This is a genomic window from Mesorhizobium sp. M1182, from assembly GCF_040318335.1.
Classification (GTDB): Bacteria; Pseudomonadota; Alphaproteobacteria; order Rhizobiales; family Rhizobiaceae; genus Mesorhizobium.
In genome coordinates, this window is record NZ_JAMYMD010000005.1 from 56,061 (window position 1) to 113,190 (window position 57,130).

50 protein-coding genes (2 of these 50 only partly in view) are annotated in these 57,130 nt (G+C 62.8%); 23 read left to right on the forward strand and 27 right to left on the reverse strand.

Going from position 1 to position 57,130, the window contains the following annotated elements:
• The 4 genes from NKH33_RS08755 to NKH33_RS08770 all read left to right on the forward strand — a co-directional run.
• A protein-coding gene (locus NKH33_RS08755; protein ID WP_352817022.1) for a hypothetical protein crosses the window boundary here: on the forward strand, window positions 1–125 show its end. The gene continues 505 nt to the left of window position 1, outside the view; only the last 125 of its 630 coding nucleotides appear in the window; its start codon lies beyond the left edge, outside the window; the stop codon is at window positions 123–125.
• 104 nt (window positions 126–229) lie between these two features.
• A complete protein-coding gene (locus NKH33_RS08760; protein WP_352817020.1) occupies window positions 230–985 on the forward strand; it encodes a dienelactone hydrolase family protein in 756 nt (251 codons plus the stop codon).
• A gap of 68 nt (window positions 986–1,053) precedes the next feature.
• Window positions 1,054–1,614 carry an RNA polymerase sigma factor gene (locus NKH33_RS08765; protein ID WP_352452095.1) on the forward strand — a complete coding sequence of 187 codons (561 nt, stop codon included), beginning with the start codon at window positions 1,054–1,056 and terminating at the stop codon, window positions 1,612–1,614.
• A 2-nt stretch (window positions 1,615–1,616) separates the two neighbouring features.
• On the forward strand, window positions 1,617–3,734 hold the full coding sequence (locus NKH33_RS08770; RefSeq protein ID WP_352918940.1) for a vWA domain-containing protein: 2,118 nt from the start codon (window positions 1,617–1,619) through the stop codon (window positions 3,732–3,734).
• 149 nt (window positions 3,735–3,883) lie between these two features.
• On the opposite strand, the gene bmt is transcribed toward NKH33_RS08770, so the two are convergent.
• Both bmt and NKH33_RS08780 read right to left on the reverse strand, forming a co-directional pair.
• Window positions 3,884–4,900, reverse strand: coding sequence for a betaine--homocysteine S-methyltransferase (bmt, locus tag NKH33_RS08775; RefSeq protein ID WP_352454606.1), 1,017 nt, complete (start codon window positions 4,898–4,900; stop codon window positions 3,884–3,886).
• Window positions 4,901–4,988: 88 nt separating this feature from the next.
• Entirely contained in the window at window positions 4,989–5,831 is an 843-nt protein-coding gene (locus tag NKH33_RS08780) for a helix-turn-helix domain-containing protein (protein WP_352539665.1), read from the reverse strand.
• Between the two features lie 228 nt (window positions 5,832–6,059).
• On the opposite strand from NKH33_RS08780, the gene NKH33_RS08785 reads away from it, so the two are divergent.
• Window positions 6,060–7,070, forward strand: a complete 1,011-nt coding sequence (locus NKH33_RS08785; protein WP_352918942.1) for a fatty acid desaturase — start codon at window positions 6,060–6,062, stop codon at window positions 7,068–7,070.
• Window positions 7,071–7,153: 83 nt separating this feature from the next.
• Entirely contained in the window at window positions 7,154–7,954 is an 801-nt protein-coding gene (locus NKH33_RS08790; protein ID WP_352539667.1) for a phosphate/phosphite/phosphonate ABC transporter substrate-binding protein, read from the forward strand.
• Window positions 7,955–8,063: 109 nt separating this feature from the next.
• Here NKH33_RS08790 and NKH33_RS08795 read toward each other — a convergent pair whose 3' ends face one another.
• The 4 genes from NKH33_RS08795 to NKH33_RS08810 form a co-directional block, all read right to left on the reverse strand.
• On the reverse strand, window positions 8,064–9,377 hold the full coding sequence (locus tag NKH33_RS08795; RefSeq protein ID WP_352614063.1) for a M24 family metallopeptidase: 1,314 nt from the start codon (window positions 9,375–9,377) through the stop codon (window positions 8,064–8,066).
• Window positions 9,378–9,402: 25 nt separating this feature from the next.
• Complete coding sequence (locus NKH33_RS08800) at window positions 9,403–10,980, reverse strand: ArnT family glycosyltransferase (protein ID WP_352918944.1); 1,578 nt, start codon at window positions 10,978–10,980, stop codon at window positions 9,403–9,405.
• An 88-nt stretch (window positions 10,981–11,068) separates the two neighbouring features.
• Window positions 11,069–13,654 (reverse strand): GcvT family protein, encoded by a 2,586-nt coding sequence (locus tag NKH33_RS08805; RefSeq protein ID WP_352918946.1) that lies wholly within the window; start codon window positions 13,652–13,654, stop codon window positions 11,069–11,071.
• Between the two features lie 132 nt (window positions 13,655–13,786).
• Complete coding sequence (locus NKH33_RS08810; RefSeq protein WP_352470303.1) at window positions 13,787–15,364, reverse strand: trimethylamine methyltransferase family protein; 1,578 nt, start codon at window positions 15,362–15,364, stop codon at window positions 13,787–13,789.
• A 208-nt stretch (window positions 15,365–15,572) separates the two neighbouring features.
• Here NKH33_RS08810 and NKH33_RS08815 point away from each other — a divergent pair, with 208 nt between their 5' ends.
• The 6 genes from NKH33_RS08815 (at window position 15,573) to NKH33_RS08840 (ending at window position 22,571) form a co-directional block, all read left to right on the forward strand.
• A complete protein-coding gene (locus NKH33_RS08815) occupies window positions 15,573–16,733 on the forward strand; it encodes an MFS transporter (RefSeq protein ID WP_352918948.1) in 1,161 nt (386 codons plus the stop codon).
• Window positions 16,734–16,828: 95 nt separating this feature from the next.
• The gene (locus NKH33_RS08820; RefSeq protein WP_352918950.1) at window positions 16,829–18,898 is read left to right on the forward strand and encodes a prolyl oligopeptidase family serine peptidase; all 2,070 of its coding nucleotides are present in this window, start codon (window positions 16,829–16,831) and stop codon (window positions 18,896–18,898) included.
• 268 nt (window positions 18,899–19,166) lie between these two features.
• Window positions 19,167–20,552, forward strand: coding sequence for an aspartate aminotransferase family protein (locus NKH33_RS08825; RefSeq protein ID WP_352766895.1), 1,386 nt, complete (start codon window positions 19,167–19,169; stop codon window positions 20,550–20,552).
• Between the two features lie 454 nt (window positions 20,553–21,006).
• The gene (locus NKH33_RS08830; protein ID WP_352613981.1) at window positions 21,007–21,315 is read left to right on the forward strand and encodes a DUF6422 family protein; all 309 of its coding nucleotides are present in this window, start codon (window positions 21,007–21,009) and stop codon (window positions 21,313–21,315) included.
• A gap of 19 nt (window positions 21,316–21,334) precedes the next feature.
• Window positions 21,335–21,634, forward strand: coding sequence for a hypothetical protein (locus NKH33_RS08835; protein ID WP_352918953.1), 300 nt, complete (start codon window positions 21,335–21,337; stop codon window positions 21,632–21,634).
• 112 nt (window positions 21,635–21,746) lie between these two features.
• Entirely contained in the window at window positions 21,747–22,571 is an 825-nt protein-coding gene (locus NKH33_RS08840) for a class I SAM-dependent methyltransferase (RefSeq protein WP_352539671.1), read from the forward strand.
• Window positions 22,572–22,978: 407 nt separating this feature from the next.
• On the opposite strand, the gene mmsB is transcribed toward NKH33_RS08840, so the two are convergent.
• From mmsB to NKH33_RS08855, 3 genes are all read right to left on the reverse strand, one after another.
• Window positions 22,979–23,863: a 3-hydroxyisobutyrate dehydrogenase gene (gene mmsB, locus NKH33_RS08845; RefSeq protein ID WP_352918955.1), complete on the reverse strand. Its 885-nt coding sequence runs from the start codon at window positions 23,861–23,863 to the stop codon at window positions 22,979–22,981.
• 102 nt (window positions 23,864–23,965) lie between these two features.
• The gene (locus NKH33_RS08850) at window positions 23,966–24,094 is read right to left on the reverse strand and encodes a hypothetical protein (RefSeq protein ID WP_352918957.1); all 129 of its coding nucleotides are present in this window, start codon (window positions 24,092–24,094) and stop codon (window positions 23,966–23,968) included.
• A gap of 37 nt (window positions 24,095–24,131) precedes the next feature.
• On the reverse strand, window positions 24,132–25,298 hold the full coding sequence (locus NKH33_RS08855) for an isobutyryl-CoA dehydrogenase (protein WP_352918959.1): 1,167 nt from the start codon (window positions 25,296–25,298) through the stop codon (window positions 24,132–24,134).
• 151 nt (window positions 25,299–25,449) lie between these two features.
• On the opposite strand from NKH33_RS08855, the gene NKH33_RS08860 reads away from it, so the two are divergent.
• Entirely contained in the window at window positions 25,450–26,064 is a 615-nt protein-coding gene (locus tag NKH33_RS08860; RefSeq protein WP_352918961.1) for a dimethylsulfonioproprionate lyase family protein, read from the forward strand.
• A 1-nt stretch (window position 26,065) separates the two neighbouring features.
• Window positions 26,066–27,535 (forward strand): cobyric acid synthase, encoded by a 1,470-nt coding sequence (locus NKH33_RS08865; protein ID WP_352918963.1) that lies wholly within the window; start codon window positions 26,066–26,068, stop codon window positions 27,533–27,535.
• A 52-nt stretch (window positions 27,536–27,587) separates the two neighbouring features.
• Here the strand turns inward: NKH33_RS08865 and NKH33_RS08870 are convergent, their stop codons facing one another.
• From NKH33_RS08870 to NKH33_RS08880, 3 genes are all read right to left on the reverse strand, one after another.
• The gene (locus tag NKH33_RS08870) at window positions 27,588–28,007 is read right to left on the reverse strand and encodes a VOC family protein (RefSeq protein ID WP_352918965.1); all 420 of its coding nucleotides are present in this window, start codon (window positions 28,005–28,007) and stop codon (window positions 27,588–27,590) included.
• A 73-nt stretch (window positions 28,008–28,080) separates the two neighbouring features.
• Window positions 28,081–28,908: a helix-turn-helix domain-containing protein gene (locus tag NKH33_RS08875; protein ID WP_352918967.1), complete on the reverse strand. Its 828-nt coding sequence runs from the start codon at window positions 28,906–28,908 to the stop codon at window positions 28,081–28,083.
• A gap of 111 nt (window positions 28,909–29,019) precedes the next feature.
• Complete coding sequence (locus NKH33_RS08880; protein WP_352451984.1) at window positions 29,020–29,190, reverse strand: hypothetical protein; 171 nt, start codon at window positions 29,188–29,190, stop codon at window positions 29,020–29,022.
• A 497-nt stretch (window positions 29,191–29,687) separates the two neighbouring features.
• Here NKH33_RS08880 and NKH33_RS08885 point away from each other — a divergent pair, with 497 nt between their 5' ends.
• Entirely contained in the window at window positions 29,688–30,119 is a 432-nt protein-coding gene (locus NKH33_RS08885) for a TerB family tellurite resistance protein (protein WP_352685127.1), read from the forward strand.
• A 6-nt stretch (window positions 30,120–30,125) separates the two neighbouring features.
• On the opposite strand, the gene NKH33_RS08890 is transcribed toward NKH33_RS08885, so the two are convergent.
• The 5 genes from NKH33_RS08890 to NKH33_RS08910 form a co-directional block, all read right to left on the reverse strand.
• Complete coding sequence (locus NKH33_RS08890; protein WP_352918969.1) at window positions 30,126–31,748, reverse strand: ABC transporter ATP-binding protein; 1,623 nt, start codon at window positions 31,746–31,748, stop codon at window positions 30,126–30,128.
• A complete protein-coding gene (locus tag NKH33_RS08895; RefSeq protein ID WP_352918971.1) occupies window positions 31,745–32,614 on the reverse strand; it encodes an ABC transporter permease in 870 nt (289 codons plus the stop codon). Before NKH33_RS08895 ends, NKH33_RS08890 begins: the two co-directional genes overlap by 4 nt.
• Window positions 32,611–33,558 carry an ABC transporter permease gene (locus tag NKH33_RS08900; protein WP_352918973.1) on the reverse strand — a complete coding sequence of 316 codons (948 nt, stop codon included), beginning with the start codon at window positions 33,556–33,558 and terminating at the stop codon, window positions 32,611–32,613. Before NKH33_RS08900 ends, NKH33_RS08895 begins: the two co-directional genes overlap by 4 nt.
• 254 nt (window positions 33,559–33,812) lie before the next feature.
• Window positions 33,813–35,291 (reverse strand): ABC transporter substrate-binding protein, encoded by a 1,479-nt coding sequence (locus tag NKH33_RS08905; RefSeq protein ID WP_352918975.1) that lies wholly within the window; start codon window positions 35,289–35,291, stop codon window positions 33,813–33,815.
• Between the two features lie 130 nt (window positions 35,292–35,421).
• Complete coding sequence (locus tag NKH33_RS08910; protein WP_352918977.1) at window positions 35,422–36,711, reverse strand: acetylornithine deacetylase/succinyl-diaminopimelate desuccinylase family protein; 1,290 nt, start codon at window positions 36,709–36,711, stop codon at window positions 35,422–35,424.
• A gap of 232 nt (window positions 36,712–36,943) precedes the next feature.
• Between NKH33_RS08910 and NKH33_RS08915 the strand changes: the two genes are divergently transcribed.
• Window positions 36,944–37,372, forward strand: coding sequence for a L,D-transpeptidase (locus NKH33_RS08915; RefSeq protein ID WP_352470461.1), 429 nt, complete (start codon window positions 36,944–36,946; stop codon window positions 37,370–37,372).
• Between the two features lie 143 nt (window positions 37,373–37,515).
• Here the strand turns inward: NKH33_RS08915 and NKH33_RS08920 are convergent, their stop codons facing one another.
• The 5 genes from NKH33_RS08920 to NKH33_RS08940 form a co-directional block, all read right to left on the reverse strand.
• Window positions 37,516–38,508 (reverse strand): lipid A biosynthesis lauroyl acyltransferase, encoded by a 993-nt coding sequence (locus tag NKH33_RS08920; RefSeq protein WP_352918979.1) that lies wholly within the window; start codon window positions 38,506–38,508, stop codon window positions 37,516–37,518.
• A 1-nt stretch (window position 38,509) separates the two neighbouring features.
• A complete protein-coding gene (locus NKH33_RS08925; protein WP_352918981.1) occupies window positions 38,510–39,538 on the reverse strand; it encodes a zinc-binding dehydrogenase in 1,029 nt (342 codons plus the stop codon).
• Between the two features lie 83 nt (window positions 39,539–39,621).
• Window positions 39,622–40,911 (reverse strand): beta-ketoacyl-ACP synthase, encoded by a 1,290-nt coding sequence (locus tag NKH33_RS08930; protein WP_352918983.1) that lies wholly within the window; start codon window positions 40,909–40,911, stop codon window positions 39,622–39,624.
• Window positions 40,912–40,985: 74 nt separating this feature from the next.
• Window positions 40,986–42,173, reverse strand: a complete 1,188-nt coding sequence (locus NKH33_RS08935) for a beta-ketoacyl-ACP synthase (RefSeq protein ID WP_352918985.1) — start codon at window positions 42,171–42,173, stop codon at window positions 40,986–40,988.
• Window positions 42,174–42,211: 38 nt separating this feature from the next.
• Complete coding sequence (locus tag NKH33_RS08940) at window positions 42,212–42,496, reverse strand: acyl carrier protein (RefSeq protein WP_023719977.1); 285 nt, start codon at window positions 42,494–42,496, stop codon at window positions 42,212–42,214.
• A gap of 213 nt (window positions 42,497–42,709) precedes the next feature.
• Here NKH33_RS08940 and NKH33_RS08945 point away from each other — a divergent pair, with 213 nt between their 5' ends.
• The 3 genes from NKH33_RS08945 to NKH33_RS08955 all read left to right on the forward strand — a co-directional run bounded on the left by NKH33_RS08945 (window position 42,710) and on the right by NKH33_RS08955 (window position 44,625).
• A complete protein-coding gene (locus NKH33_RS08945) occupies window positions 42,710–42,964 on the forward strand; it encodes a hypothetical protein (protein ID WP_352918986.1) in 255 nt (84 codons plus the stop codon).
• Between the two features lie 87 nt (window positions 42,965–43,051).
• On the forward strand, window positions 43,052–43,300 hold the full coding sequence (locus NKH33_RS08950) for a hypothetical protein (protein ID WP_352613994.1): 249 nt from the start codon (window positions 43,052–43,054) through the stop codon (window positions 43,298–43,300).
• A gap of 158 nt (window positions 43,301–43,458) precedes the next feature.
• Entirely contained in the window at window positions 43,459–44,625 is a 1,167-nt protein-coding gene (locus NKH33_RS08955; RefSeq protein ID WP_352613995.1) for an epoxide hydrolase family protein, read from the forward strand.
• Between the two features lie 202 nt (window positions 44,626–44,827).
• Here the strand turns inward: NKH33_RS08955 and NKH33_RS08960 are convergent, their stop codons facing one another.
• Window positions 44,828–45,376, reverse strand: a complete 549-nt coding sequence (locus tag NKH33_RS08960; RefSeq protein ID WP_352470325.1) for a histidine phosphatase family protein — start codon at window positions 45,374–45,376, stop codon at window positions 44,828–44,830.
• A gap of 106 nt (window positions 45,377–45,482) precedes the next feature.
• Window positions 45,483–48,491 carry a caspase family protein gene (locus NKH33_RS08965; protein WP_352918988.1) on the reverse strand — a complete coding sequence of 1,003 codons (3,009 nt, stop codon included), beginning with the start codon at window positions 48,489–48,491 and terminating at the stop codon, window positions 45,483–45,485.
• A 149-nt stretch (window positions 48,492–48,640) separates the two neighbouring features.
• Between NKH33_RS08965 and NKH33_RS08970 the strand changes: the two genes are divergently transcribed.
• The 4 genes from NKH33_RS08970 to NKH33_RS08985 all read left to right on the forward strand — a co-directional run bounded on the left by NKH33_RS08970 (window position 48,641) and on the right by NKH33_RS08985 (window position 54,465).
• Entirely contained in the window at window positions 48,641–49,591 is a 951-nt protein-coding gene (locus tag NKH33_RS08970; protein WP_352470327.1) for an AEC family transporter, read from the forward strand.
• A 211-nt stretch (window positions 49,592–49,802) separates the two neighbouring features.
• Window positions 49,803–51,260 (forward strand): NAD-dependent succinate-semialdehyde dehydrogenase, encoded by a 1,458-nt coding sequence (locus tag NKH33_RS08975; RefSeq protein ID WP_352470328.1) that lies wholly within the window; start codon window positions 49,803–49,805, stop codon window positions 51,258–51,260.
• An 80-nt stretch (window positions 51,261–51,340) separates the two neighbouring features.
• A complete protein-coding gene (locus NKH33_RS08980; protein ID WP_352918990.1) occupies window positions 51,341–52,366 on the forward strand; it encodes an aldose epimerase family protein in 1,026 nt (341 codons plus the stop codon).
• Window positions 52,367–52,707: 341 nt separating this feature from the next.
• Window positions 52,708–54,465: an adenylate/guanylate cyclase domain-containing protein gene (locus tag NKH33_RS08985; protein ID WP_352918992.1), complete on the forward strand. Its 1,758-nt coding sequence runs from the start codon at window positions 52,708–52,710 to the stop codon at window positions 54,463–54,465.
• Between the two features lie 354 nt (window positions 54,466–54,819).
• Here the strand turns inward: NKH33_RS08985 and NKH33_RS08990 are convergent, their stop codons facing one another.
• From NKH33_RS08990 to NKH33_RS09000, 3 genes are all read right to left on the reverse strand, one after another.
• Window positions 54,820–55,674: a phosphorylase family protein gene (locus tag NKH33_RS08990; protein ID WP_352918993.1), complete on the reverse strand. Its 855-nt coding sequence runs from the start codon at window positions 55,672–55,674 to the stop codon at window positions 54,820–54,822.
• An 80-nt stretch (window positions 55,675–55,754) separates the two neighbouring features.
• Window positions 55,755–56,546, reverse strand: a complete 792-nt coding sequence (locus NKH33_RS08995; protein WP_352624600.1) for an ABC transporter permease — start codon at window positions 56,544–56,546, stop codon at window positions 55,755–55,757.
• Window positions 56,539–57,130, reverse strand: the 3' portion of a protein-coding gene (locus NKH33_RS09000) for an ABC transporter permease (protein WP_352918995.1). The gene runs 296 nt beyond the window's last position; only the last 592 of its 888 coding nucleotides appear in the window; its start codon lies beyond the right edge, outside the window; its stop codon occupies window positions 56,539–56,541. Before NKH33_RS09000 ends, NKH33_RS08995 begins: the two co-directional genes overlap by 8 nt.

Consider the following 57,130-nt stretch of genomic DNA (forward strand, 5'->3'; position numbering starts at 1 on the left):
GGCAAAACGGCGCGTCCTGCCGGACCGGCGGCTGCCTTGATCGCAACGCCTGTCCTTACGGCACCGATTATCGCTATCCGGCCGAGGTTCAGGCCTTTCACATGGCAGCATTCGCGCGTCTGTAGCGTCGCCGAATGCCGCACGAAATCTTGAAGCAGATCGCCTCATTACAGCTTGCGGCGACGGTCAGCGCGGATATCTATCGCACGACACGTCAACGGAGCGGGCGATGGCCAAGCAAGCGATCCAGATTAAGACGAGTGACGGCATGGCCAAAGCCGGGCTGTTCCGCTCGGCAGCCCCAGCCAAGGCAGCGATCATCCTCTACATGGACGCTTTTGGCCCGCGACCGGCGCTCGACCAGATGGCGGAAAGGCTTACCGACGAAGGCTATGCGGTGCTGGTGCCGGACCTTTTTTACCGCAACGCGCCCTACGGCCCTTTCGAAGCCAAGACTGCGTTCAGTGACGAGAGGAGCAAGGCCGCAATCACAGGTCTCGTCGGCGGCACGACCCAGGAGATGACGATCCGCGACAGCGGCGCGTTCCTCGATGCGCTCGCTGCGCAAGGCCTGACCGGGCCGGTCGGCATTGTCGGCTACTGCATGGGCGGAGCGCGGGCGCTGAACGCGGCGGCCACCTATTCCGACCGCATCGCCGCTGCTGCCAGTTTCCACGGTGGCAATCTGGCCGGTGACGCCGCCGACAGTCCGCACCGGAAGGCCGCCTCACTCCAGGCAAGGGTCTATATCGGCACTGCCGGTGTCGACCGCAGCTTTCCGCCGGAGCAATCGGCGCGGCTCGCCGAAACACTGCGCGCCGCCGAGGTTGATCATGTCATAGAGAACTATGCCGGCATGGCGCATGGCTGGTGCATGCCGGACCATAGTGCCTTCGATGCAGCCGGCGCCGAACGCCACTGGAAGCGGCTGACGACGCTGTTTGCGGAGACGCTCGGCCAAGTCACGCCAACCATTACGACGTGACCGCCCACCAAAAAATTCTTTCCATCGCCCCAAGGAACCGCCATTAGCCTTCGTCCAACAGGCAAATGATGGCGATGATGCTGGACGAAAGCGAAGCCTCCGACGCCGAACTGATCGGACGGGCGAAGGGCGGAGACCGGGGTGCTTTCGGCAAGTTGCTCGAAAGGCACTATGGTTTCGTCTATCGCGCCGCCTATCGTTGGTGCGGGAAAAAGGCCGACGCCGAGGACATCGCCCAGGAAGTCTGCGTCCGGCTCGGCCGGGCGATCCGCGACTATCACGGCAGCGGTGCCTTCACGACGTGGCTCTACACCATGACGCTGAATGCGGCGCGCGACATGATGCGCAAGACCGCCCGCGAGACGGTCAAGACCGAGGCCTATGGCGCCTATGCGCTGATTTCGGGGGAAATCTCGGCTGAGCCGGAAGACCCGGCCGAGGCGCTCTGGGCAGCGGTGCGCAAGCTGCCGGACAAGCAGCGCGATGCGGTGCTGCTGGTTTATGGCGAAGGGCTGAGCCACGCCGCCGCCGCCGAGGCGATGGCGATCTCGGAGACGACGGTTTCCTGGCACATCCATGAAGCGAAGAAACGGCTGAAGACGCTGATGCGTTCAGCCGGGGAAGTGTGACCATGGTCGACGACAACGAACTCAACAGACTACGCGACATCGCAGCACCGGCGCCGGACTCGGACGCAAAGGCGCGTGCCCTCCAGGCTGCGCTGCGCGCCTATGACATGGAAGAAAAAACTTTGCCGGCCGCCCAAGGATCGGTGAGCGGGCTTCGTCTCACAGAGCGAGCACAAAGGCTCTGGAGCGAAATCATGCAAAAGAAACTCTTCGCCACGCCGGCCATTGCCGGGCTCGTTGCCCTGCCGATCGCCGGATACGCTACCATCTACATGCTTGGGGAATCCAAATTCGGCGGGCCCGAATTCGGCGGGGATAAGATCACCGAAACGCTGGCTGACAAGCCGGCGACCGTCAAACCGCCGGTCGTTGCCGAAGCGGACAAGCAGAAGAAGGCGGACGCCGACAGTGAAAGCCGTAACGCCGGCGAGGCGCTTGTGGCGCCGACATCGCCGCCGAAGGCGGAATCGACCGCAGTCGGCGGGCTGACGCAGCAGGATGTGCTCAGCCGCAATGCACCCGAACCGCAGCCGAGCAGCGAGCTTGCGTTGAACGGCGACGCAAGCTCCGCGGCCCCTTCAGCCGATGGCGGCGCGCGGGTCGGCCGCATGCCTGGCACGGTTGCCGAGCCCAAGCTGATGGCACAGCAGCCCGCCGCTGCGCCGGCCGACCAGATGCTGCCGCAAGAGGAAAACCGCGACCGCGTCGAGAATTTCAAGACCAACCCGGTGCATGCCGCACTTGAAGACCCGGTCTCGACCTTCTCGATCGATGTCGACACCGCTTCCTATTCCTTCGTCCGGCGCTCGCTGAAGGAAGGCTTTATCCCGCAGGCCGACACGGTTCGCGTCGAGGAGATGGTTAACTACTTCCCCTATGACTGGAAAGGCCCGGACTCCGCCTCGACGCCGTTCAACTCGACCGTCAGCGTCATGCCGTCGCCGTGGAACGAGCACACCAGGCTGATGCATGTCGCCATCAAGGGTTTCGACGTGAAGCCGGCCGAGCAGCCCAGGGCCAATCTGGTCTTCCTGATCGATGTGTCGGGGTCGATGAACGAGCAGGACAAGCTTCCGCTCCTGCAGTCGGCCTTCCGACTGCTGGTCAACAAGCTGAGACCTGACGACACCGTCTCGATCGTCACCTATGCGGGCGATGCCGGTACCGTGCTGGAGCCCACCAAGGCTTCGGAAAAGGACAAGATCCTCGCTGCCATCGACAATCTGACATCCGGCGGCTCGACGGCAGGCGAGGCCGGCATCAAGGAAGCCTACAGGCTGGCGCAGAAATCCTTCGTCAAGGACGGCATCAATCGGGTGATGCTCGCCACCGATGGCGACTTCAATGTCGGCCAGACCGACGACGACGACCTGAAGCGGCTGATCGAAAAGGAGCGCAAGACAGGCGTATTCCTGTCGGTGTTCGGCTTCGGCCGCGACAATCTGAACGACCAGATGATGCAGACCATCGCCCAGAACGGCAATGGCACTGCTGCCTACATCGATACGTTGGCGGAGGCCGAGAAGGTGCTGGTCGAGGATGCCTCCTCGACGCTGTTCACCATCGCCAAGGACGTGAAGATCCAGGTCGAGTTCAACCCGAACAAGGTCTCGGAGTACCGGCTGATTGGCTACGAAACCCGCGCCTTGAATCGAGAGGATTTCAACAATGACCGGGTCGATGCCGGCGAGATCGGCTCAGGTCATTCAGTCACCGCAATCTACGAGATCACGCCTAAGGGCAGCGGCGGCGAACAGATCGACCAGCTGCGCTACGGCCAGGCCTCGGTGAACAATGGCGGTGTCGCCAATGCCGACGAATATGCTTTCGTCAAGATCCGCTACAAACTGCCGAACGAGGACACCTCGAAGCTGATCACCACGCCGGTAACGTCAGCCAACGAGGTGGCGTCGTTCGACCAGGCCAGCACCGACCAGCGTTTCTCCGTTGCCGTTGCTGCGTTCGGCCAGAAGCTGCGCGACGAGGATGCGACCGCGAAGTTCGGCTACGACAAGATCATGGAGATTGCCACCGCTGCCAGGGGAGCCGACCCATTTGGGTACAGGTCCGAGTTCCTCTCGCTCGTGCGCCTTGCCTCGGCGCTCGGCGGTAACCGGTAGTGGCAATGACGGCCGGTTTCTTTCAGATGGGATCGTTCTGATAGGGGGAGCCGGCCTACGGGCGGGTGAGGCAGGCCGGCGAGGGAAACCTTGCCGGCCTTTTTTCGCGGCCGCACTGCTTCGCGCGGACCATGTCGCAGACGAAAGCGTCAGGCGCGTCCGCGGCGCCGCTCGCGGCGGGCTTCGCTGGTCTCGGCGACATTGACCGTAGCCTGCTTGTTGCGCATCGGGCCGATGCGTTCGACGATCTGCTCGACGGTCGGGCGATCCGACTTGGTGTGCGCATCGAGCGCCTTGCGCATTGCGGCGAGGTGCTGGAACGAGGTGCCGCAGCAGCCGCCGACGATTTTGGCGCCGGCATCGACGGCGAGGCGCACATAGTCGGCCATCAGCTCGGGTGTGCCGGAATAGTAGATCTCGGCACCGCGAAATTCGGGAATGCCGCAATTGCCCTTGACGATCACCGTTGCTTCCGGCTTCGCCTCGGTCATGTCGAGCAGCGACGCGAGAATGTCGGAGGCGCCGACACCGCAATTGGCGCCGACACCGAGCGGTGTCTGCGACAGGCCATCGACGACGCCGTGGATGTCCTTCGGCAGCAGTCCCATCATGGTGCGGCCGGCGGTGTCGAAGGAGCCGGTATAGGTATAGGGCAGGCCGACGCGGATGGCGGCTTCGGCGGCGGCGCGGATTTCGTCAGGCGCCGACATGGTTTCGATCCAGGCGACTTCGGCGCCGCCGGCCTTCAGCCCCTCAATCTGCTCGGCAAAGGCTTCGACCGCCTCGTCATAGGTCATGGCGCCGAGCGGCACCAGCAGCTCGCCGGTCGGGCCGACGGAGCCGGCCACGATCACCTTGCGGCCGGCGTTGCCGGCGACGGCGCTTGCGATCTCGGCCGCGCGCTTGTTCAGCGCATAGACCCGGTCCTGCGCGTGGTGCAGCTTGAGCCGATGGCGGGTGCCGCCAAAAGAGTTGGTCAGGATGATGTCGGCGCCGGCATCGACAAAGTTCTGGTGCAGGCTGGTGATGGTGTCGGGCGCGGTCTCGTTCAAGAGCTCGGGAGCCTCTCCGGCCTCAAGGCCCATGGCGAACAGATTCGTGCCGGTGGCGCCATCGGCGAGCAGGACGCCCTTTTCGGCAAGCAGAGCGTCGATCGGATTGGTCATGTGAAATACGCCTTCCCGGAAGAATAACTGAGATAAGGATATAAAGAATTCTTTATGTGCCGTCAATGTCGGCACGTAGAGCAACCGGTCAAAATCGCATCTCCGCCAGCTTTCGTGTGAAGCTGGCCGCTTCATGCGCGTTGACGTCCGCGGCACGGATCAGATTGTCGAAATGGCTGGTCAGGATGCGGATCGGCTGCGTGGCGTTCAGCACCAGATACATGTCGCCGACGTAAATGGCGGCGCGATAGGGCCCGAAGATGGTGTAGGGGATCGAATAGCGCATCCGCCCGTCATAGAGAAACAGGCGGAAGGTGGGATAGAGGTCGTCGAGCAGCGTCGCCATGTGCAGGAGCTGCTGGTGGCGGTCGGCCTCCGGAAAGCGGTCCCACACGCCCAGCCCGCGCGCGAAGATCTCCAGCGTGTGGCGCGGCATACAGACTTCCATGTCGGTTTCGGGCCGTCGGTTGTAGTCGATGCGGTACTGCGTCTCGCCGGCCTGTGCCTCGCGGCTCTTGTTGGCGATGACAGCTTCGTAGTCGACAAGCGCCTCGGTGCGCAGAAGATCGGGAATGCCGGCCGGCACATAGCGGATTTTCGTTCCCGCCGCCTCGGCATGCCAGCGAGCCAGCAGCGTGCGGTCGAAGCCGTCCGGCGCCTCCTCGATCTCAAGGCTCTCGCGGATTTCACCGGTGACGCCCTCATCGTGACTGAGGCCGAGCAGCCAGTCGAGCGAGACTTTGAATTCGGCGGCGATGTTGAGCAGCGTTTCAGCACGGGGAAGGCGGGTCGAGGCGCCGGAGAGCAGCTGCGACAGTGCCGAACGGTCAATGCCAACCGCGGCGGCGAAGGCTGATTGGTTCAAATCGGACCTTGTCAAGAGCATTTTCAGGCGCTCGCGAAAGATCGTCGACAGGTCGCGCTTGTCCAAATCGCTACCCCATTCAATAGGAGGAAAAATTTGCGCTTAAAGCCGCGAACGCGGGCTTCAGGCGCAAATGAATCCTGTTGGCTGTTTACAATACATAACATATGCAGCTGAAAATGCGCAATCGCAACAGTTTGTGCGCTTTATCGCGTTGCGCCGACGCAACGCTCCTGACACAATGTTGTCAGGAATCAAACGGGTTCCGGCGACTGGAAGGCAGTGGTCGATAGCATGACGAGCATGGGCAACAGGCGACACGGCGCAATGGCCATCGAATGGCCGACAGCATTTCTCGCACTTCTCTGCTACGGCGGCTGGCTCGCTACCGGCTTCCTGCTCTGGCCCTCTTACCCGCTGCTGGCACTCGCCTTTCTGACCCTGATTGCGGCGCTGCAATCCTCGCTGATGCACGAGGTCCTGCACGGCCACCCAACCCGGAATGCGCGGCTCAACGAAGCCTTTGTGTTCCTGCCGATTGGCCTTGTCTGGCCGTTTCGCCGGTTCAAGACCATTCATCTGCGCCACCATGCAGACGAGCGCCTGACCGATCCGCTCGATGATCCCGAAAGCTATTACAAGTCTCTCTGGCAGCACGAGGAGCTGCCGTCGGCGATGAAATTCCTGCTGAAGGTCAACAACACGATGATCGGGCGTTTGGTGCTAGGCCCGTGGCTTTCCTGCATCGGCTTTTTCATCGACGACGCCAAGCAGGTTGCCGCGGGCGACAAGTCCATCCGCAAGGCATGGCTGCTGCATGCGATCGGCCTCGTCGTGGTGCTGCCTGTCGTGCAGTTCGGCTTCGGCATGCCGTTATGGCTCTACATACTGGTGCCGGTGTGGCTTGGGCAGTCGCTGATTTCGATCCGCACCTACGCCGAGCACCAATGGTCTGAACATCCGGAAGGCCGCACGATCATCGTCGAGCGCTCGCCGCTGTCCTTCCTGTTCCTCAACAACAATCTGCATTTCGTCCATCACAAGAGCCCGACGGTGGCCTGGTACAGGCTGCCGAAGCTGTTCGCCGACCGCCGCGACGAATGGCTGCGGATGAACAATGGCTACGCCTATCCGAACTATTTCGCGCTGCTCAAGGCCTATGCCTTCAAGGCGAAGGAGCCGGTCGTCCATCCCGTGCTGCGGCGCATGCCGGAACCAGGACGCGCATTCAAGCCGCGCGTCAGGGCACGCAGCCTCAATGGGCTTGGCAGCGCACCGGTACCCGCCGAGCCGCCGAAAGAATGATTCTTGCGTTGTTGCAGGCGGTGCCGCGCGGACGACGCTTTCCTGACCTTGTCAATTTCCCCGCATAACGGTCAAATCCCGGCATGAGCGAATTCATTGCGGCTTTGCCGATGTACGACTGGCCGGAAGCGCGGGACGATGTCGACGCGCAATGGGCGCGGCTGCGCGATGCTTTCAGGCAAAAAGGCATCGATGCGCCGGAGACGATCATCCGCCGCACCGGCGATTTGCCCCCCGTACCTGGCGGTATTCGCGATGATCAGGGAAAACCCATCGCGCCCGATCCGGCGACATTGCCGCCGGACGAACTGGATTTTCACCAGCTCTGGCTGCATCCGGCGCTGCTCTTTGCACAAACCTGCTGGGGACCGATGGAACTCGGCCTGTCGCAGCGTGTCCAGCTCATCGGCCAGCCGCGTTACGACGCCTTCAAGGGTGGACAGGGCGAACTCTATTCGAGCGCCATCGTCATGAGGGCGGGCGAGGCACCGCCGGCAAGGGCGCCGGCCGACGGCGGTGCCGTCATTCCGCTCGATCAGCTTCGCAGCAAGCGCTTCACCTTCAACAGCCTCGATTCCATGTCGGGCATCATCGCGCCAGCCCGCGACCTGCAAGCATTGGGCGAGAGTTTGGATATCTTTTCCGGGCTGAGCGAAAGCTGTGGGCACCGTGCTTCGATCGTTGCCGTTGCCGAGGGCAGGGCGGACGTCGCGGCGATCGATTGCGAGAGCTGGGCGCTGGCGCAGCGTTTCGAGCCGGCGGCGCAGAAGGTGACGGTCGTCGGCTGGACAAGGCGGCGCAAAGGCTTGCCGTTCATCACCGCCAGGACGACGCCGGAAACGATCGTCGCCGCGATGCGCGAGGCGATCGCGGCGCTCACGTAAAGCGCGTCGCGTTCGGTCGGCCTCATGCGACGCGCTTTAGATTCTTGTTTTATGCATGTCGTTATCGCAAAGCCGCTGCACAGTTTTGCGCGACATGCATTAGCATCGCTCAGCCGCCAAGCAGCCGATTGTCGAGCGGGTAGGTCGAAAGCTTCTCGTAGCCGGTTTCAGTGATCAGGATCTGTTCTTCGATCTTGACGCCTTCGTAGCCGCCAAGCCGACCGATATAGCTCTCGACGCACAGCACCATGCCAGGTTCGAGCACTCCGTCCGGTGTGTCGTCGGTCCAGTCGCCAGCATGCGGCAAAGTCGGGTATTCGTCGGCAAGGCCGACGCCGTGATAGAGCACCCCGTAACGGGCCGGGAAGCAGTCTCCCGGTGGCACTGACGAGCCCTCGACGAGGTCGCGGAACGATATGCCCGGCCGCATCAGCTCCGTGTTGTGGGCGATCTGGTCGGCGGCGATGCGGAACAGGTCGCGCTGCTCCTGCGACGGCGGCGCGTCACCGCAAAGCCAGGTGCGCGAAAGGTCGGCGCAGAAGCCGTAAGGACCGATCAGGTCGGTGTCGAAAGCGACGAGCTCGCCGGCCTTGATCGTCCGCGACGAACACTCCTGGAACCATGGATTGGTGCGCGGACCCGACGACAGGAGCCGGGTTTCGATCCATTCGCCGCCGCGCGCGATGTTGCCGCGATGGAGTTCGGCCCACAATTCGTTCTCGGAGATGCCAGGCCTCAACGCCTTCTCCATCTCGCCCATTGCCGCCTCGCAAGCGGCGATCGCCCGGCGCATGGCAAGGATTTCGTCGGGCGATTTGATCAGCCGCGCATTTTCCATCACCGCCTCGCCATTGCCGGTCGAGATGCCGAGGCGGGCGAGCTCTTCGATGCCCTCGGGATTGATGTGGTCGACTGCGATGCGGCGATTGCCGCCGCCATGTTCCAATACCAGGTCGGCGATGCCGGCTGCCCAGCGGCGGGCTTTTTGGCCGGTCAGCTCGCCGCTGTACAGATAAGCCCACGACACCGCCGGCCGCACCTCGTCGACGACGCCGGAATGATCGGAAAGGTGCTCGCAGGAGAAATAGTCGAACAGCACCACCGGGCCATCGGTGGCAACGAAACAATGCCTGGTCCGATTGTGTGCGACCCAGAGCTGCATGTTGGTTGCGTCGGTGGCATAGCGGATATTGACCGGATCGTAGAGCAGGGCTCCCGCATAGTCGCGGCGCTTCAGCTCGGCGCGGATGCGCTCGAGCCGATATCGGCGCATGGCGGGCAGGTCAGGAGCAGCAATGCCCGCCGCCTGCCATTCGACTTCCGCCAGCGCTCCATAGCCCAGCGCATGCTGGTTGAGTTCAGCGGCCTTCAGCCGCGATTTTTTGTGCAGCACATCGTTCGAGCCGTCCGGCTCGAACGGCATGATCTTGCGGTGATGACGGGGCCGGTCAGTCGGGTTCCTGTCCACCCTCGGCTCCTCCGCTAACGCCTTCCTTGGGCGCCGTGGTTTCTCCCACCGCCATTCTCTTCAATCTTACATAGGCGCCGGCCCGGGCGGACTTGCCGGTGCCGCGCAACAGCGGAACCATCATTTGCCGTGGTTGGCCGTCCGGCTCATAGCCGGCCGCTTTGAGCTGCTCCAAAATGACCGGACGCGGATCGTCTCGGTCAAGCCAGACGAGTACGGCCGGCTCCTGCATCAGCGTTTCGAAATTAGGCACTTCCTGGTCAAGTGCGACCAGGTTTTCATCGACCAACCGCAGGTTTCCGACCCATGCACCATCAGATATTGCGGTTTTGACCGGTCCGTCCGCAGTCAGTTGGCGATAGAGGGCGGGGTAATCCACGCGGATCATCCGCGAGAGGCCACTGGTCCCGTTTATCTGGACGTACCAGGTGGCGGGCGCGAGCAGCACGGCGATGATCGCTCCAGCCGCGATCACCAGGAGCTGCGCATTCCTGCCGCGCGGCGCCAGCCGTTCCATAGTGGCGACGATGGCCAGCGGCAACATGAACAGGACCGGTAGCAGCCAGCGGTCCTTGACCACCGTCACGCCGGTGGCAAGTACAAGTACTGCAAGCATGGCCAAGCCGAGCGCCAAGGTACGCCACAACAGAATTTCGCTTGCCGGACCTTTCGGGTGCCGCTCGGAGAAACGGAACTTCGCCAGCCAGAACGTGAGGGCGGAAACGAGCACCGGCAAGACCGCGAAATTGAAGGTGCCCATGATAAACTTGCCGGCGCCGACAAAGGCCGCCGCCACGCGCCCTTGTTGCGCGTCTATTCCGAACTTCTCGCCTCTCGACAATAAATCGGCGGGATGCATGAGGCTCCAATAGGTGGTTGGCGCCAGCACCAATATCGCGACCGCTATGCTGATGGCGAACTTCGGATCGAGAATCGCGCTGCGCCATTCGCGCAGCGACAGCACGGCCGCAACAAGGGCCACCACGAGGAAGACATCATTATATTTGGCAAGAATTGCCGCCGCCGTGGCCAGGCCAAACGCCGCATAGGCGATCATGCTTCGCCGCTCGAGAAGATAGGCCATGGCCAGCAGGAGCAGCGAGCAGAAGCCGACGACGGCGACGGAATGCGACAAGGCGCGCTGCGATTCCCAGACGATCTGCGGGATCGTAAACAGGCCGAACATGGCCGCCGCCGCTGTCGCTTTGGTGTAGCTGAACCGCCGCATGGCGGCGAACACGCTGCAGGCGGCAAGGAACAGCACGGAGTATTTGACGAGCTTCAGCGTGAAGATACTGGTGCCGAAAACATGCGCGGCCAGCCAGTTGATCCAGGTGTACAGGGGTGGTTGCGAGCCGCCATATCCAGCCCAGAGATACGGAACATAGATCAGCTGCTCCGCATCATCGATGCCGACGCCGGTTCCCGCCCAAGAGCTCAACAGGGACAGTATGATGGTCTGCAAGGCAAAGTAAGCCGCGACCATGACGATCGCCGCCGGGAAGGGGCCGATCCGTCCCTCGGCCAGCCACTCGGCCCATCTCAGATTGTACTTCAATGAAATCTCATCGCCCTTGCCAGCAGAGTGTTGCCGGCTGCGCTAGCATGAAGAGTATGCTCCGCACAATGCGACCGGCTGGCTGCGCCTACGTCCTCATCTTTTCGCCGCTCGGGTCGAAAGGCGGTTCGACATTGACGCGTGCGGGACGCCGGTGCCCGAGGATTTCGATCTCGAACAGGCCGGCGCTCTCGTTCTCGGCAAGCGCCGCCGGTACATATCCCTGCGCCATCGACTTCTCGACATAATGCGCATAGCCGCCGGAGGTGACCCAGCCGACCACGCGCCAGTCGCCGTCGACAATGCCGCGCACGGCAGACGCGCCTTCGGCGGCGTTCGAGCCGCGCACTTCCTTGCCGCCCGCGTCGAAGCGCGGCGCGCCATAGCCATGCGGCTTTTCCACGGTGCCGTAATCCTTGCCGCCGACCTTGGCCCAGATCGGCTCGTCGCCCATGACGTCTGCATCCGCGGCATCGACGATGAAGGAGACACGGCGCAGTTTCGGCCCTTCTGCCTGTTCCTTGGCCGCTGCTTCCCGGCCGATGAAGTCGTTCTTCTCCAGCTTGATGAAGCGGTCCATCGAGCCTTCGAACGGTCCGTAGATCGGACGTAGCTCGCGGAACCAGGTCGGGAAGTTCTTTTCAAGGCGCATAGAGAGCAAAGCCCGCATGCCGAAATCGACAAGCCCAAACTCTTCGCCAGCCTCCTTGATCGCCTTGTAGACCAAGCGCTGGTAGGCAGGCGCCATCCATATCTCGTAGCCGAGGTCGCCGGTGTAGGTGATGCGATTGACCATGCAGGGCGCGCCGCCGACCGCCATTTCGCGGAAATCCATAAAGCGGAAGGCCGTGGTCGAGATGTCGACATCGACCAGTTTCTGCAGCAGGTCGCGGGATTTCGGCCCGGCGATGGAGAGACCGACCAGCGTCTGGTCGAAGCGGTGGATGCGGATGCTTCCGTCCTTCGGCAGATGCTTCTCGAACCAGCGCATGTGGTATTTTTGCGCTGCCGAAGAACCCCATATCATGAAGCGTTCTTCCCCACCCCTTGGGCTCGCCTTGGCGATGGTGAAGTCCCCGATCAGCCGGCCGAACTCGTTCAGCATGGGCGTCAGCACGATGCGGCCGGTCTTCGGCATGCGATTGGTCATCAGACGGTTGAGGAAGTCCTCGGCCCCTGGTCCGGAGACTTCGTATTTGGCGAAGTTGGCGATCTCGGTGACGCCGACCTTCTCGCGGGTGGCGCGCACTTCCTCGCCGATCGGGCCGAAATCATTGGAGCGGTGGAAGGACACAACGTCCTTCGGCTCCGAGCCTCTCGGCGCGAACCAGAGCGGGGTTTCGAGACCCCAGCTGTCGCCCATGACGGCGTTGTTGGCGATCATGGTGTCGTAAAGCGGGGTCGTCTGCGCTGGTCTTGCCGCCGGTAATTCCTCGTTGGGAAAGCGGATGGAGAAACGGCGCGAATAATTTTCGCGGACCTTTGCGTTGGTATAGCGCAGCGTTGCCCATTCGCCGAAGCGCGCAACGTCCATGCCCCAGACGTCGAAGCCGGGGTCGCCATGGACCATCCAGTTCGACAGCGCCAGGCCGACGCCGCCGCCCTGGCTGAAGCCGGCCATGACGGCGCAGGCGCACCAGAAATTGGTCAGGCCCTGCACCGGGCCGACCAGCGGGTTGCCGTCCAGCGCGAAGGTGAAGGGGCCGTTGATGATCTGCTTGATGCCGGCCTTTTCGATGCCGGGGAAATGCTTGAAGCCGATCTCGAGCGACGGCGCGATGCGGTCGATGTCTGGCTGCAGCAGCTCGTGGCCGAAATCCCAGGGCGTGCTGACCGGCGACCACGGCTTGCAGGCCTTTTCATAGGTGCCGAGCAGGATGCCGTTGCGCTCCTGGCGGGTATAGATCTCGCCCTTGAAATCGAGCACGCCAATCATCTCGCGGCCGGTCGAATTGTTGAATTCCTCGACCTCCGGCATCGGCTCGGTCAGGAGATACATATGCTCCATGGCCAGCACCGGCAGTTCGATGCCGACCATGCGACCGATCTCGCGCGCCCACAGGCCGCCGCAGTTGACCACATGCTCGGCTTTGACTGTGCCTTGCTCAGTGACGACGTTCCAGGTGCCGTCGACCTCCTGCGTCAGTTCCACGACGCGGTTGCGCAGTACGATCTCGGCGCCTAGCTTCCTGGCGGCCTTGGCATACGCATGGGTGGTGCCGGAAGGGTCGAGATGGCCCTCGACTGGATCCCACATGGCGCCGACGAAATTCGTCTCGTCCATCAGCGGGAACATTGCCTTGGCTTCGGACGGCGTGATCAGTTCGGTGTCCATGCCGAGATAGCGGCCCTTGGCGTGGGCGAGCCGCAAGAAGTCCATGCGCTCGGGCGTGTCGGCCATCATCACGCCGCCGGTCAGGTGCAGCGAGCAGGATTGACCGGAAATCTCCTCGATCTCCTTGTAAAGCTGCACCGTATAGGCCTGCAGCTTGGCGACGTTGGGGTCGCCGTTCAGCGTATGGAAGCCGCCCGCCGCATGCCAGGACGAGCCGGAAGTGAGCTCCGAACGCTCGATCAGCATGATGTCGGTCCAGCCAGATTTGGCCAGATGATAGAGCACCGAGCAGCCAACGACGCCGCCGCCGATGACAACCGCTTTTGCATGAGATTTCATGAAGATAGATCCGTTTTTGAAGAGATTGAATCGAGTGAGCGGGGCGCGAAAACAAAGCGGAGATGGGATACAGCGATGTTTCGGGCCAGCCTGCCATCAAGACGGAGTGGGGGTCGACTACTCATCAGATGATCAAAAATCGGTCGGCGCGCCGCCTTCGGCCCGGCGCTTGTCGACGAAGGCGTTGAGCTCCTCCCGGATTGCCGGATCCATGTAAGGCTCTTCATAGGAGGCCAGCCGTTCCTTCCAGACGCGATTGGCCTTTTCGAGCGCCGTCGGCGATCCGGCCTCCGCCCAACTCTCGAAATTGCGCCAGTCCGAGATAATAGGCGCATAGAACGCGGTCTTGTAGCGGTCCTGCGTGTGCTGGGTGCCGAAGAAATGGCCGCCGGGGCCGACGGACTGTATGGCGTCGAAACCGAGTGCTTCCTCGGAAAGATCGAGCGGCGTCAGGAACTCTGCGACCATCTGCAACAGGTCTATATCCAGGATGGTCTTCTCATAGGAGCAGCGCAGGCCGCCTTCGAGCCAGCCGGCGGCATGCATCATCAGGTTGCCGCCGCCCTGGATGGCGCCCCACAGCGAGAACACACTTTCATAGGCGGCCTGCGCGTCGACCGTGTTGGCTGCGCAGGTGTTGGAGGTGCGGTAGGGGATGTTGTAGCGGCGGGCGAGCTGCCCGCCGACCAGCTGCGCCTTCATATATTCCGGCGTGCCGAAGGCCGGCGCGCCGGACTTCATGTCCACATTCGAGGTGAAGCCGCCGTAGCCGACAGGCGCGCCCTTGCGCACCATCTGCGCGAAGGCGATGCCGGACAGCGCCTCGGCATTCTGTTGCACCAGCGCGCCGGCAATCGTCACCGGCGCCATAGCGCCGGACAGGGTGAACGGCGTCACGATGACCACCTGGCCCTTGCTCGACATCTGGATGATGCCTTCCATCATCGGCACGTCGAGCTTGAGCGGCGAATTGGTGTTGATGATGGTGAATACCGACGGCTCCGCAAGCAACTGCTCATGGCTGATGCCACGTGCGATCCTGGTGATCTCGATGCCGTCGACGTTGCGCTCCTTGCCGAGCGAATAGATGTGGAACATCTTGTCGGTCAGCGTGGCGAGGTCACGTATGCATTCAAGGTGGCGGACGGACGGATGGATGTCGATCGGCTCGACCGGATAGCCGCCCGTGCAGTTCAATATGTTGTGCATCTGCGCAAGCTTGAGGAAGTTGCGGTAGTCCTGCTGGTTGCCCGGCCGGCGGCCGCGGTCGACGTCGGAGCAATTGGGCGCCGACGCCATCATCGAGATGATCAGATTATCGCCGCCGAAGCGCACGTTGTGCGCCGGGTTGCGGGCGTGGATGGTGAATTCCGGCGGGCAGTGCGCAACCAGTTCCAGGATCATGTCACTGTCGAAGCGCACCCGCTCGCCGCCTTCGCGTACATCGGCGCCATGCGCCTTCATGATGCGCCGGGCTTCGTCATGCAGCACGTCGACGCCGATTTCCCGCAGCACGCGCAGAGAGGCGAGGTGGATAGATTCCAGCTCGTCGTCGGAAACCAGCCGGGTCGGCGCCAGCGGGTTCTTCAACTGCCGAAACGGCGGCTGCTCGAACGCCGCCGATCCGCCGGCACGCTTTCCCGCGCGGCCGCCGCGACGGGCGCGGTCGTTTGCCAATGCAGGTTCGGCGGGCTGAATGGCGGCGGTCATGATAGTCCTCGTACGCTGCGGCAATGCGGCGGCATAATGGACTGCCGGCCGGCCAGTCATTGCGGAGGCGGCGACCACTAGGACGAGGGAAGCGACATGCCTGAAGGGCAGCCGGAGGGATCGTCAGGCTCCTATCTCTTCCGGCTGGCGCAAGCGGTTTTCGTTGCCGGTGCTTACCGCGATGAAAGCGAAACGCTAGTCCTGCATCATGGACCGGGCGGAACAGGACAGCGGCGAGACAGTGCAATGGGCGGCGATCACCGGCGTGATCGCCACCGTCTCGGTGTTCTCCATCGCGCAAGGGCTGAGCTATCCGCTGTTGAGCTTCATCCTGCAGCGCCAGGGCGTCTCGCCGGCCATGATCGGCCTGTCGGCGGCAATGACGCCGATCGGCTTCATCGTCTCGTCGCCGCTGGTTCCGGCGCTGGCACGGCGTTTCGGGGCAGGGCGCACCGCGCTTACTTGCGCGGCACTTTCCGCGCTGGTGCTGGCGCTGATCGGCTGGACGCAAAATGTCTATCTGTGGTTTCCTCTGCGCTTTTTGATCGGCGCCGTCACCAACCCGCTCTACGTGCTGAGCGAAGTCTGGGTGATCGCACTGGCGCCGCCGACACGCCGCGGCCGCGTCATGGGCATCTATTCGACCATCATTTCGGCGGGCTTTGCGGCGGGGCCACTGTGCCTGCTTGCGGTCGGCACCGAGGGATGGCCGCCGTTTCTCGTCGGCATCACCGCATTCCTGTTTTGCGGCACCTGCCTCGCCTCAGTGCTGGCACGGCTGCCCAAGGTCGACGAGAGCGGGCACCGCGTTTCGGTGCTGGGGTTTGTGCCGCAGGCGTGGCTGCTGTTATCGGCGGTGATCGTGGCCGCCGGTTTCGAACAGGCGGTGCTCGCCTTGCTGCCGGTCTACGGAACACATTATGGCATCGCCGAAGCGCGCATGTCGGCGCTGCTGTCGGTGATGATCGCCGGCAACATCGCTATGCAGGTGCCGCTCGGCCTGCTGGCGGAACGACTGACGGCGCGGCTGGTGCGGTTCATCTGTGTTTCGATGACGGTGCTCGGATGCGTTCTGTTGCCGGTTCTCATCGAGACGCCGCTGATCTGGCCGTGCGTCTTCATCTGGGGCGCGGTTTCCTACGGCATTTACACGATGTCGATCATTGAACTCGGCGAGCGGTTCACCGGCTCGGCACTGGTCGCCGGCAACGCCGCCTTCTCGCTGATGTGGGGCGTCGGCGGCATCGCCGTGCCGCCGCTGGCGGGCAGCGCCATGGATGTTGTTGGCGCCGGCGGCCTGCCAATGACGCTCGGTGCCATTTGCCTGGCGCTGGCAGTTGTAACGGTCATTCGAAGACGGATGGTGTGAATGCCAGAAAGCCGCCGTCTCTGACGAATGACTTGAATATAAGCGGCCCCATGTCGATCTTGGCTATGCCGCCGCCCGACTCAACCGGAGACGTCATGACCAAATCGAATACCAAGGGCCAGCCGGGTTCGGCGGCCGAAGACCCGTTTCTCTGGCTTGAGGACAGGAGGGGCAAGCAGGCGCTCGACTGGGTGCATCACCAAAATGCAGTTACGGTCGGGGAGCTGCAGGGTGATCCGTCCTATCAGACGTCGTTCGAGACGGCGCTCGACCTGATGACAGCCGAGGATAACATCGCCGTCGGGGCCGCTATCAACGGCTATGTCTATAATTTCTGGCAGGACCGGACGAACGTACTCGGCCTCTGGCGGCGCACCACCGTCGCCTCCTACAAGACCGACAAGCCGGAATGGCAGACGATCATCGACTTCGACAGTCTGGCGGCGAAAGAGGGGGTGAAATGGGTGTTCAGCGGCGCCAGCTGGCTCTACCCCGACTTCAGCCGCTGCCTGCTCAACCTGTCGCCGGATGGCGGCGATGCTAGCGAGATGCGCGAATTCGATATCGAACGCAGATCGTTCGTCGATGGCGGCTTTCGCGCTCCTGCCTCGAAATCGAGCTTTAGCTGGCTGGACGAGGACACGGTTATCGTTTCCGCCGCCTTCGAGGAGGACGACAAGACCCAGTCCGGTTATCCGCGCGTGGTCAAGCTTTGGCGGCGCGGCACGCCACTGGAAGCGGCGATGCCGATCTTCGAGGCGCTGAAGCAGGATCTTGCCGCCGGCGGGTCCGTCGAATTCGACGGCGACAAGCGTCATGTCTTCCTCGCCCGAACCATCGACTTCTTCGCCTCGCACAGTTTCCTGCGGCTGCCTTCCGGCGAGAACAGGCGCATCCCGTTGCCGGACGACGTCACCGATACAGCGCTGTTCAAAGGCCAGCTCGTCTTCGGCGTGCGTACCCCGTGGACTGCGCCGGACGGCACGCTGTGTAAGCCCGACGGGCTCTATTCACTCGATTTCGAGCGCTGGATCGAAACCGGGCTATTCGGATCCCTCGGTACCGTGCTCGAGCCGGCGCACCGTGTCTCGATCGCCGGTATTGCCCGCACGCAGGACCGGCTGTTCATCAATTTGATGGATAATGTGCGCGGCAAGGTCGTCGCCGGCAAGCGCAGCGACAGCGGCTGGGAGTTCAAGCCCGTGGCGTTGCCTGAAAACGGCAATGTCGGCATCAGCCATGCCGAGCATTTCGGTTCCAGCGTCTCCTTCTCCTTCACCGATTTCCTGACGCCGAGCTCGATCATCTGGTCGGACGACAACGCCGCGGGGCTGGCAACGGTGAAGTCGCAGCCGGCGCGTTTCGATGCGTCGTCCCTGGTCTCCGAACAGTTCGAGGCGCGCTCGAAGGATGGCACGATGATCCCGTACTTCGTCGTCAGGAGGCGCGACTTGCATGGACCCGTGCCGACATTGCTTTACGGCTATGGCGGCTTCGAAGTGCCGCTGCTGCCCGGCTATGCCGGCGTGCGCGGCAGGCTGTGGCTGGAGAAGGGCAATGCCTATGTACAGGCCAACATCCGCGGCGGCGGCGAGTTCGGCCCGAACTGGCATCAGGCGGCGCTCAAGGCCAATCGCCAGAATGCCTTCGACGATTTCGCCGCGGTCGCGCAAGATCTGGTCCAACGCGGCATCGCTACGCCCGCCACGCTGGGCATCCAGGGCGGATCGAATGGTGGCTTGCTGACCGGCGTCTCGCTGACCCAGCACCCGGAATTGTTCGGTGCAGTGATCATCGACGTGCCGCTGCTCGATATGCTGCGTTACACCGAGCTGCCGCCCGGCGCGTCATGGATGGCCGAGTATGGCGATCCGGCGAAGCCAGAAGAGGCAGCCTGGCTCGCCGCCTATTCGCCCTACCAGCATGTAGACACGGATGCAGCCTATCCGCCGGTGTTGCTGACGACCTCGACCGCCGACGATCGCGTCCATCCCGGCCATGCCCGCAAGATGGCGGCACGGCTGCAGGCGGCCGGCCACGGCAAGACGCTGTTCTTCGAGGAGACCGAAGGCGGCCATGGTGGACGCGGCGACCGGCGGCCGCAGGCCGCACAGGCGGCGATGAAGTACGTCTTCCTGCAGCGGGCCCTGACTGGCACCAATTGACTGGCACCAATTGACTGGCACCAATTGACCGGCGTCGCTTGACCGGCACGGCTTGAACTGAGGGCTCGAGGCAGCCTAAGGTACATGCATGGCTCGGCTGGCGAAATCGGGTTGCGCATTTGGGGTGGCGGTGACGCCGTCGTCGCGCACGCTACGCGCCGAGCTGTTGCGGCTCTGCGCTCGCATCGGCTATTCGCCGCCCGCTGTCCTCTGACGAATCCGCCCCGGCGCGAAAGCTGCCGGATTGGTTCAAGAGGAAAGACCAGACATGACCTACCAGAATTATTCGCTGAAGCAGCTTCAGCAGATCGATGCCGCGCATCACCTTCATCCGTTCACCGACCACAAAGAGATGCGCGAGACCGGCTCGCGCATCATCACCCACGCCAACGGGCCGTTCATCTATGATGCCGAAGGGACGGAAATCCTTGACGGCATGGCTGGGCTGTGGTGCGTCAATGTCGGCTATGGCCGCGACGAGCTTGCCGACGCCGCCTACGCCCAGATGAAGGAGTTGCCCTACTACAACTCTTTCTTCAAATGCTCGACGCCGACGCCGGTTCTGCTGTCGAGAAAGCTGGCGGAGATCGCGCCAAGGCACATCAACCAGGTGTTCTACGGCTCGTCCGGTTCGGAGGCCAACGACACGGCGCTGCGCCTGGTCCGTCACTATTGGGTGCTGGAAGGCAGGCCCGAGAAGAACCGCATCATCTCACGCAAGATGGGCTATCACGGCTCGACCATCGCCGGCGCCTCGCTCGGCGGCATGGATTTGATGCACAAGCAGCTCGGAGGCGCCGTGCCCAACATCGTCCATGTGATGATGCCCTATGCCTATGAGCTCGCACTGCCCGGCGAAAGCGACCATGATTTCGGCCTGCGCGCGGCAAAAGCGGTCGAGGACGCTATCCTCGAAGCCGGCGCCGACAAGGTGGCCGCCTTCATCGGCGAGCCGGTGATGGGGGCAGGCGGGGTGAAGATCCCGCCGATGAGCTATTGGCCGGAGGTGCAGCGCATCTGCCGCAAATACGATGTCCTGCTGATGCTGGACGAGGTCATCACCGGATATGGCCGCACAGGCGAGTGGTTCGCCGCACAAGCCTTCGATGTCGAGCCCGACACCATCACCACGGCCAAGGCGCTGACCTCTGGCTATCAGCCGCTGTCGGCGCTGCTGGTCGGCGACCGCATCGCGGCGACGCTGGTCGAAAAGGGCGGCGAATTCTACCACGGCTACACCTATGCCGGGCATCCGGTGGCCTGCGCGGTGGCGCTGAAGAACCTCGAGATCATCGAGCGTGAAGGCCTGGTCGAGCGCGTCAGGAACGACACCGGGCCTTACTTCGCCAGGGCCCTGCAGGAACGTCTCGGTGGGCACGATCTGGTCGGCGAGGTGCGCTCGTTCGGGCTGATGGGGGCGATCGAGATCGTCAAGGACAAGGTGACCAAGGAGCGCTTCCTGCCTGCCGGCAGCGCGGCGGTGATGGTTCGCGACCACGCGATTGTCCAGGGCATGATGCTGCGCGCTACCGGCGACACGATGATCCTGTCGCCGCCGCTGATCTGGACGCGCGAGACGATCGACATGGCCTGCGACCGCATCGCCACGGCGCTCGATCTGGCGCAAGCGGATTTGCGCAAGGGGGTAAGGTAGAACCATCGCCGGGCGTCCTGCAGTCGGACGCTCGGCGATCGCTGCGTCGATCGCCGAGCAGATGGTCGAGGACGTGGACAAAGTCAGTTCGAATTCGGCTGCGGGTGGAAACGCGCCCTTTGGCGCGCCAAGCCTACCTCACTCCCTGCCTCGCAAAACTCGTCCATGCCGAGCGCGGCAAGCGTGCGAACGGCGCCCGTCTTGTCGCCTGCCGCCGATCAGCGTGACTTCCGTAAGCCATCCGTAAGTCCGGTCCTGTCAACGTCGCCTGATCGACTTCAGCAAGGGATCATTCGTTCAAGGAGACCAAAATGGGCGACTAGCTGTCCTTAGCGCCACGTCGCAACGAATTGCGCCACGTTGAAGAGCGAACAAGTCGAGCGGTGTGCAAATTTGAAGCATGCTTGCTTCCCAATTGAGGCATTTGGCGAATCCAAATCTGAGGGAGTGACACATGTTTAAATATCTGTCTCGGGAGGGTCTCACGCGCGAACAATCGGAAGCCCTGGAAAAGGCCGCGTTCTTGATCATCAGCGCGCGGAAAGAAGCCGCGGCGCTACTGGCGCGGGCGGGAGTAACTTTACCTGATGATGGGTTTGGGTTCGGGAACCCTTGCAATGCGCATATAGAGGCGCACGGCAACTGCCCGTGCAACGATTACACGGGCGATGGTGGGCCATGTTTGACGCAGACTACCCTCGATACGGCCTTCCCCCCGTCCCGGAGTTGCGGCCATCCACCATCAAAACATCTCTCCACGTAAGGCGTATTGGAGACAGTTGATGCGCACCATTTCTTTGATCCTAGCCTTGGTTATGCAATCGGTCATCACTGTATCTCTTGCGCAGGACGCCAAAACACCTTTCAAAAGGCCGGCTCCAGAAGAGCACAAGGACTTCGTGGCGGAAATTGAGGGTGTTTTCAGGAAATATCCAAAGGCGATCGCTCGCTACAAACTCGTGGATATCGGCCTCGTAGATATTGGCGAGATGCCGCGCGTGGAGTGCACAGTAGAATGCGAGTTTGATTCTACTTGGGGCGGATGGTGCAAAGACCGTTGTGATACGGAACGCGAAGAATAGCACCCTGCCGGTTTCCATTGCCCGGTTGCTAGTCGACAGACACGCGCTTTATGATGGCTGCTGAAGCGCCGATCGGGCCCGTTGCCCGAGATCGTTGTGCGGGAGGGACACTATGGCCCAGCAGGAGCAGTGGCAGCTGGAAGGCAGCGCCGCGGACCTCTACGAGCGCTACCTGGTCCCGGCAATCACAGCCCTGTGGGCTGCGGACCTGATGGATCGTGCTGCGCCTCAATCTGGTGAGCGGATTTTGGACGTAGCTTGCGGCACCGGCGTGGTGGCACGCTCGGCGGCCGAGCGTATGGGAAGTGGGCAGGTCGTCGGCCTCGACATCAATACGGGCATGCTCGCCGTTGCTCGGTCGCTCCCGAGAGGCGCTGGAGCGCGTATCGACTGGCACGAGGGAAGCGCGCTCGAAATGCCGTTCCCTGACTCCGCCTTCGATCTGGTTCTTTGCCAGCTCGGACTGCAGTTTTTTCCGGATCGATCTAGTGCGCTCCGTGAGATGTTCCGGGTTCTGGTGCCTGACGGCCGACTGGCTTTAAACGTTTTCAGCGCTATTGAGCACACTCCTGCGGCGAAGGCGCTGGCGGATGCCTTGGATCGACACCTCGGTCCAGGCGCTTCGGCAACGAAAAGGTCTGAGCATTCACTCGCCGATGCGGACGAGCTTTACCGATTGGTGGCCGAGGCGGGATTTCGTCAGGTGACCATCCACACGACGACACAAAACATCCGATTTCCCTCGTCTAGGGAATATGTGCGACTACAGCTGGCAGCGACTCCGCAGGCCGGGCTGGTCAGCAGAATTGATGCCGGGCATCGGGAAGCAGTCATCGCAGCGATCACCGGTGATCTAGATTTTTCGCTGGCAATCTATTCAACTGAAGGGGAGCTGATGTTCCCCCAAGAGGCCCACGTCGTGCTCGCACGCAAGTAGCGTAGCTGACCGATGAGCCATGGCACCGACGCGCTGGGGGGATTGGGGCGCGACCACCTGTGGGTCGACGTAGCTCAGGACAGCAGCCACGACGCCGACGATCATCTGGAGACACGCCAGGGCGATCGCCTCATTGTCCTTGAAGAATGCGAAACGCAAAAACCGCGCTCCATCGGAACGCGGCTTTGCCAGATACGCATGGCGCTTCGCCAACAATACACTTGCGAAACTTACGGCGAAACTTACGGGCTCCGGTACGCGAGACCTGATCCGGAGCGCCGGGCGGATGTCCGCCTCGCAATCCGTTTTAAACGCATATCGTTACTGCAGGGTTAGCAAGAGCTTAAGCAAACCTAAATTTGCCGGCTTTCCGCATTGGGCAGATCGAAAACCTGTGAACCTGGAGCTTACGCCGGGTCACCACGGAGGAAATTAATGATGCCGGAAAAATCCGCGCCGGCATTCCCTTGTGCGTTGAACAGCGCATAAAGCTGGGCTGCCTCGGCGCCGAGCGGCGTTGCTGCACCGACGCTCTGTGCGGCCTCCTGCGACAGTTTCAGGTCCTTCAGCATCAGTGCCGCCGCGAAGCCAGGCTTATAGCCATTGTTGGCGGGCGATGTCGGCACCGGGCCGGGCACCGGGCAATAGGTGGTCAGCGACCAGCACTGGCCGGACGAGGTCGAGGCGACGTCGAACAGCGCCTGGTGCGACAGGCCGAGCTTTTCTGCCAGCACGAAGGCCTCGGCAACGCCGATCATCGAAATGCCCAAAATCATGTTGTTGCAGATCTTCGCCGCCTGTCCGGCGCCGTCGTCGCCGCAATGAACGATGCGGCCGGCCATCGGCTTGAGGATTGGTTCGGCCTTGGCGAAGGCATCCTTCGAACCGCCGGCCATGAAGGTCAGCGTGCCGGCCGCCGCACCGCCCGTGCCGCCGGAGACCGGCGCGTCGATCGACAGCAACCCGTGCTTGGCGGCGATGGCATGGGCCTTTCGAGCCGACTCGACATCGATGGTAGAGGAATCGATGAACAGCGCGCCTTTTTTTGCCCTGGATACTATGTCTGCGTAAACCGACAGAACATGCTTACCGGCTGGCAGCATGGTGATGACCGCATCGGCGTATTTCACCGCCGCAACGGCGTTGGCCATGATGACGACGCCGTGTTCCCTGGCGATGACGAGATTCTCCGGCACCAGGTCGAAGCCGTGCACGGCATACCCGGCCTTGACCAGGTTGGAGGCCATCGGATTGCCCATATTGCCGAGGCCGATGAAGGCGATGGTGGTCATAATGGCGCTCCGTGGTTTGGGTAGGCAGTAGGCAGTAAGCGACCTATTCGGGCGCAAGTTTGCTAATAAGTTGGCGAAGCATTTTCCCGATGCCCTCGGTCGCTAAAAGCACGTGATAGGCTTGATCATGCGTAGCAAGGCCAATGCGTTCGGCGATCTGGAGGTGACGGCCAGATCCATCGCCTGCTGCCATACGATAAGATCCTTGTACGAATTGATCTTGCCGGTCATCTTTCTGCCTACTGCCTACTGCCTACTGCCTACTGCCTTACCGTCCGATCAGGGCGCGAGCGATGATGACGCGCATGATCTCGTTGGTGCCTTCGAGTATCTGGTGGACACGCAGGTCGCGCACCAGCTTCTCGATGCCGTAGTCGTGCAGATAACCATAGCCGCCGTGCAGCTGCAGGGCGTCGTTGGCGACGTTGAAGCCGGCGTCGGTGACGAAGCGCTTGGCCATCGCCGACCATTTCGAGGCCTCCGGCGCGTTGCGGTCGAGCTTCGAGGCGGCGGTGTAGAGGAAGACGCGCGCTGCCTGCAGTTCGGTCTCCATGTCGGCAAGCTTGAACTGCAGCGCCTGGAACTGGTTGATCTTCGAGCCGAAAGCCTTGCGTTCGGCGGTGTAGGCGAGTGCCTTGTCGAGTGCCGATTGCGCGCCGCCGAGCGAGCAGGCGGCGATGTTCAACCGGCCACCGTCCAACCCGGCCATGGCGATGCCAAAACCGGCGCCTTCAGCCGACAAAAGATTTTCGGCCGGCACCTTGCAGTCCTCGAAGACGACCTGGCGCGTCGACTGCATGTGCCAGCCCATCTTGTGCTCGTTGGCGCCGAAGGAAAGGCCCGGCGCATCGTTCGGCACGACGAAGGTGGAAATGCCTTTCGGCCCGTCGGCGCCGGTGCGCGCCATGACGACATAGAGGTTGCTGTCGCCGGCACCGGAGATAAACTGCTTGGCGCCGTTCAGCACATAGTCGCCGCCGCTTTTGACCGCACGCGTCTTCAGCGCCGCGGCATCGGATCCCGAACCCGGCTCGGTCAGGCAGTAGCTTGCCAGCCATTCCATCGAGGTCAGCTTCGGCAGGAAACGCCGGCGCTGCTCGTCGCTGCCGAAGCGGTCGATCATCGATGCCGCCATGTTGTGGATCGAGATGAAGGCGGAAAACGCCGGATCGGCCCGCGAAAGCGCCTCGAAGATCAACACGGCGTCGAGCCGGCCGAGCCCCGAGCCGCCGACGTCGTCGGGGACATAGATGCCGCCAAGGCCGAGCGGACCTGTCTCGCGGATCACATCGGCGGGGAAATATTTGTTGCGATCCCAGTCGAGTGCGTTCGGCGCCACACGGTCGGCGGCGAAGGCTTGCGCCATCTCCTGGATGGCGCGCTGGTCTTCGTTGAGTTCGAACTGGCTGGTGCCCGCATCGACAGCGGCGTCCATGGCGTGCTCCCTGATGTTTCCGGCCTGCTGGCCTGTCGTTTTTGGCTTTGCGCGCCGTCCAATCTAGACCAATGATGCCGCCGCGCAACCCGATCGTCTCCATCCAACCATCTGGGCAGCGGCTGTGTGCGAATGCGCTTTGGAGTAAAGTGTGACGACAACTTTCGACGAACTGCTTGGATGCTTCCATGCCTATCTCCAGACGTTCGATGATGCGCTGGTGCGCGACGCCGTGGCCCGGATCGGCTGGGACATGCCGGGCCGGCCGCTCGAACCGCATGCACTGCCTTGTCTCGTCCAACTCGGCCGGATCGTCGAACTCGCTCCCGCTGCGGCCAAGTCGCTGGCGCGGCTGGTTGCGGAGCGTCGCGGCGATCTGCACTGGGGCCAGACCTATGGCGAGGCGGATTTCGGCAAGGTTTTCATCGACAATTACGGCTGGCTGGAGGTGTTCGGTACACGCGGCCATTTCGTCAATGACGAGGTCGCGGGCGGCCTGCTGATCCTTGGACCCGACACCGTCTACCCCGATCATCACCATGTCGCGGAGGAGATCTACATCCCGCTGACCGGCGGCACCGAATGGCGCATGGGCGATGGCGGTTTTCGCCTTCGAGCGGCGGGCGAGGTGATCCACCATGCCTCTGACATCAACCACGCCATGCGCACCGGCAAGGAGCCGCTGCTGGCGCTCTACATCTGGCGCGGCGGGCCGCTGGCAGCCAAGTCGACGATCACCGGAACTGTTGCGCAGGGCAGGGGCTGATATGGCCAAGGCGATCATGCTGCAGGGCACGGGTTCGGATGTCGGCAAGACGGTGCTGGTTGCCGGCCTCTGCCGCGCGGCGAAGAAGCGCGGCCTGAAGGTGCGGCCGTTCAAGCCGCAGAACATGTCGAACAACGCGGCCGTCGCCGATATTCCGGGCGATTCAGGCGGCGGCGAGATCGGCCGCGCCCAATGGCTGCAGGCGATCGCCTGCGGCGTGGCGCCGACCATCCACATGAACCCGGTGCTGCTCAAGCCGCAGACCGATGTCGGCGCTCAAGTCGTCGTGCAGGGCAAGGTGTTCGGCGAGGCGCGGGCGCGCGATTACCAGGCGCTGAAGGGCCGGCTGATGGATGCGGTGCTGGACTCCTGGGCAAAGGTCGGCGAGGGCGCCGATCTGGTCATTGTCGAGGGCGCCGGGTCGCCGGCCGAGATCAATCTCAGGAGCCGCGACATTGCCAATATGGGCTTTGCGACGCGCGCCGGCGTGCCGGTGATCCTGGTCGGCGATATCGATCGCGGCGGCGTTATCGCCTCGGTCGCCGGCACCCATCTGATCCTGCCGGAGGAGGACCGGCGCATGATCGTCGGCTACCTCATCAACAAGTTCCGCGGCGATGTCTCGCTGTTCGAAGACGGCATCGAGGCGATCGAAAAATTCACCGGCTGGCGCTGTTTTGGCGTCGTGCCGTGGCTGAAGGCGGCGGCGCGGCTGCCATCGGAAGATTCCGTCGTGCTCGAGCGACTGGCGTCCGGCGAGAAGCGAGCGCTGAAGATCGCCGTGCCGGTGCTCTCGCGCATCGCCAATTTCGACGATCTCGACCCGCTCAAGGCCGAACCGCAGGTTGAGGTGGTGTTCGTGCCGCCTGGTGAGCGCTTGCCCGAAGATGCGGGTCTGGTGGTCATTCCCGGCTCGAAGTCGACGATCGGCGATCTCCTGAAATTTCGCGAGAACGGCTGGGACCGCGACCTTGCCGCGCATAGGAAACGCGGTGGTCATATCGTCGGCATTTGCGGCGGCTTCCAGATGCTTGGTCATATCGTGCGCGATCCCGACGGCATCGAGGGCAGCGTTACAGAAACGCAAGGCCTCGGGCTGCTCGACGTCGAAACGGTGATGGAGCCGGAAAAGACGGTGCGCAACGTCAGCGCGCGCTCGGTGCCGTTCGACCTGCCGCTCGAGGGCTACGAGATCCATCTCGGCCGCACCACAGGTCCGGACACGCTGCGGCCGTCCGCCGTTATCAACGGTATCGATGACGGCGCTATCTCGGCCGACGGCAAGGTGGTGGGCACCTATATGCACGGGCTGTTTTCCGCCGATGCCTTCCGGGCGAAATTCCTCGAAAGCCTCGGCGTCAAGGGCGGCGGCATCGACTACCGCGCCGAGGTCGAACGGGCACTGGACGAGATCGCAGCCGAACTGGAAACCCACCTCGACTGCGACACGATTTTTGGGCTGGCGCGTTAGATACTTTGCCTGAGCATGATCTTGTCCGAAAACCGGTCTCCACTTTTCGGGATCATGCTTTCTCGTCAGCCTTCGGCCAGTAGGTGCCGAACGACCAGACGTTGCCTTCCGGATCGCGGCAGATGAATTCGCGGCTGCCATAGTCGCGGTCGGTGAGTTCTTCCAGAATCTCGGCGCCGGCGGTCTTTGCCCGCGCGTATGCCGCGTCTGCGTCAGCGACCGCAACGTAGATCGACTTGCCGCCACCCGAACCCGGCGCGCCGACCATCTTGCCATAGGCGTCGTCGCGCGCCGTGCCGAGCATGACGATCGAAGAGCCGAAAGCGAGTTCGGCGTGGTGCACCACGTCGCCTTCGCCATAGCGGGCGCGAACGCTGAAGCCGAAGGCCTCGCGCAGCCAATCGATCATCTTGCCGGCATTCCTGTAGCGCAGCGCCGGATAAAGCCGCGGTGGTTCGGGGGTGTTCGGCATGGCTGATCTCCTTCAGCGGGTTGGTCGATCAACCCAGTCTGCGCGATGGCCGGTTGCGCGTCTTGAAGAAATGTTACCTCGCGGCAAGCGCGGTCGGCGCGACGCCTGCCAGGTCGCGAAACTCGCGTACCAGATGCGCCTGGTCGGCATAGCCGCAGTCGGCGGCGATGTCGGCCCAAGCGCTGTTCGCCTGTCTCGACAGGCCAAGCGCATGATTGAAGCGGACGATGCGCGAGAGCGTTTTTGGGCCGGTGCCGATAGCGTCCGAAAATTTTCCGGTAAGATGCTTGCGGCTCCAGCCAAGCTTTTCGGCCAGCGTCGAGATGCGGGTCCGCCCACGCGTCGAGACGATCGTCTCATAGGCCCAGACCATTTCGGCCTGGGTGCGGTCCGCGGTTGCCAACCGATCGCCAACGAAGGCTTCGGCGATGGCAAAGCGTGAGCTCCAATCCGGTGCATTGCCGAGCCTTTCGCGCAGCGCGATGCCTTCGACGCCGAGCACGTCATCCAGGCCGACCATGCGGTCGGTCAGTTCGATCATCGGGCGGCCGAAGAAGCGACGAGCGCCGAGCGGGCTGAAATTGATCTGCACACAGCAGGCGCCGCCGAAGGATTCGATCACTACCGGCCCGGCATAAAGGCCGGCGGCAAAACTGGCGAAGCGGTCATTGTCGCCCGGGTCATGGCCGAGCCCGATGGCAAAGGGTTCGGCAAAGCTGATGACCAGCGGCACGGTCAGCGAGGCATATTCGACGGCGCGGAAATGGCCTGGCATGGTTTCGCGAAAGCCGCACATGTCGGTGACGACGCCCTGAAGCCGATGGCTCGGCGCGCGCCGCACCATCTCGAACCGATCGAGGCCTGGGCTTTCGTGGCGGCTGCCGTCTTCGCTGTCGGGCATGCGCTTTCCTTCCGCCACGCGACTTTAACAGACCATACGCCGGAATCAAAAGCGCCCGGCTTTTGGCCGGGCGCTCCGAGTTGCCTGAGATTCTGAATTGTCTGGACGTGTTTAGGCGCCGCGCATCAGGCAGCCGGCGGCCAGCACGATGTAAGCGATGACAACAATCCACACAGCAGCCAAAGGGATGAACGCAAGGACGCCAAGCGCGGCGAGAACGCCGATAATGGCGATAACAAGGGATATAATGAAAATAAGCTGGGTAGGCGCACTGAGATTCATGTTCGGTCCCTCCTCAACATGATTCGTACAACGGCATAGTATCAGGCGCGCGGTCACACACCAATGAGCGCAGCGGGTTCGCCGGATTGGCCGGCAGTTTTATGGGAGTGCCAGAACGGTGCGGCGCGTTCGATCACGAAGGGCAATCGCTTCGGACGAATGACAGTTTCCAAATTGTGGCGGAGACCACCAATTGTCGATGTCGCCGCCGCCCCTCATTGCCCTGCCGGGCATTTCTCCCCGCATAGTGACGGGGAGAAAGGGCTGGTCGCAACGTCGGCGCCTTTTCTTGCAGCGCCTGCGATTGGCGAAACCGGTGACGAGAGCGCCCCTCTCCCGTCACTAAACGGGGGATGCCGGCAGGCAGGTGAGGCGCAGCGCCAACGCCCTAAAAGGGTGAGGAGGCGAATTCAAAACCGATTGCCCTGTTCCACCATTCGCACCCGTTTGCGCCAAGCCGATTCCGCGCTACCTTCCCGACGAATCGGAAGGGGCTGATGGCGATGGGATTGCTGGACCAGATACGCTCGATCTTCGACGGCGACCCCGGCGTGCGCAAGGTCGCGGACGATCCGGTGCTGTCGGCGGAATTGCTGATGCTGTTCCGTATGATCCTGGCCGACGGTTCGGTCAGCGAAAGCGAAATGACCGCCTTCAGACGTATCTGCCGGGACGCCTTCGGCATTCCCGACACCAGCGTCGACAGCGTCATCGAATATCTCAACGATTTCGGCTACGAGACCAACAGCTCGCAGGCCGTCGCCCAATTCCGCGACCTCGACGTCGAACGGCGCAAGCTGCTCGCCCGCCACATGGCCGAGATCGCCAAGGCCGATTCGCAACTTGCCGGGAGCGAGATGCAGCTGTTGCGCCGCACGCTCGACCTGCTCGACATCAGCCCGGCCGATTTGGTCAAGCCGCAAGGCTGAGGCCGCTCACCCCTGTTCCTGCAGTCGTTTCGCGATCGCCCGGTGCAGGTCTGGAGCAGCAGCGACCAACGCCTTGGCCGCCTCGGATTGCGGGTGGTCGAGCACTTCGCTCGTCCTGCCGCGCTCAACGATCTTGCCGTCATGCATGACCATCACCTCGTCGGTGATGGCGCGGGCGACGGTCAGATCATGGGTGATGAACAGATAGGCGATGCCGAGTTTTTGGTTGAGCTCGGCGAACAAATCGAGGATCTGCGCGCGGATCGAGACGTCGAGCGCCGAGACCGGCTCGTCGGCGACGACCAGCTTCGGCCGGGTGATGATGGCGCGGGCGATCGAAAGGCGCTGGCGCTGGCCGCCCGAAAACTCATGCGGATACTTGTCCATGTCGCCTGGTGAGAGGCCGACCTCGTGCAGCGCATACGCCACCATCTCGCGCCGCGCGGCGGGCGCCGGCTTCTTCTCCAGCACATGCAGCGGCTCGGCCACCAATCTCTCGACCTTCTGGCGTGGGTCGAACGAACCATACGGGTCCTGGAACACGACCTGCATGTCGCGCCGTGCCGGCTTCAGCTCCGCCTCGCTCTTGCCGGTGAGGTTATCGCCGCGGAAGCGGATCGTACCGGCCGTCGGTTTGTCCAGTGCCAGGACCATGCGAGCAAGCGTCGACTTGCCACAGCCGGAACGCCCGACGAGCGCCATCGACTGGCCGGGCGCCATCGAGAAGGAAACATCGTCGACGGCGCGGATGGGAGCCCCTCGCTTGAGCAGCGATATGCGCCGTGCCGGATAATCCCGCGTCACATTTTCTACCCGAAGAAGAGGTTTGGCCGATCCGCTGTCATGTGTGCGGGCCCGCGCCGGCACATGCATCGAGGCCTGCGCCAGCTGTCGCGTATAGGGATGAAGCTGTTCGGACAGGACGCGCGCCGTGTCGCCGGCCTCCATCACCTCGCCATGGCGCAGGATGGTGATGCGGTCCGCCATCTCGGTCACCACGGCGAGGTCGTGCGAGATCAGCAGCAGGCCCATGCGGTTTTCCGCTACGAGGTCGCGCAGCAGGTCGAGGATCTGCGCCTGCAGCACCACGTCGAGCGCGGTCGTCGGCTCGTCGGCGATCAACAGCTTGGGTTTCAGCGCACAGGCGATGGCGATGACGACGCGCTGGCGCTGGCCTCCGGACAGCTCATGCGGATAACGCGACAGCGGGAACTGCGCCGCCGGCAAGCCGACCCGGTCGAGCATTTTTCGCGCCCGTTGTTCGGCGTCCGCGCGGCTCGCCCTGGTGTGCCAGCGAATACCCTCGGCAACCTGCTCGCCGATGGTCTTGACCGGGTTGAGCGCCGTCATCGGCTCCTGGAACACCATGCCGATGTCGTCGCCGCGTAGCGCGCACATCTGATCCTCGCTCGCCGCCAGAATATCGATGCCGTCGAAGGTAACGCGTCCGCTGGCGCGTGCCGCCCAGGGCAAGAGCTGCATCACGGTGAGCGCAGTCATCGACTTGCCGGAGCCGGATTCGCCGACCAGCCCCATCATTTCGCCCGGCGCGACGGAAAGCTCGACGTCTCTGAGGATACGGGTGCCGCCGATGGTCAGCGACAGCTTCTCGATCTCGAGCAGGCTCATCGCTGCCGCCGCGATTTCGGATCGAGGATGTCGGCGATACCGTCGCCGAGCAGGTTCAGGCCAAGCACGGTGATGACGATCGCCATGCCCGGAAAGATCGCCATCCACGGCGCCACCACCATGCGCGTCTGGGCGTCGAACAGCATGCGGCCCCAGCTCGGCATCGGCGGCTGGGTGCCCAGCCCGACGTAGGAAAGCCCGGCTTCGGCCAGTATGCCCAGCGCGAACTGGATGGTCCCTTGCACCAGCAGCAGCGTGGCGATGTTGGGCAGCACATGTTCGATGCTGATCAGCGTCCTGCTTTTGCCGGCGGCGCGGGCGGCGAGGATGAATTCGCGCGGCCAGATCGCCAGGGCGCCGGCGCGGGCGACGCGCGCGGACACCGGGATGTTGAAGATGCCGATGGCGATGATGGCGTTGAACGCGCCGGGCCCGAAGATGGCGGTGATCATGATTGCCGAAAGCAGCGCCGGAAAGGCGAAGACCAGGTCGTTCAGCCGCATCAGCACGTCGTCGGCGATGCCGCCACGCGCCGCGGCAAAGGCGCCGAGCGGCACGCCGACGCCCATGCCGATGCCGACCGCCACCAGCGCCACGGCAATCGAGTTGCGGGCGCCAACCATGATCATCGACAGGATGTCGCGACCGAAATGGTCGGTGCCGAACCAGTGCGCCAGCGACGGCGCCTGGGTCTTGTCGGAAATGACCAGCCTGGTGACGTCGTAAGGCGTCCACACGAAGGAGAGGATCGCGACCGCAGCCACCAGTGCGGTGACGACGAAGCCGGCGAGGAACGAACGGTTTCGAAACGCCTTGGCCAGGATGCCGGCAAGGTTCTCGTCGGGGATGTCGATGTGCAGCGTCATTGCCTGCCTCTCAGGCGCGGATCGACCACCGCATAGGAGAGATCGACAACGAAATTGACGATGATGACGGCGGCAACCAGCAGCATGACGACGCTCTTGACCACGATCAGGTCACGCTGGTTGATTGCCTGGAACACCAGCCGGCCGAGGCCGGGCAAATAGAAGACGTTCTCGATGATGATGGTGCCGGCAAGCAGGAAGGCGAATTGCAGGCCTAGAATGGTGACCACCGGGATCAAGGCGTTGCGCAGCGCATGCCGCCACAAGACAAGACGATAGGGCAGGCCCTTGGCGCGGGCGGTGCGGATGTAATCCTCATTCAGCACTTCAATCAGCGCCGAGCGGGTGACCCGGGCGAGGATCGCCGCCTGCGGCAGAGCGAGGGCGACCGCCGGCAGGAGCAGCGACTTCAGCGCCGGCCAGACGCCGGCGCCCCAGCCGGGAAAACCGCCGCCCGGCACCAGCCGCAGCCAGACGGCGAACAGATAGATCAGCATCAGCGCAAACCAGAAATTGGGCACGGCGACGCCAAGCTGGGCGGCGCCCATCGCAACCGTGTCGCCGGCCCGGCCGCGCCGGCTGGCGGAAAACAGCCCGACCGGGATGGCAATGACTGTGGACAGCGCCAGCGCCATCAGCGCCAGCGGCAGCGAGACGACGAGACGCTCACGGACCAGATCGATGACCGGCACCGAATAGGTATAGGAACGGCCGAAATCGAGGCTCAGCAAGCCGCCGGCCCAATGCAGATAGCGCAGCACGACGGGAGCGTTGAGACCCATCTGGTTGCGCAGCAATTCGATCTGGTCGGCGCTGGCGTTCAGGCCAAGCATCAGCCGCGCCGGGTCGCCGGGAATGATCTCCAGCACGGCAAAGACCACCATCGAGGCCAGAACCAGCGTGACGACGGCGATGGCGAGGCGCTTGAGGAGGTAGGCGGTCATGGACGTTGAGGAACCGCTGTGTTGCCGGACGCAAAAACCGGGCGAAGCTTGCGTTCCCGCCCACCCCCCTCTGTCCTGCCGGACATCTCCCCCTCAAGGGGGGAGATTGGCAGTTTCCACGCCGGCACTGTCCCTGCAACGCTAGTGGCTAGCGAAAGCGGCGGTGAGGGCTCAATCTCCCCCCTTGAGGGGGAGATGCCCGGCAGGACAGAGGGGGGTGTGACGGAGTGCAACTTTCGCCTTTCTGTCAGCGATCAATCCGTCCACTTCACCTTGGTCAGGTCGTTGGCCTGGATCGGGGCATTTTCCCACAGGCCCTGCAGTTTGGCGTCCCAGACGCCGACCTTCGGCAGTTCGTAGAGGAAGCCGACCACGGCGTCATCGGCCAGGACCTTCTGCGCCTCGCCGAGCAGCGTCGTGCGCTTGGCCTCGTCGGAGGTAAGGTTCAGCTCGTCGATGATCTTGTCGAAGGCCGGATTGTCGTAGTTGAAGTAATAGTCCTTGCGCGAATAGATATCGATGTCATTGGGCTCGGTGTGGGAAACGATGGTCAGGTCGTAATCCTTCTTGGTGAAGACCTGGTCCAGCCATTGCGCCCATTCGACCGGGATAATCTCGAGATCGATGCCGATTTCGCGAAGCTCGGAGGCGATGATCTCGCCACCAAGCCGCGCATAGGAGGGCGGCGGCAGCTTCAGCGTCGCCTTGAAGCCATTCTCCAGGCCGGCTTCCTTCAGCAATTCCTTGGCCTTCTCCACATTGTGCGGATAGAGGCCGGTCAAGTCGACATAGGCCTTGCTGGCGGGCGACATGTGCGAGCCGATCGGCACGCCGAGGCCGGCCGAGGCGCCGTCGATGATCGCCTTGCGATCGAGCGCAAAGGAAATCGCCTGCCTGACCTGCAGCTTGTCGAAGGGCGGCTTCTTGTTGTTGATCGACAGGATGGTTTCACCCTCGGTCGAGCCGATCACCACCTTGAAGCGCGGGTCGTCCTTGACCTGGGCGACGCTGTCGGGGTCAAAGAACGGAAAGGCCTGGACGTCGCCGGAAAGCAGCGCCGGAACGGCGGCGGCGGCATCCGGAATGATGCGGAACTCGGCCTTGTCGAGGAACACCGGGGCGCCCCAGTAATTGTCCGACTTGACCAGCGTGATCGATGAGCCCTTGGCCCAGTTCTGGAACTTGAACGGGCCGGTGCCGATCGGTCTTTCCTTGTTGGTGTCGGCTGTCTCAGGCGCCACGATCACCGCGTCGCCCCAGCCCATATTGTAGAGGAACGAGCCTTGCGGGTTCTTCAGCGTGACCTTCACCGTCGCGGGATCGACGACCTCGACCTTGTCGATGGCGGCAAACAGGGCCTTTTGCGCGTTGACGGAATTGTCGGCGCGGGCACGGTCGAGCGAGAATTTCACGTCGTCGGCGTTGAAGTCGGTGCCGTCATGGAATTTCACGCCTGTATGCAGCTTGAAAATGTAGACCTTGCCGTCGTCGGAAATGCTCCAGCTTTGCGCGAGATCGGGCAGCACCTCGCCGTTCGGGCCGATGCGGGTCAGGCCCTCGAAGACATTGGCATAGAGTACCTCGTCGATTGCCGCGGCGGCACCCGCGGTCGGGTCGAGATGCGGGGGTTCGAGCGTAATGCCGATGACCAGGTCGGTGCGCGCGGCCATCGCCGAGGTTCCGGCGGCCAACGCCAGCGCCGCGGCGGCCAGAATGGTTTTCCACAATTTCATCGTGCAACTCCCCATGTCTAAAACACGTCCTCAAACCCGGGCGGATAGAAGCGTGAATTCGCCGCCGAGTAAATTGCGTTTCGTACCGTGTGCCGACGCCGGGAGGAATGTTTTTCCGCCCATGGCCGGATCATGGCGGGCCGGCGCCCCTCAGCAGCACGCCGAGGCCGATCGCCATCACCTTTGCCGAGTCCAGCATGTCGGCAATGCCGACCCATTCGTCGGGCCGGTGGGCGAGATCGAGAATGCCCGGGCCATAGGCGATGCAGTCATAGATGTGGCCGATCCGGGCGATGTGCTTCTGGTCGTAGGTGCCGGGCGAAATCACGTAATCCGGTTCGCGGTCGAATATCTCCATGATGCCTTGCGCGACCGCCTTAACTACCGGCGCGTCGCGCTCGGTCATCAGCGGCAGCACCTCCATCAGATCGCGGATTTCGTAATCGAACTTTTTGCGCTCGCGCTTCAGCCGTTCGAGGATATCGGTCACCTCGCTCTTGACCGCAGCGAGATCCTCTTCGAGCAGGAAGCGGCGGTCGATGGTCAGCCGGCAGAAATCGGGCACGTTGGGCGAGGGCAGGCCGGGCCGGAAATCCTCCGTCTGGCCGCCATGGATCGAGTTGATGTTCATGGTCGAGCGTTTTGCGCCTTCGGGCACGACCGGCATGCGCGTCATCTTGCGGTCGAGCGCCGGAAACAATTCGTCTTCGAAGGCGCGCAGCACGGCGCCCATATGGCGCACCGCATTGTCGCCGAGGAACGGCATCGAGCCGTGCGCGATCTCGCCCTTGGTCTCAATTTCCGCCCACCAGACGCCGCGATGGCCAAGGCAGATGCGATCCTTGTTGAGCGGCTCGGGAATGATGACGTGGTCGACCTTCGGCCTGGAGAAATAGCCGAGCTTGGCCAGATGCGCGACGCCGCCAAAGCCGCCGGACTCCTCGTCGACCGTCCCCGAAATCTCGATGGCGCCGGGAAAATCGGGAAACACCTCCATGAAGGCTTCAGCGGCGATGATCGAGGCGGCAAGCCCGCCTTTCATGTCGCATGCGCCGCGGCCATAGACCTTGCCATCCCTGACGATGCCGGCGAACGGATCGAGGCTCCAGCCGTCGCCGGGCTCGACGACGTCGATATGCGAATTGAAGTGCACGCAAGCACCCGGCGCCCGGCCATCGAAGCGGGCAACGACGTTGACGCGCGGGTAACGGTCAGTGTCGCCGGGCGTGCCCTCGGCACGGATGAATTCGATCTCAAAACCACGCTTCTTCAGCCGCTCGCCAATGTATTCGGCACATGGCCGATAGGCTTCGCCGGGCGGATTGATGGTTGGAAAGCGGATCAGATCCGCAGTCAGTGCAACCAGATCATCGGCTCGGTCATCGATGGCCTTGAGGAGCCGTTCGTTCGGTTCGTTCATTCGGCGAATTGAGCAGCGGATGAGGGGGTTTTGCAAGCCCGATGGCGAATTGCGAGGCGATTGCGTGTCGTTACGGCAACTATTGCGGGAAATCGTTCAAATTCGCTGCTTTGGATTGGTGAAATCGTCAGGGAGTAGGTGTTAGCTCGCTGGCTTGCCATCAAAACGCTGGAGAACAGCGCGAGGGCAGGCAGGCAAGGGGCATCAAAGGGCATCAAAGGGGTTTGATTGCATGAAAAACACTGTTCTCATGGCAGCGGCATTGGTAGCGATGCTGTTCGGTTCGTCGTTCGAGAGCCGTGCGGCCAGTCTGGTCGCGAACATCGATATTTCCTCACAGACGATGACGGTAAGATACGGGCTTTCGTATTATCGGTGGAGCGTTTCCACCGCCCGCAAGGGCTACATCACGCCGCGCGGCAGTTACCGGCCACAGCGGACGGCCCGGATGTGGTATTCGCGCAAATACGACATGTCGCCGATGCCCTATTCGGTGTTCTTCCGCGGCGGCTATGCCATCCACGGCACCGGCGCGATCCGGCAATTGGGGCGCCCGGCATCGCATGGCTGTGTGCGCCTCCACCCCAGCAACGCCGCCGCGTTCTATTCGATGGTGCGCGAAGCCGGCTTCGGCAATACGCGGATTCTCGTGACGAATTAGGGCCTGCTCCTCGGCCCGCAATAAAAAACCCGCCGGAGCGGCGGGTTCGTTGGGGCCAAATAGCACCATATCGAAATTAGTAGCATAGCTGCCGGCACAAAGCAAGAACAAAATAAGGCTTGCACCCAAAAAAGATGGTGCGCTCAGGCGGGTTTGTCGCGCATTGTCGCTGGCCGACGCTTTTTGCGGCCGCTGATCTCCCAGCGCTTGTGGAACCACATCCACTGCCCGGGGTCTTCGCGCACCCAGCGCTCGACCACGTCGTTGAGAAGCTGGGTGGTGGCGCGGACGTCGACACTGCCGCCGGCGGTGCGCGGCAAGGTGAGCTTGTCCTCGATCTCGAGCCGGAAACGGTTGTTCGGCAGGCGTACGCAGCGCGCCGGGTAGACATCGCAATCGTAGTGCCGCGCCAGGGTGCCGAGGACCCGGTTGCTCTCGCAGGGGCGGCCGAAGAATGTCGTCTCGAGCCCGCCGGTGAATTTTTGGTCGACCAGCACGCCGATATTGCCGCCTTTCTCGAGGATGGCCGCAAGTGCGAACGAGGCACCGGTCGAAGACGGCAGCAGCGATCCCATGCTCGAGCGGCGGGTCGAGAGGATGTACTCGGCGAGGTAAGGGTTGTTGGGCGGGCGAAACAGCGCCGTGATGTTCATGCCGAAGGTCGCCGCAGCCACCGGCAGCAGCTCGAAATTGCCGAGATGCCCAGTGAAGACGATATGCGGCTTGTCCTCGCCGGCAATGCGCACGAAATGCTCCACGCCCTTGACCTCGACACGGCCCGGCTTCGTCGCAGCGGGATCGTAGTCGAACAAAGCATCGAGAAAGATGTATTCGGCGGCCAGGCGGGCCATGTTGCCCCACATATCGGAAGCGATCGCTTCGATCTCGGCATCGCTTTTTTCCGGATAGGCCTGGCGCAGATTGTCGACCGCAACCTGATGGCGCGCTACCCAAGGGCCGATGCGGCGGGCAGCGCGGTCGGCGAAATTGAGCGCGCTGTCGGGCGGCAGCAGGCGCAGCGCGGAGATGATGATCATAGCGACCCGCGCGACCAGCCAGTAGTTGAACTGGCGAAGCCGCCTGCCATAGCGGAATCCCAGGTCCCTGCGGATCTTCCTGAAGGCGTTGCCGATCATTTCAGCCGACGCGCAGGATGATCTTGCCGAAGACGTCGCGGCCTTCCATGCGCTTCAGCGCCGCATCGATGCCGTCGAAGCCGACCTCGGTGTCGATCACCGGCGCGACCAGGCCCGCCGCCATCTTCTGCATGGCGTCGGCCATGTTTTCCATGCGGCAGCCGAACGAGCCGAGCAGCTTCAGCTGCTGCTGGAACAACTGCATCAAATTGATCTGCGTCGACACGCCGGACGTCGAGCCGCAGGTGACCAGCCGACCGCCGCGTTTGAGGCACAGCATGGACGCGGCAAAGGTGTCGGCGCCGACATGCTCGAACACCACGTCGATGCCCTTCTTCTTGGTCAGCTTGCGCACGACGCCTTCGAAGCGGTCGTCGCGGTAATTGATGACGTGGTCGGCGCCGAGCGCCTTGGCCTTGTCGATCTTGTCGTTCGAGCCGACGGTAGTGATGACCGTGCAGCCCATCTTCTTGGCCAGCTGAATCGCGGCGGAGCCGATGCCGGAGCCGCCGGCATGGACCAGTATCGTCTCGCCGGGCTGCAGCCGGGCATTGTCGAACAGCATGTGCTCGACCGTGCCGAAGGTGACAGGCGCCACCGCCGCGCCGATTTCGCTCACGCCTGGCGGGGCGGGGACCAGAAGGCGCGCCGGCAGGTTGATCTTTTCCTGCGCAAAGCCGTCGAGATGGAAGCCGTGAACGCCCGAGACATGCTCGCAGAGATTGTCACGGCCTTCGCGGCAGGCGCGGCAAAGACCGCAGGTGCGGGCGCCATAGATCGACACCAACTGTCCGGGCAGGAGGCTGGAAACGCCGGGGCCGACCGCCTCGACCTCGCCGGAGGCCTCGGCTCCGACGACCAGCGGCAGCTTGCGCTTGGCGAAGGCCATGCCGCGCCAGCCCCAGACGTCGATATGGTTCAGCGCCACGGCCTTGATGCGCAGTGTCACCTCGCCGAGCAAAGGCGGCGGCGGTGGCGGCAGGTCCACCGTTTCAAGCCGGCGATCCTCGATAAGTTGCAATGCGCGCATGCCAGATCCCAGGTTGCGCATGACCGAGAACCGTTTCGGAAAGGACCATGCGCACGACAACAGTGCTAGAGCGGAACGGTCGCTTAGACCGGTTCCCGCGCCATGACAAGGCAGGTGTTCTGGCCGCCAAAGCCGAAGGAGTTCGACAGGACGGTGCCGACCTCGGCGTTGCGCTTGGTGTTCGGCACCACGTCGAGCACGATTGCCGGGTCGGGATTGTCGTAGTTGATGGTCGGCGGAATGATGCTTTCGCGCATCGTCATCAGCGAAAATGCGGCCTCGACAGCACCGGCAGCCGATAGGGTATGGCCGATCATCGACTTGTTCGACGAGACCGGCATTGACGAGATCCGCTCGCCGAACACCGTCGACAGCGACAAATGCTCCATCTTGTCGTTTTCGGGCGTCGAGGTGCCATGGGCGTTGACATAATCGATCCCGTCCTCGCTCAGGCCGGCATCGGCAAGAGCGGCGCGCACCGCCGCGATCGCCGGCGAACCGTCCGGCTTGGAGCGGGTGCGATGGAAGTCGTCGGCCTTTTCGCCGCAGCCGCGCAATATGCCGAGAACGGTGGCGCCGCGGGCAAGTGCTGCCTCCAGCGATTCCAGCACAAGGGCGCCCGAGCCTTCGGCCAGCACGAAGCCGTCGCGATCCTTGGAGAAGGGTTTTGAGGCCTTTTCGGGGATGTCGTTATGGGTGGAGAGCGCCGACAGAAGCGAGAAGCGGATCAGCGCCTCGGCGGTCGCCGAGCCGTCGGCGCCGATCGACAGCGCCCTGTCGCATTCGCCGCGGCGGATCGCCTCGACGCCGAGCTGGATCGCGGTGGCGCCCGAAGCGCAGGCTGTCGACAGCGTGATCGGCAGGCCGCGCGTTCCGAAACGGTCGGCAAGCCGGTCGGCAATCGAGCCGAACTGGGTGGTCTCGAAGATGTCGAGTTCCCTGAGGCCGCGCGCTACCCGCAGCAGCCTCTCTGCACCGGTGTCGTGCCTGTCTGAATTATTGGGCGTGTCGGAATTGTAGAGCGAAAAGCGCTCGCTCCAATCGAGCTCGACCGGCGGCGAAGCGAGGAACAGCGGTCCGCCGAAATCGCCGGCATCGAGGCCCGCCTCCGACATCGCTTCCTGGGCGGCGGTTTCGGCAAGCTCATAGGTGAGGAGACTGGCGCCCTTGGAGCTCGACGGCAGGAAATCGACCATGCCGGAGATGCGGGTGTTGAGATGATCGACCGGGAAGCGGGTGATTGGATGGATGCCGGATTTGCCTGAGGTAAGTGCCGCCCAATTGTCGGTTTTGCCAACACCGAGCGACGTCACCACGCCGATGCCGGTGACGGCGACGATGGGCCTGCCCATGTGGTCGTTCAGATTGGCCATTTGTTGTCCAAAAACCTGTTTCTCTTGGAGCGTCGGATCGCCCGAAACCGCGCCACACTTTTCGGTCCGATGCTCTAGGCGGCTTTGATCAGCGCCATGCCCTCGAATTGGTGATAGCCGATCGCCGTTGCAAGGACGGTCTTCGGGGCACCGGCAAACGGTTTTTCGACTGTGGCGTCGAAGACAGGATAGGCGGCCTTGCGGTCGACAGCCAGTGCCGCCAGCGCCACGGCAAAGGGGAACTGCGCTTCCTTCATGTGGCCGGTCAGCGTCGAAAAGCCGCGTGCGACGATCGCCGGATTGGCGTCGAGCGCCGATTTCTCGGCGGCGGTCGCGGCATGGGCGCCCGAAGCGCCGGAGATCGCGAGCAGCTCGCCATTCGGCAATGCGGCTTGCTTCAACAGCACGGCGATCTCGCCGTCGAGTTCGTCCCGCCGGCGCCTGGCGCGACCGGACAGGACCGGGCCGAGCTCCGCATAGATCTTCCGGCCACGGCTTTCCGCATGCTCGCGCTGCTCCAGGACGAGAAACGCGCCGCCGGATCCGGTCACCACGCCGCCGCCTTCGGCACCTTGCCTCTGCCAGACCGGCCGCCACGGACCGCGATGCAGGTAGCCGGCCAGTTCATAGCCGAGCAGCATGTCGGAATGTTCGGTCTGGAAAGCGCCGCCGACCAGAATATGCGTCGACTGGCCGGAGCGGATGCGCGCGGCCGCCGTCTCGACGGCGGCAACGCCCGCACCTTCCTCGCCCATGAAGGTGCGCGACGACCCCGTCACCTTGTGGACGATCGAGATGTTGCCGGCGAGCAGGTTGGAAAGCTGTGCCAGAAACAGCGTCGGACGCAATTCGGTGGTCAGCTTCTCGTTGAGCAGCACGTCGCGGTCATTGCGGCTTTCCGATGCCGCGAGAATGGCCGCATCGACCGCCTCGTCGCGCTCGCCGCCGCCGGCGGCCACCACCATGTCCATGGTCGCGCAGAGTTCGTCATTGCCCTTGATGCCGGCATCGTCGAGCGCAAGGCCGGCTGCATAGGTGCCGAGCCTCTGCCAGGTCTCCATCTGCCGCTGGTCGCCACGCTTGGCGATCTGCAGGTTCCAGTCGATCTCCGGCAGCGGATGGACCGTATAGGGCGAGAAGCGCGAGGCCTCCAGAACCGGCTCAAGCCGTGGCTGGACGAGCTTTTGCCAATGCGCATCCGGACCCTCGCCCAGTGACGAGACAAGGCCGATGCCTGATATGACGACGTCGTGGGGGTTCATGGGAGGCTGTTGTGGGTCGGGCGCGTCAGGCGCTGTGTTCACGTGGCGTTCTTGGCGGCGACGAGCGCGTCGATCTTGGCGCACAGGTTCTTCATGACGAAATAGTCGTCGGTCGAAGCCTTGCCGTCATTGACCTCCTGCGTCCACTTTTCCAACGGCACCTTGATGCCGAATTCCTTGTCGATGGCAAAGACGATGTCGAGGAAGTCGAGGCTGTCGATGCCGAGATCGTCGATGGTGTGGCTTTCGGGCGTGATCGTCTCGATGTCGATCTCGCTGGTGTCGGCGATGATCTTGGCGACTTTGTCGAACGTGGTGGACAAGGGCTTTTCCTTCGATTGCGGGCGGAATCTGTCCGCATGTGTTTTGGGCTGTCTAATCGGTTTTTCCGGGCAGGAAAAGGCCTGATACGCCGCGCGCAGATGGGATTGCTGCCCAGGCAGAGCAATAGGGGTCGCTGGCAACCCCTGGCGATATGCCGAAACCGTCCCATCTCTGATCATTGGGTGTACCAATGTACCATGGTACAAAGATCTATGACCATAGAACGCGTGCAGACCGGGGTGCGCCTGGAAAAACGATTGGTGAAGGTGCTCAAGGCCCTGGCTGAGCATCGCGACATGAGCCCGGGTGACCTCATCGAGGGCATCGTGCTGCATGCTTTCGAAGGCCGGACGCCGTTCTCCGCGGCGACCCTGGAAACAATCGGCCAATTGAAGCGCATCTACGAAATGGAGCTTGCCGCAGCGGACAGCCACCGTCCGGCGGAAACCGGCGGGGAGGGCGGATGACGAGCCATCTTGCGCGCAGCCACAGCATTGTGCTTTCGGGGCCGATCGACCGCGTCTTTCCGCTGTTCACGCCGATCGGAGAGACCCTTGGGTGGACGGCTGGCGCATCGCATCCGCTATGCTCGCGTTACGCCGGATTGGCGTGTCGGATTTGTCGAGGTGGCCTGCCGACCGACCACTAACGGAGGCACGGAGGCGTCGATTACCTATGCGTTCACGGCCTTGAGCCCGGCAGGAGCATCGTATCTGTCCGAACTGACGGAGGACGCGTTCGCGGACATGATCGAGGGATGGAAGCTCCATGTCGACGCTTGGCAGGTAGCGGTGAAAATCTGACGCCGGGCAACTTAAACGAATTGCCACCAAGGGTGGAATGTTACCTTCGTCTCGTAGATGGGAGCGAGCAAGTAGCGGACAAAGCGGTCGCTCAGTGAGTTTTCCTTCGTTCTGTGCCTTGATGGGACAATTCTTCGCCGCTGATCGGAGCAACACCCGTGGCCATTCATTCCTTCCACATCAACATCCCGGATGAACAGATCGAGTACCTACAGCGTCGTATCCAAGCGACAAGATGGCCGTCGTCGATCTTCGCATACGGATGGGAGGACGGTACTGACGTTGATTTCCTCAGGAAGCTTTCACGTTACTGGGAATACGATTTCAGGTGGCGCGATCACGAAAAACGTCTGAACCTGTTGCCTCAGTTTAGGGTCACGATAGACGGGTGCGACATCCATTTCGTTCACCAGAAAGGAAAGGGGTCAGCGCCCTTGCCGTTGATCCTCACTCATGGCTGGCCCGGCTCCTTCGCCGAGTTCGAGCATGTCATTCCGCTGCTCACGGATCCTGCCAAATACGGCGGGGATGCCGATGACGCCTTCGATGTCGTCGCACCGTCGCTTCCGGGTTTCGGCTTCTCGTCCCCGCCGCGTCAGGCCGGCGTTAGCTCAAAGCATGTCGCGAAGCTGTGGCGGGGGCTGATGCGCGAACTGGGATATGATCGCTTCGCCGCACAAGGTGGCGACATCGGCGCAGGCGTCTCGACCTGGCTCGCTCGGCTTTACCCGGACGACCTTATCGGATTGCACCTGAATTACATTCCAGGCAGTTTCCGCCCGACCCTCGGTCGCGACGACCCACCTGTCACGCCGGAGGAGAAGGCATTCCTCGACAGTGTGGCGAATTTCGCCGCAACGGAGGGGGCCTACGCTTTTCTGCAGGGGACCAAGCCCCAGACGCTAGCCTTTGCACTGACAGATTCCCCAATCGGGCTAGCCGCATGGATTGCCGAGAAGTTCCGCAGTTGGAGCGACTGCGAAGGCGAACTCGAACGCGCCATCCCTCTAGACACGCTGCTTACAGACATCTCGCTCTACTGGTTCGGTAACACGATCGAGGCCTCGCTCCGGATTTACAAAGAGAACCGGCTCTGCCCCCTGATCTTCGGGCCAAGGGAGCGAATAACACCGCCCCTCGGCGTTGCAGTCTTCCCTCGAGAGCTTCCTATGCCACCTCGCTCCTGGGTCGAGCGAGTCTTCCGTGTCGAGCGCTGGACCGACATGCCGAAAGGCGGACATTTCGCGGCGATTGAGCAACCCGAACTCCTGGTCGAGGACATCCGGGCCTTTTTTCGGCCGCTGAGGCTCCGGCCGGCAAAGTAAGGACGAAAACCTGCCCGTTGTCACGGCTCTGAAGTCCTGATGCGACGGTAGCATCGCATTCGCTTTCGTTAAAAGCGCTCGTTGCTCCTGACTAAGGTCAATGTCGACCTTGGACTCGACCAAGACCTCATCGCGGGTCGGAACCGGTATTCGGCTTAAGGTACCAAGCGCTAGATTTTCACTTCAACCGGCTCCGGCCCGGTCAGAAGGTAACGCGGCCGAGCACGCGCAGGCCGTCGCCCTGCGGCTCGACGACCACGGCTTCGCCTTCACGCGGCGAGATGCCGGTCAATTCCTTGATGTTTTCGAGATGCGTGACCATGACCAGATTGTCGGAGCCGGAATAGCCGCGGATCTCGGCCAGGATCGCAGCGATCTGGGCGGCCTTCTCCTTTTCGTCGGTCTTCAGCAGGTCAAGCGGTGCGAACGGCTCCGGTTCGCTTTCGAAAGCAATGCGGGCGGTCTCGAGGCAGCGGCAATAGCGGCTGGACAGCACGCGCTCGACCGGTGCGGCGCGGGCGCCAAACAGCGCGCCGATCTTGCGCGCCTGTTGCTTGCCGCGCTCCGAGAGATTGACCTGGGTGGCGCATTTGCCGAGGTCGAAATTGGCCGCATCGGTGGTGCCTGTGACCATGGCATGGCGAAGCAGGACCACATGCCCGCCGTCGCGCAGCAGCGCCCAGCCGGCTTCCGTCGCATGGGCTGTGGCGGAAACGGCAAGCAACAGCAGCGCCAGCACAAATCGAAGCATCAGACATCCTTTTCGGGTGACCGGCAGGCAGGTCCCCGGTGACCGGCATATAGGGACGGCAAAGCCGGCTGAAAGACAAGCCGAGTGCAACCTGCGGCCGAAACGCCTATTTCTTCGCTATCTGCTTCTTCACCAGATCGATCTTGCGGTCGGTCAGCGGGATCGGGAGTGTGTAGCCGGCTTCGGTAAAGCCCTGCTTGGCGTTTTCGAAGAATTCGATCGCCTTTTGGTATTCGGCATTGCCGCCGCCATAGCTGCCGCGGTTCCAGTGGACGTCGCCGAGATTGTTCTGCTCGAAGGCCCATTGCATCGGCTGGCTTTCGCGGGTGAAGACCTTGAGCGTTGCCTCGAAGGCGGCTTCGGCTTCGTCCAGATATTTGCCGGTGCGTTCGAGATTGCCGAGATTGATCAGGCTCATGCCGATGCCGTTCTGCGCGTTTGCCCAGTCGACGGGCGAGGTCTCGAAGGTCAGCACCTCCAGCGCTGCCCGGCGCGCGGCGATCGATGCGGCCAGTTTGCCGGGATCGGCCTCGCTCATGCTCAGCCATTGCAGCGCCGAGCCGAGGCCGGCCTGCGCCAGTGCCCATTGCCGCGGCGTCGTCTCGCGCTTGTATTCGCGCAGTGCATCGCGATAGGCCTCGATCGCCGCCTCGTAATGCACCGGCTTGTCGGTCACGCCGCCGAGCAGTTGCAGCGTGTTGCCGAGATTGTAGTGGGTCATCGCCCAGTCGAGCGGAAACTCCTTTTTGGTATAGACGCGCCGTGCCGCCCGGTATGCAGCAGCCGATTGCTCAAGCCTGGCAGGATCGCGCGTGCGCTGGCCGAGCGTCTGGTAGATCGAGCCGAGATTGTTCTCCGCCGAAGCCCAATCCGTCGGAAAACGCTGGCGTGTGAATATGGTCAGCGCGTCGCCATAGGCGGCAGCCGCCTCTTCGAGCAGGCCGGTGCCGAGATCGAAACGGGCAGCACTGCTCAGCGCGTTACCCAGATTGAGACGGCTGCTCGCCCAGGAGAGCGGGAAGGTATCGCGTGTGCGGATTTCGAGCGCGGCGCGGAAGGCGTCGGCTGCCTCGTCGATTTTTGCCTTGTCCTTGCGTTGCGTGCCCAGAGACACCAGCGTATTGCCGAGGTTGTTCTGGACCATCGCCCACTGAACGGGCGCCTTTTCGCGCGTATATTCTTCAAGCGCCAGCCGGTAGGCGGCCTCGGCCTCGGTCAGGCGCTCGCCGTCCGGTTCGCGCTCCGAAAGCGCGTAAAGCGCAAGGCCAAGGTTGCTTTGCGAGGCGGCCCAATCCAGCGGGACTTTGTCGCGCGGCCGCTTCTCCAGCGTGGCGCGCATCGCCACCACCGCCTCGTTCAGGCGTTTCGGGTCGCTCTCGCGTTCGCCGATCTTCAACAGCACATTGGCCAGGTTATTCTGGGCGGCCGCCCAGTTGATGTCGTCTTTCTCGCGCTCGAACACGGCAAGCGAATCGCGAAAGATGTTCGCTGCCTCTTCCAGCCGGTCGATTTGGCGCTCGCGCTCGCCGATCGTCTGCAGCACCACCGCCATGTTGTTGCGGGTGATCGCCCAGTCGCGGTTCTGCTCGCCGTTGGGGATGAAGTTCAGGATGACGCGGTAGGCGTCGATGGCGTGCTGCAGCGCTTGCCTATCGCCGGTGGCGCTGCCATGCGCGTTGAGCGCTTCCGCCTCCTGGTTCTTGTAGTTCCAGCGCAGCCTGTCGTCCCATCTCTCGACCAGCGAGAAGGCCTTGCCGTAATCGTTGGCGGCCGACAGATAGTCGAAGACCAGCGCCGAAGCGTCGGCGCGCCTGGCATAGATCGCCGCGTCGGCAAGACGCTTCTGCCTGACCAGATCCTCCGCCCGATCGACCACGCCGCTGGCCTGCTCGACCCGGCCCACCGCCTGGTCGAGGAAGTTGCGCGCGGTGACGATGGCGCCCTGGCCGATCGCCTTGTCGGCCGAGGCGACGAGGCGGCTGATCTCGGGGTCGTCGGTGCGCAGCGCGTTGCGCTCGGAGATCATCTTCTTCAGGCGCTCGGCCTGCGCATCGAGCAGCTTTTGCAGATCGGTGGGGTCCTCCGGCATGTTTTCGGTGCCGAGCGCCTTCAGCACGCCATACAGCGCGTCGAGCGGGACGCCGTCCTGCAGGGAGGCCAGTTCGACCTGTGCCCGCTTGGGGTTCGGCAACTCGGCGATCGTCAGCAGCAATTGCCGCCGCTCGCCGGTGATCAGGCCGTCGTCGCCGGTCGGCTCCTGCGGTGCAACGCCGAAATAGAGCAGCCGGCGCAGGCTTTCATTGACCCATGGCCGCTGCCTTGCCTTGGCGTCGAGATAGACCTCCTCGGTCACCATGCGCATGACCGAGCCGAACTCGGTGCCCTTCATTGCCGCTAGGTGGCGCAGAAGTGCCGCTGCGTAGGGGCTGTTTTCGCCGACGATGCCATCGAGTGCCGGCCGCCCCGGCTCGGCGGCAAAGCCGATCACCGTTCCCAGATTTTCCGTCGCGGTCGCGTTTGCCAGTGCCCTGGCGCCGCGCACCGGCTCCAATCCACCGGCGCCAATCGGCGAGGCCGAGGCCGTCGGCGCCCGGCGCAGCACTGCATCCGCCGGAAACGGGTTGGTGCGGCAGGCATCGAGCAGCATGATCGTTACCGGCACGGTCGTGTTCAATTCGTCCATGACGGCGGAGATCGGCACCAGGGCCTGATCGGCGTCCTTCAATGAAGAAACGTCGGCGTCGACCGGCACCAGATAGTTGTCGCCGCCGGCCTCGATGCCGTGGCCGGAATAGTAGATCAAGGCGACGTCGGCGTCCTCTGCATCCTCGGCGAAACGCTTGAGGTCGCGCTTCAGCTTTGCCGTGTCGCGGTCGGTGACGCTGCGCGCGTCGAAGCCGAGATCGGTCAGCATCTTGGTGATGTCGCGGGCGTCGTTGGCGGGGTTGGGAAGAGCCGCTATGTGCTGGTATTTCGACTGGCCGACAATCAGCGCCACGCCCTTGAGGCTCGCCGGCTCCGCGCGAAGCAAGGTCGTGACCAGGCAAAGCAGGGCGCCGACGAAAACCGTCAGCCACGCCTGCTTGAAGAAGTGCTGATTTCCGACAGCGCCCATTCGCCGCGTTTCCCCCAACAACCCTTTATAGCGCTGGCATCCAACCATGAGCAAATTCGGGCAAGATCCGAGCGGCCGGATTGTTGGCCGGTACATTCGCGAGGGAAGGGCGATTGCGCCGCCGCCGAGCCTCGCCTATCACGGGAAAAATGTCTCCGCTTACCGAAACCGTCCTCTTCGTCTTCAGTCTTGTCGGGCTCGGCTATCTTGCCGGGTTGACCGGCTATTTGAAGCCGGCGAGCGGTGAGGGCGTATCCGAATTCGCCATCAACGTGGCAATGCCGCTTTTGCTGTTCCAGACCATGGTAAAGGCTGATTTCCACGGCGTGGCTCCGTGGTCGCTGTGGGGCGCCTATTTCGCGGCGGTGGCGCTTACCTGGGCTGCCGGCCATCTGGTCATTACGCGCATCTTCGGGCGGGACGCCCGCGCCGGCGTCGTCGGCGGCGTGTCGTCGTCCTACTCCAACGTTGTCCTGCTCGGCGCGCCCTTCATCATCGGCGTGTTCGGGCCGGCCGGGTTCGAAGTGCTGTCACTGCTCGTCTCCATTCACCTGCCGGTGATGATGATGGCCTCGATCATCCTTTTCGAGATGTTCGGCCGCGGCGGCAGCGAGCCTGTGCATCCGCTCCGCGTCGTCAGGAGCTTTCTCAGGCGGGTATTCATCAATCCGCTGATCATCGGCATACTGGCCGGGCTGGCGTGGCGCTTCACCGGTGCGCCGCTGCCGGTGCTTGCGACGCGGCTGAGCGACGCGCTGGCCGGCACGGCCGCCCCGGTGGCGCTGTTCGCCATGGGGCTCAGCCTGCGCCGTTTCGGCATTTCCGGCAATGTAAGGCCGGCGCTGGCGCTGTCGGCGCTGAAACTGTTCCTAATGCCGGCGCTGGTTCTCGGCCTGGTCTGGCTGATCGGCCTGCCGCCATTGACGGCCAAGGTGGCGGTCATGGTTGCGGCGTTGCCGTCCGGCATCAATTCCTATCTCATCGCGGTGCAGTTCAACACCGGCCAGGCGCTGGCGTCGAACCAGATGACCATCGCCACCGCCTGTGCGGTCGTGACCACTGCGTTTTGGCTGACAGTGGTCGTCCATGTTTTTGGATAAGAACTCGGGTTTTTGGATAAGAACCCGGGTTTTTGGATAAGAACCCGGCTGCATCGCCTCTCGCTTTGGCTGGCCCAAACCCTATATGCCATCTTGTGATTGCTTGCGGGGCTTGCCCTGGGCTAAGAGCAGTGGCTCTAGCGATGCTATCGCGCACGTCCATTCACGAAATCAGCGACCGGCCCGCCAGGTGCCGAACGGAGGCGAGATCATGCTTCAGAAAACCAGCCATTTCATGCGGCAGGCCAATCTCATCAATGGCGAATGGGTGCAGGCCGATTCAGGCCAGACGGTCGACGTCAACAATCCTGCCACCGGCCTCAAGATCGGCACCGTGCCGAAGTCGGGCAAGGCCGAGACCCGCCGCGCCATCGAGGCCGCCGACGCTGCCTTCAAGACGTGGCGCAAGACCACCGCGCTCGAACGCTCGAAGCTGTTGCGCAAGCTGCACGACGCGATGATGGACAATCAGGACGTGCTGGCCGAACTACTAACCATCGAGCAGGGCAAGTCGCTGTTCGAATCGAAGGGCGAGATCGGCTCGGCCGCGTCCTACATATTGTGGTTCGCCGAAGAAGGCCGCCGCACCTATGGCGACGTCGTGCCGTCGCCTTGGGCGGACCGCCGTATCCTGGTGACCAAGGAGCCGGTCGGCGTCATCGCCGCCATCACGCCATGGAATTTCCCGTCCTCGATGCTGGCCCGCAAGCTCGGTCCGGCGCTTGCCGCCGGCTGTACCGCCGTGGTCAAGCCGGCGTCGCAGACGCCTTACTCCGGCCTTGCCTGGGGCGCGCTTGCCGAGGAAGTCGGCTTCCCCAAAGGCGTGATCAATATCCTGACCGGCGCTGCCGGCGAGATCGGCGACGAGATCTGTGCCAACCCGCTGGTCAAGAAGATCACCTTCACCGGCTCGACCGAGGTCGGCAAGATCCTGATCCAGAAGTCGTCGGTGACGGTCAAGAAAGTGTCGATGGAGCTCGGTGGCAATGCGCCGTTCATCGTCTTCGATGACGCCGATCTCGAGCGGGCCGTCGCCGGCGCCATCACCGCCAAGTACCGCAATTCCGGCCAGACCTGCGTCTGCACCAACCGCTTCCTGGTGCAGGCCGGCATCTACGACCAGTTTGTCGAAAAGCTGGCTGCTGCGAGCAACGGGCTGAAGGTCGGTTCCGGCCTCGAGGAAGGTGTCCAGCAGGGACCGCTGATCGACGAAAAGGCGGTGGAGAAGGTCGAGGAGCTGATTGCCGACGCTACCGCCAAGGGCGGCAAGGTCGTCGCCGGCGGCAAGCGCCACGCGCTCGGCGGCTCGTTCTTCCAGCCGACGGTGATCGCCAATGCGACGCCGAAGATGCGCTTCATGAAGGAAGAAATCTTCGGCCCGGTGGCGCCGGTATTCAAGTTCGAGACCGAGGAAGAGGCCGTGGCACTCGCCAACGACACCGAGTTCGGGCTGGCCTGCTACTTCTACACCGGCGATCTCGGCCGCGCCTTCCGGGTCATGGAAGGGCTCAAATACGGCATGGTCGGCGTCAATGAAGGGCTCATCACCACCCCTGAAGCGCCGTTCGGCGGCGTCAAGGAATCGGGCCTCGGCAAGGAAGGCGGCCATCAGGGCATCGAGGACTATCTCGACACCAAATATGTCTGCATCGGCGGACTTGGTCTCTAGAAGCCTGATGCGGTAATACCGAAGAAGACCCTGAGCCGCTTCGAAAGGCCAGGCTGGCATCGATCAATGAACTTGCGAGCATGGCAATGAAGGACGGCGAGGTTTTCGGCACGACGCAGGCGGGCGAGGCCGTCCGCCGCTTCACCATCCGTGGCGGCGGCCTCACCGCCAACATCATCGGGCTGGGTGCGATCATCCAGGATCTGCGTCTGGCCGGGCACGACGCGCCGCTGGTGCTCGGCTATGATCGTTTCGAGCACTATGAGACGGATACCGCCTTCTTCGGCACCGTCGTCGGGCGCTATGCCAACCGTATCCGCGACGGCCGCTTCACGCTTGCCGGCAAACGCTATCAGACTGAGCGCAATTTCCTCGAAAAGCACACGCTGCATGGCGGTTCGCAAGGTTTTTCGCGCCGGGCCTGGGCGGTTTCGCTGCATGGCAGGGATTTTGTCACGCTGACCCTGCACGACCCGGACGGCACGATGGGCTTTCCCAGCGCGCTCGACGTGACCTGCACCTACCGGCTCAAGATCCCGGGCACGCTCAGCGTCGAACTGACCGCCACCTGCGAGGAGCCGACGCTCTGCAACCTCACCCAGCATTCCTATTTCAACCTGGATGACGGCGGCGCCGGCGACATTCTCGATCACCGGCTGATGCTGAATGCCGGCGCCTATCTGCCGGTCGACGCGGATCTCATTCCGACAGGCACGGTAAAGCCGGTCGACGGCACGCCCTTCGACTTTCGCCAGGCGCGGCCGCTGCGCATGGAGACCGAGGGCGAACAGCTCCCCTATGACCAGAATTTCTGCCTCGCGTCGACGCGCGGGCCGCTGAAGCAGGCGTCGTGGGCGCAAGGCGCGAATTCCGGCGTCGAGATGGAGCTCTGGACCACCGAGCCGGGCGTCCAGCTCTATACCGGCCAGTATCTGGCGCCGTCCTCGCCTGGATTGGGCGGACGCCAGTACAAGGCGTTTTCGGGCTTCTGCCTGGAGCCGCAAATCTGGCCGGATGCGCCGAACCGGCCGTATTTCCCGCAAGCCACGCTGTGGCCCGGGCAGATCTACCATCACGTGACGGAATACCGGTTCAGGCTGCCTTAGGGCATGACCCCCGGAAACCGGCATGGTTTTGCTGCGCTGACCTCCGGTTCGGAAAGGGTCATGCAAAATTCAAAGTGTTATAGCGTCCTTTGCGCGTCCAATGACGCGCGGCGCACTGGAGTCAAAACGCAATCACTCTGAACGACCGACTTCGAACTCTCTTGGACCTTTGACGCCGAGAGCCCTGACGACGCAAGTTGAACCCTTATCCGACATTCGGGCTCTCATGCAGCAAAGTACACAGACCTGAAAAGCTGTCTTTCAGGGGCGGCGGCAATGGCATCAACCTGCGACCTGCTGTAAGCTTGGAAAGCGGGTAACAATCCGCGAAGGATTGGGGGATGGAACGTCATCTCGCAGCCGTCCTGATTGCCGATCTCGTCGGCTATGGCCGCTTGAGCCAGATCGACGACGAGGGTACGCGTGCGCTTTTCCGAACCGACCTGAACGAAGTATTCAAGCCAAGGATCGCTGCGCACCATGGTCGACTGGTGAAAACCATGGGAGATGGGATGTTGGTCGAGTTCCACAGTGTGGTCGACGCCCTACGCTGCGCGGTCGAAATCCAGCAACAGAAGGCGGAGGTGAACGTTTTCACGAAGCCAGAACGGCGGCTTGATTTCCGCATCGGCATCAATCTGGGCGATGTTATCGTTGAGGGTGACGACATCCACGGTGACGCGGTGAACATCGCCGATCGGCTGCAAGGGCTGGCGGAACCTGGAGGAATCGCGATTTCCGCCACCGCCTGCGACCATGTGAGGGGAAAGGTGCCGATCGGCTTTGCCTCACTCGGCGTGCAGAAAATGAAAAGTATCGCCGAACCGGTTCGCGTGTACCGTGTCTTGATCGACCCCGCTACTGCGGGCAAGATCGTCGGTGCCAAACCACGCCTTTCTTCCGGCGACGACAGTAAGCCGCCGGTAATTGCGGTTTTGCCGTTCGAAAACCTGAGCGCCGACGACGGCTGGACGCGGCTGGCAGACGGCCTGTCGGCCGACATGATCGGCGACCTAGCGCGCTATCCCGACCTTGCGGTCATTTCGCGCCAGACCATGCAGTCCTATCGGGGACGGGCGAGCGACACACGCTCGGTTGGACGGGAACTGAACGCCGATTACCTGCTGGAAGGCACCCTCCAGGCGATCGGACAGCGTGTCCGCGTCGCGGTGCAGCTGGTCGACACCCGGACCGGAGCCAACCTTTGGTCGGCGCGGTTCGACGAGTCGACCGATGATTTTTTTCTCATGCAGGACAGCATCACACAGAACGTTATCAACGCCCTGGCAGGCACTTTCGGCAAGCTCGCCAATCTCGGGCGTGAGGTGGCTCGGCGGAAGCCTCCCTCGAGCCTGGGTGCTTACGACTGCTATCTACTCGGGGTGGAACTGCACGACAGATTCACGACCGATGCGAGGGCAGAAGCCATACGCATGCTGTCCCGCGCCGTGGAACTCGACCCCGGCTTCGCGCGGGCCTGGATGACGTTGGGATTGGCACATGCGGTCGATGCCTTCAATGCCTTCACGCCAGATTCAGCCGCTTCGGTCGAGCGCTGGCGAGAATGCGTGGAAAAGGCTCTGGCGCTCGACCCTACCGATCCGATGACGCGCCTTTACATGGGCGCTCTCCGCGCCATTGACGGCGATATCAGCGGGGCCGCAGAGGAATACGACCGGGCGCTGGCCCTGGCACCCAATGACGCCGATGTGCTGTCGATGCTCGCCTCAAGCCGAGCTCTCGTGTGTGGAAATCCGGAAGAAGGCTGTGCTCTCGCCGAACGGGCGCTTCGCCTCAATCCGCAGGCTCCGAGTTGGTACTACGCGCAGCTCGCCCGGGCGCGGTTCGTCGCCGGTCGCTATGCCGACAGTCTGTCGTCGCTGTGCCAAAGTCCGCCGGATATTCCCGTCACTCTGATGTTCCGTGCCCTGTGCCACGCGCTGCTCGAAGAGTCGGCGCAGGCGCAGTCGATCGCCAGGCGGATTGCCGTCGAGTTTCCAAGGTTCACCGTCGAGAACTTCATCCGAACCTATCCCGTCACCAATCCTCTGGCCCTCGCTGCGATTAAGGAAGGGGCTCGTCGCGCAGGCATAGCGTAGAGCCGAAAACGGTGCCTAGCTGAAGAGGGGGACGCGCTTCCTGGATATGCCACTTGGTAAGCCGGGCCCCGCTTCCGGCACAGGCTGAAGGTCTGCTTCGTAGCGCTAACTGGGCGCTGGCGTGACTCCTGCTAAGCTTCCGCTCATGGCGCTCTGTGCTCATTCCCGCCGACTAATTCAAACGGCAAGTTCCGCCCATCTGGGCCATTGGCGGCAGCCAGTCTGATTGAGTTTTGACCCTAATCCTCAAACGCCGCCCTCAGCGTTTCGAACGTCGCAAACACGCCCAATGCAGCGCCCTCGGGATTCTTGGTCGGTGGCAGAGCTTCAGCTATCCGGCGCACCAAGGTCGTCTCAGAACCGGCTGGAGCGTTCTTTCGGCTGAGGCGACTTCAAGCCGTGACAGGAGCATTCCGGATCAGCGGGAAGTCGCGCGGCGGTCTCCAGCGCGACCCGCGACGCAGTCATGGAGAGACTGGGCAGCACGTCCTCCTGCAGCAATTTCTGGCGATTGCGATCCATGTAGTCGTTGAAGCCCGCCGTCACGAACGCGCAAGGCACGAAACACGCGCCGATCTCGCGCGACAAGGTCGCCTCAGGGGCGATGGAATGGTTGAGTACATCCGCCCCCATGCCACGATATGCCAAGGCTTCGGCAGGCGTTGTCAGCCGGGGCCCATAACAATGGGCAGCCACCAACTGCTGTTCGATGCCATAAACGCGGCATTCGGCTGGCCAATGACGGCGGGCCGTTTCGACCAGAACCGCCGCACATCTTGGACACACGATTTGCTTGCCCGAACAGTCAAAGCTCTGACGGTCAGGAAGCAGTGAAAACGGGGTCTGCGTCAGTTCGATGATGTCGGCGGTCACGACCATGTCGCCCGGCTGGATCGCCTTGTTGACGGCGCCTACGGTCGAGCAGGCGAGAACTTGCCGTACACCCGCCCGCATCAATACCCAGAACGCCCGGCGATGGCAGGAATGGTCGATACGGTCGCGGGGATTGCCATGCGAATACATGCACAGCGCGCGTTTTGCTCTCCCTTCGGCAGTAATCGACGCGTCGAACTCGAGCAGCTTCCAGTTGTCGGTGCGGCCGAAAGGTGTTTCAAAACTCATGTCGCGCCGCAAGGTGCGCACACCCTCGAATTCGACATCTTCCGGGAAGGCAAGCCCCCAGTTTGCCGACCCGGTGATGATGGCCAACCCTACCTGAGGGATGTCCGTCGAATGATCCGTCAGATCGTCGGCTGCGTGGTAATTGGTGGGCATGTTTCCAGTCTCGGTCAGGATTTTTGGCGAAGGGTCACAATCAGGACGACGGCCACGACGATGACGGTCCACAATGTCGAGATCGCCGCAATGGTCGGATCGATCTGATCGCGCAGCGACAGGAACATAAGCTTCGGCATCGTGCTGTTGCGACCGCTTGCGATGAAGATCGAAATCACCGACTCGTCGAGCGAAGTCAGGAACGCCATCAATGTCGCCGACAGCAAGCTGATCCGAAGTTGCGGAACGATGATTCCGCCAATGGACCTGGCCCAGTTTGCACCGAGGCTGCGCGCCGCCTGAACCTGGTTCCAGTCAAAGCGGGCGAGAGCGGGTAGCAACACAATGCAGGCGACCGGAACGGCCAGCACCACATGTCCGACCAGCACACCGAATAGCGTTCCGATCAGATGTTGTGCGGCCAACACAAAGAAGAGACCGATCGCAAGCAGGATACCTGGGGTGATCGAGGGGGTCAGCAGGACGCTCTGGATGGCCGCAGCGGTCTTTCCGCCCAGCCGATTCATTGAAATGCAGGCGAGCAGCGCGAAGGGCACCGCGATCAACGCCGTCAACGTCCCAAGGATCAAACTCGTTCTCAGCGCGGCCATCCACGTTGCCGAGCCGAAGAAGTTCTCGTACCAGCGCAATGAGTAGGCGTGCGGCGGAAACTCGAGGAGATTCGACGCCGAAAAGGAAAGCGGCACCACCACGAGCGTCGGCAGCATCAGAAATGCCATGACAAGAGCGGCAAAGCTCCAGAGCAAAATCCGGGCGAGCCTGTTTTGCGGATAGGCTTCAAGCATGGGAGGCTTCCATGGTGTTCCGGGCCACCAGACGGCGTGCCGCCAGCAACATCACGCCGATCAGCGCCATAAGAACGAGGAGCAGAATGCCCAGGACGCTTGCCGACCCCCAGTCCTGAAAGGTCGATAGTGTACGCTCGATCCGGGTAGAGAGCGGATTTACCTTGCCGCCGCCAAGCACCGCCGGCGTGATGAAAAAACCTATGGCGTAGATGAGGACGATGATCGAACCCGAGAAGATGCCGCCCGCCGAAAGCGGCATAATGACTGTGCGGATGACCTGCCTGAGAGTGGCTCCCATGCTCGCAGCCGCGCGAATGAGATTTGGGTCGATATCGCGCATCGCAGCATAAACAGGCAGCAGAAAAAGTGGCAGCATGTAGTGCACCATGCCGATGAGCGTTCCCGTGAAGTTGTAGACCAGCGGCAATGGCTCCGCCGTCAGGCCTGAACCGGTCAAAGCCGCGTTGATCAGGCCGTCGCGCCGCAAGAGCACGAGCCAACCATAGGTACGCACCAGAATAGAGGTCCACAGCGGCAGCATGACGAACGCCATGAGCACGTTGGCCAGCCTTGGTCTGACG

What these genes read in the sequence shown, in the direction of transcription:
- NKH33_RS08795 (WP_352614063.1), bottom strand. Translation starts at nt 9,377, where the DNA reads ATGCCGTTCGAGCCGGACGGCTCGAACGATGTGCTGCACAAAAAATCG.
- NKH33_RS08980 (WP_352918990.1), top strand. Translation starts at nt 51,341, where the DNA reads ATGGCAATGAAGGACGGCGAGGTTTTCGGCACGACGCAGGCGGGCGAG.
- NKH33_RS08910 (WP_352918977.1), bottom strand. Translation starts at nt 36,711, where the DNA reads ATGAACGAACCGAACGAACGGCTCCTCAAGGCCATCGATGACCGAGCC.
- NKH33_RS08770 (WP_352918940.1), top strand. Translation starts at nt 1,617, where the DNA reads ATGGTCGACGACAACGAACTCAACAGACTACGCGACATCGCAGCACCG.
- NKH33_RS08790 (WP_352539667.1), top strand. Translation starts at nt 7,154, where the DNA reads ATGAGCGAATTCATTGCGGCTTTGCCGATGTACGACTGGCCGGAAGCG.
- NKH33_RS08815 (WP_352918948.1), top strand. Translation starts at nt 15,573, where the DNA reads ATGGACCGGGCGGAACAGGACAGCGGCGAGACAGTGCAATGGGCGGCG.
- mmsB (WP_352918955.1), bottom strand. Translation starts at nt 23,863, where the DNA reads ATGACCACCATCGCCTTCATCGGCCTCGGCAATATGGGCAATCCGATG.
- NKH33_RS08840 (WP_352539671.1), top strand. Translation starts at nt 21,747, where the DNA reads ATGGCCCAGCAGGAGCAGTGGCAGCTGGAAGGCAGCGCCGCGGACCTC.
- NKH33_RS08890 (WP_352918969.1), bottom strand. Translation starts at nt 31,748, where the DNA reads ATGAGCCTGCTCGAGATCGAGAAGCTGTCGCTGACCATCGGCGGCACC.
- NKH33_RS08920 (WP_352918979.1), bottom strand. Translation starts at nt 38,508, where the DNA reads ATGATCGGCAACGCCTTCAGGAAGATCCGCAGGGACCTGGGATTCCGC.
- NKH33_RS08875 (WP_352918967.1), bottom strand. Translation starts at nt 28,908, where the DNA reads ATGCCCGACAGCGAAGACGGCAGCCGCCACGAAAGCCCAGGCCTCGAT.
- NKH33_RS08985 (WP_352918992.1), top strand. Translation starts at nt 52,708, where the DNA reads ATGGAACGTCATCTCGCAGCCGTCCTGATTGCCGATCTCGTCGGCTAT.
- NKH33_RS08945 (WP_352918986.1), top strand. Translation starts at nt 42,710, where the DNA reads ATGACCATAGAACGCGTGCAGACCGGGGTGCGCCTGGAAAAACGATTG.
- NKH33_RS08865 (WP_352918963.1), top strand. Translation starts at nt 26,066, where the DNA reads ATGGCCAAGGCGATCATGCTGCAGGGCACGGGTTCGGATGTCGGCAAG.
- NKH33_RS08895 (WP_352918971.1), bottom strand. Translation starts at nt 32,614, where the DNA reads ATGACGCTGCACATCGACATCCCCGACGAGAACCTTGCCGGCATCCTG.
- NKH33_RS08850 (WP_352918957.1), bottom strand. Translation starts at nt 24,094, where the DNA reads ATGACCGGCAAGATCAATTCGTACAAGGATCTTATCGTATGGCAGCAG.
- NKH33_RS08760 (WP_352817020.1), top strand. Translation starts at nt 230, where the DNA reads ATGGCCAAGCAAGCGATCCAGATTAAGACGAGTGACGGCATGGCCAAA.
- NKH33_RS08805 (WP_352918946.1), bottom strand. Translation starts at nt 13,654, where the DNA reads ATGAAATCTCATGCAAAAGCGGTTGTCATCGGCGGCGGCGTCGTTGGC.
- NKH33_RS08995 (WP_352624600.1), bottom strand. Translation starts at nt 56,546, where the DNA reads ATGCTTGAAGCCTATCCGCAAAACAGGCTCGCCCGGATTTTGCTCTGG.
- NKH33_RS08925 (WP_352918981.1), bottom strand. Translation starts at nt 39,538, where the DNA reads ATGCGCGCATTGCAACTTATCGAGGATCGCCGGCTTGAAACGGTGGAC.
- NKH33_RS08785 (WP_352918942.1), top strand. Translation starts at nt 6,060, where the DNA reads ATGACGAGCATGGGCAACAGGCGACACGGCGCAATGGCCATCGAATGG.
- NKH33_RS08830 (WP_352613981.1), top strand. Translation starts at nt 21,007, where the DNA reads ATGTTTAAATATCTGTCTCGGGAGGGTCTCACGCGCGAACAATCGGAA.
- NKH33_RS08960 (WP_352470325.1), bottom strand. Translation starts at nt 45,376, where the DNA reads ATGCTTCGATTTGTGCTGGCGCTGCTGTTGCTTGCCGTTTCCGCCACA.
- NKH33_RS08820 (WP_352918950.1), top strand. Translation starts at nt 16,829, where the DNA reads ATGACCAAATCGAATACCAAGGGCCAGCCGGGTTCGGCGGCCGAAGAC.
- NKH33_RS08825 (WP_352766895.1), top strand. Translation starts at nt 19,167, where the DNA reads ATGACCTACCAGAATTATTCGCTGAAGCAGCTTCAGCAGATCGATGCC.
- NKH33_RS08970 (WP_352470327.1), top strand. Translation starts at nt 48,641, where the DNA reads ATGTCTCCGCTTACCGAAACCGTCCTCTTCGTCTTCAGTCTTGTCGGG.
- NKH33_RS08975 (WP_352470328.1), top strand. Translation starts at nt 49,803, where the DNA reads ATGCTTCAGAAAACCAGCCATTTCATGCGGCAGGCCAATCTCATCAAT.
- NKH33_RS08765 (WP_352452095.1), top strand. Translation starts at nt 1,054, where the DNA reads ATGGCGATGATGCTGGACGAAAGCGAAGCCTCCGACGCCGAACTGATC.
- NKH33_RS08965 (WP_352918988.1), bottom strand. Translation starts at nt 48,491, where the DNA reads ATGGGCGCTGTCGGAAATCAGCACTTCTTCAAGCAGGCGTGGCTGACG.
- NKH33_RS08880 (WP_352451984.1), bottom strand. Translation starts at nt 29,190, where the DNA reads ATGAATCTCAGTGCGCCTACCCAGCTTATTTTCATTATATCCCTTGTT.
- NKH33_RS08930 (WP_352918983.1), bottom strand. Translation starts at nt 40,911, where the DNA reads ATGGCCAATCTGAACGACCACATGGGCAGGCCCATCGTCGCCGTCACC.
- NKH33_RS08810 (WP_352470303.1), bottom strand. Translation starts at nt 15,364, where the DNA reads ATGACCGCCGCCATTCAGCCCGCCGAACCTGCATTGGCAAACGACCGC.
- NKH33_RS08855 (WP_352918959.1), bottom strand. Translation starts at nt 25,298, where the DNA reads ATGGACGCCGCTGTCGATGCGGGCACCAGCCAGTTCGAACTCAACGAA.
- bmt (WP_352454606.1), bottom strand. Translation starts at nt 4,900, where the DNA reads ATGACCAATCCGATCGACGCTCTGCTTGCCGAAAAGGGCGTCCTGCTC.
- NKH33_RS08835 (WP_352918953.1), top strand. Translation starts at nt 21,335, where the DNA reads ATGCGCACCATTTCTTTGATCCTAGCCTTGGTTATGCAATCGGTCATC.
- NKH33_RS08900 (WP_352918973.1), bottom strand. Translation starts at nt 33,558, where the DNA reads ATGACCGCCTACCTCCTCAAGCGCCTCGCCATCGCCGTCGTCACGCTG.
- NKH33_RS08905 (WP_352918975.1), bottom strand. Translation starts at nt 35,291, where the DNA reads ATGAAATTGTGGAAAACCATTCTGGCCGCCGCGGCGCTGGCGTTGGCC.
- NKH33_RS08915 (WP_352470461.1), top strand. Translation starts at nt 36,944, where the DNA reads ATGAAAAACACTGTTCTCATGGCAGCGGCATTGGTAGCGATGCTGTTC.
- NKH33_RS08885 (WP_352685127.1), top strand. Translation starts at nt 29,688, where the DNA reads ATGGCGATGGGATTGCTGGACCAGATACGCTCGATCTTCGACGGCGAC.
- NKH33_RS08935 (WP_352918985.1), bottom strand. Translation starts at nt 42,173, where the DNA reads ATGAACCCCCACGACGTCGTCATATCAGGCATCGGCCTTGTCTCGTCA.
- NKH33_RS08870 (WP_352918965.1), bottom strand. Translation starts at nt 28,007, where the DNA reads ATGCCGAACACCCCCGAACCACCGCGGCTTTATCCGGCGCTGCGCTAC.